At 47.9% G+C, this 46,449-nt stretch carries 46 protein-coding genes and 1 pseudogene; 35 read left to right on the top strand and 12 right to left on the bottom strand.

The annotated features are described in order from the left end of the window. Positions 1-292: 292 nt before the first annotated feature. The 6 genes from ACPV3A_RS28705 to ACPV3A_RS28680 all read left to right on the top strand — a co-directional run bounded on the left by ACPV3A_RS28705 (position 293) and on the right by ACPV3A_RS28680 (position 4,605). Positions 293-886, top strand: a complete 594-nt coding sequence (locus ACPV3A_RS28705; protein WP_426202924.1) for a DJ-1/PfpI family protein — start codon at positions 293-295, stop codon at positions 884-886. A gap of 173 nt (positions 887-1,059) precedes the next feature. Next, on the top strand, positions 1,060-2,043 hold the full coding sequence (locus tag ACPV3A_RS28700) for a phosphotransferase (protein WP_426202922.1): 984 nt from the start codon (positions 1,060-1,062) through the stop codon (positions 2,041-2,043). A 15-nt stretch (positions 2,044-2,058) separates the two neighbouring features. Beyond that, a complete protein-coding gene (locus ACPV3A_RS28695) occupies positions 2,059-2,604 on the top strand; it encodes a GNAT family N-acetyltransferase (protein ID WP_426202920.1) in 546 nt (181 codons plus the stop codon). Between the two features lie 150 nt (positions 2,605-2,754). Next, positions 2,755-3,306 (top strand): sigma-70 family RNA polymerase sigma factor, encoded by a 552-nt coding sequence (locus tag ACPV3A_RS28690; RefSeq protein WP_426202919.1) that lies wholly within the window; start codon positions 2,755-2,757, stop codon positions 3,304-3,306. After that, a complete protein-coding gene (locus ACPV3A_RS28685; RefSeq protein WP_426202916.1) occupies positions 3,303-4,073 on the top strand; it encodes a DUF4367 domain-containing protein in 771 nt (256 codons plus the stop codon). Before ACPV3A_RS28690 ends, ACPV3A_RS28685 begins: the two co-directional genes overlap by 4 nt. Positions 4,074-4,107: 34 nt before the next feature. After that, positions 4,108-4,605, top strand: a complete 498-nt coding sequence (locus ACPV3A_RS28680) for an LPXTG cell wall anchor domain-containing protein (protein ID WP_426202914.1) — start codon at positions 4,108-4,110, stop codon at positions 4,603-4,605. Positions 4,606-4,729: 124 nt separating this feature from the next. Here the strand turns inward: ACPV3A_RS28680 and ACPV3A_RS28675 are convergent, their stop codons facing one another. After that, positions 4,730-5,167 carry an SgcJ/EcaC family oxidoreductase gene (locus ACPV3A_RS28675; RefSeq protein ID WP_426202912.1) on the bottom strand — a complete coding sequence of 146 codons (438 nt, stop codon included), beginning with the start codon at positions 5,165-5,167 and terminating at the stop codon, positions 4,730-4,732. Positions 5,168-5,521: 354 nt separating this feature from the next. Between ACPV3A_RS28675 and ACPV3A_RS28670 the strand changes: the two genes are divergently transcribed. From ACPV3A_RS28670 to ACPV3A_RS28655, 4 genes are all read left to right on the top strand, one after another. Continuing rightward, entirely contained in the window at positions 5,522-6,082 is a 561-nt protein-coding gene (locus ACPV3A_RS28670; protein ID WP_426202909.1) for an RNA polymerase sigma factor, read from the top strand. Continuing rightward, entirely contained in the window at positions 6,043-7,008 is a 966-nt protein-coding gene (locus ACPV3A_RS28665) for a hypothetical protein (protein WP_426202907.1), read from the top strand. The genes ACPV3A_RS28670 and ACPV3A_RS28665 overlap by 40 nt, the downstream gene beginning before the upstream one ends. A gap of 117 nt (positions 7,009-7,125) precedes the next feature. Beyond that, positions 7,126-7,917 (top strand): hypothetical protein, encoded by a 792-nt coding sequence (locus tag ACPV3A_RS28660; RefSeq protein ID WP_426202905.1) that lies wholly within the window; start codon positions 7,126-7,128, stop codon positions 7,915-7,917. Between the two features lie 134 nt (positions 7,918-8,051). Further along, entirely contained in the window at positions 8,052-8,165 is a 114-nt protein-coding gene (locus ACPV3A_RS28655) for a sporulation protein YjcZ (RefSeq protein WP_194542276.1), read from the top strand. Between the two features lie 51 nt (positions 8,166-8,216). Here ACPV3A_RS28655 and ACPV3A_RS28650 read toward each other — a convergent pair whose 3' ends face one another. Together ACPV3A_RS28650 and ACPV3A_RS28645 are read right to left on the bottom strand one after the other, a co-directional pair. Further along, positions 8,217-9,287 carry an anthranilate phosphoribosyltransferase gene (locus ACPV3A_RS28650; protein WP_426202903.1) on the bottom strand — a complete coding sequence of 357 codons (1,071 nt, stop codon included), beginning with the start codon at positions 9,285-9,287 and terminating at the stop codon, positions 8,217-8,219. Further along, positions 9,284-9,907 (bottom strand): ANTAR domain-containing response regulator, encoded by a 624-nt coding sequence (locus ACPV3A_RS28645; RefSeq protein ID WP_426202901.1) that lies wholly within the window; start codon positions 9,905-9,907, stop codon positions 9,284-9,286. The genes ACPV3A_RS28650 and ACPV3A_RS28645 overlap by 4 nt, the downstream gene beginning before the upstream one ends. Before the next feature lie 352 nt (positions 9,908-10,259). Between ACPV3A_RS28645 and nirB the strand changes: the two genes are divergently transcribed. From nirB to ACPV3A_RS28615, 6 genes are all read left to right on the top strand, one after another. Beyond that, positions 10,260-12,692 carry a nitrite reductase large subunit NirB gene (nirB, locus tag ACPV3A_RS28640; RefSeq protein ID WP_426202899.1) on the top strand — a complete coding sequence of 811 codons (2,433 nt, stop codon included), beginning with the start codon at positions 10,260-10,262 and terminating at the stop codon, positions 12,690-12,692. 13 nt (positions 12,693-12,705) lie between these two features. Then, positions 12,706-13,026, top strand: coding sequence for a nitrite reductase small subunit NirD (nirD, locus tag ACPV3A_RS28635; RefSeq protein WP_220685580.1), 321 nt, complete (start codon positions 12,706-12,708; stop codon positions 13,024-13,026). Positions 13,027-13,107: 81 nt separating this feature from the next. Then, complete coding sequence (locus ACPV3A_RS28630; protein ID WP_426202897.1) at positions 13,108-13,983, top strand: formate/nitrite transporter family protein; 876 nt, start codon at positions 13,108-13,110, stop codon at positions 13,981-13,983. Between the two features lie 8 nt (positions 13,984-13,991). Next, entirely contained in the window at positions 13,992-14,747 is a 756-nt protein-coding gene (cobA, locus tag ACPV3A_RS28625) for a uroporphyrinogen-III C-methyltransferase (RefSeq protein WP_233354840.1), read from the top strand. A 108-nt stretch (positions 14,748-14,855) separates the two neighbouring features. Beyond that, a complete protein-coding gene (locus ACPV3A_RS28620) occupies positions 14,856-14,990 on the top strand; it encodes a hypothetical protein (RefSeq protein WP_426202928.1) in 135 nt (44 codons plus the stop codon). A gap of 140 nt (positions 14,991-15,130) precedes the next feature. Beyond that, positions 15,131-16,462 (top strand): MFS transporter, encoded by a 1,332-nt coding sequence (locus ACPV3A_RS28615; protein ID WP_426202895.1) that lies wholly within the window; start codon positions 15,131-15,133, stop codon positions 16,460-16,462. 49 nt (positions 16,463-16,511) lie between these two features. Here ACPV3A_RS28615 and ACPV3A_RS28610 read toward each other — a convergent pair whose 3' ends face one another. The 4 genes from ACPV3A_RS28610 to ACPV3A_RS28595 form a co-directional block, all read right to left on the bottom strand. Beyond that, positions 16,512-17,429 carry an aldo/keto reductase family oxidoreductase gene (locus ACPV3A_RS28610; protein ID WP_339296313.1) on the bottom strand — a complete coding sequence of 306 codons (918 nt, stop codon included), beginning with the start codon at positions 17,427-17,429 and terminating at the stop codon, positions 16,512-16,514. A 315-nt stretch (positions 17,430-17,744) separates the two neighbouring features. Continuing rightward, entirely contained in the window at positions 17,745-19,004 is a 1,260-nt protein-coding gene (locus ACPV3A_RS28605) for a cytochrome P450 (RefSeq protein WP_426202892.1), read from the bottom strand. Between the two features lie 437 nt (positions 19,005-19,441). Then, entirely contained in the window at positions 19,442-20,089 is a 648-nt protein-coding gene (locus tag ACPV3A_RS28600) for a glycosyltransferase (RefSeq protein WP_426202890.1), read from the bottom strand. Then, a complete protein-coding gene (locus tag ACPV3A_RS28595) occupies positions 20,086-20,826 on the bottom strand; it encodes a glycosyltransferase (RefSeq protein WP_194542285.1) in 741 nt (246 codons plus the stop codon). Before ACPV3A_RS28595 ends, ACPV3A_RS28600 begins: the two co-directional genes overlap by 4 nt. A gap of 124 nt (positions 20,827-20,950) precedes the next feature. On the opposite strand from ACPV3A_RS28595, the gene ACPV3A_RS28590 reads away from it, so the two are divergent. The 4 genes from ACPV3A_RS28590 (at position 20,951) to ACPV3A_RS28575 (ending at position 24,682) form a co-directional block, all read left to right on the top strand. Next, positions 20,951-21,283 (top strand): phosphotransferase, encoded by a 333-nt coding sequence (locus tag ACPV3A_RS28590; protein ID WP_339223536.1) that lies wholly within the window; start codon positions 20,951-20,953, stop codon positions 21,281-21,283. Then, positions 21,253-21,603, top strand: coding sequence for a phosphotransferase (locus tag ACPV3A_RS28585; RefSeq protein WP_426202888.1), 351 nt, complete (start codon positions 21,253-21,255; stop codon positions 21,601-21,603). Before ACPV3A_RS28590 ends, ACPV3A_RS28585 begins: the two co-directional genes overlap by 31 nt. 193 nt (positions 21,604-21,796) lie before the next feature. Then, positions 21,797-22,708 carry an NAD(P)/FAD-dependent oxidoreductase gene (locus ACPV3A_RS28580; protein WP_194542287.1) on the top strand — a complete coding sequence of 304 codons (912 nt, stop codon included), beginning with the start codon at positions 21,797-21,799 and terminating at the stop codon, positions 22,706-22,708. Between the two features lie 237 nt (positions 22,709-22,945). After that, positions 22,946-24,682, top strand: a complete 1,737-nt coding sequence (locus ACPV3A_RS28575) for an ABC transporter ATP-binding protein (RefSeq protein ID WP_426202886.1) — start codon at positions 22,946-22,948, stop codon at positions 24,680-24,682. Positions 24,683-24,803: 121 nt separating this feature from the next. On the opposite strand, the gene ACPV3A_RS28570 is transcribed toward ACPV3A_RS28575, so the two are convergent. Both ACPV3A_RS28570 and ACPV3A_RS28565 read right to left on the bottom strand, forming a co-directional pair. Next, positions 24,804-25,634 carry a TerC family protein gene (locus ACPV3A_RS28570; RefSeq protein ID WP_426202926.1) on the bottom strand — a complete coding sequence of 277 codons (831 nt, stop codon included), beginning with the start codon at positions 25,632-25,634 and terminating at the stop codon, positions 24,804-24,806. Between the two features lie 275 nt (positions 25,635-25,909). After that, positions 25,910-26,824: a DMT family transporter gene (locus ACPV3A_RS28565; RefSeq protein WP_426202884.1), complete on the bottom strand. Its 915-nt coding sequence runs from the start codon at positions 26,822-26,824 to the stop codon at positions 25,910-25,912. Between the two features lie 126 nt (positions 26,825-26,950). Between ACPV3A_RS28565 and ACPV3A_RS28560 the strand changes: the two genes are divergently transcribed. The 3 genes from ACPV3A_RS28560 to ACPV3A_RS28550 all read left to right on the top strand — a co-directional run bounded on the left by ACPV3A_RS28560 (position 26,951) and on the right by ACPV3A_RS28550 (position 29,727). After that, entirely contained in the window at positions 26,951-27,820 is an 870-nt protein-coding gene (locus tag ACPV3A_RS28560) for a LysR family transcriptional regulator (protein ID WP_426202881.1), read from the top strand. A 157-nt stretch (positions 27,821-27,977) separates the two neighbouring features. After that, positions 27,978-28,571 carry an RNA polymerase sigma factor gene (locus ACPV3A_RS28555; RefSeq protein WP_426202879.1) on the top strand — a complete coding sequence of 198 codons (594 nt, stop codon included), beginning with the start codon at positions 27,978-27,980 and terminating at the stop codon, positions 28,569-28,571. After that, positions 28,537-29,727 carry a DUF4179 domain-containing protein gene (locus ACPV3A_RS28550; RefSeq protein ID WP_426202877.1) on the top strand — a complete coding sequence of 397 codons (1,191 nt, stop codon included), beginning with the start codon at positions 28,537-28,539 and terminating at the stop codon, positions 29,725-29,727. The genes ACPV3A_RS28555 and ACPV3A_RS28550 overlap by 35 nt, the downstream gene beginning before the upstream one ends. Positions 29,728-29,794: 67 nt before the next feature. Here ACPV3A_RS28550 and ACPV3A_RS28545 read toward each other — a convergent pair whose 3' ends face one another. After that, the gene (locus ACPV3A_RS28545; protein ID WP_426202875.1) at positions 29,795-30,415 is read right to left on the bottom strand and encodes a flavin reductase family protein; all 621 of its coding nucleotides are present in this window, start codon (positions 30,413-30,415) and stop codon (positions 29,795-29,797) included. A 97-nt stretch (positions 30,416-30,512) separates the two neighbouring features. Here ACPV3A_RS28545 and ACPV3A_RS28540 point away from each other — a divergent pair, with 97 nt between their 5' ends. Then, a complete protein-coding gene (locus tag ACPV3A_RS28540) occupies positions 30,513-31,202 on the top strand; it encodes an ArsR/SmtB family transcription factor (RefSeq protein ID WP_426202872.1) in 690 nt (229 codons plus the stop codon). 156 nt (positions 31,203-31,358) lie between these two features. Here ACPV3A_RS28540 and ACPV3A_RS28535 read toward each other — a convergent pair whose 3' ends face one another. After that, positions 31,359-31,898 (bottom strand): NADPH-dependent FMN reductase, encoded by a 540-nt coding sequence (locus ACPV3A_RS28535; RefSeq protein WP_426202870.1) that lies wholly within the window; start codon positions 31,896-31,898, stop codon positions 31,359-31,361. 315 nt (positions 31,899-32,213) lie between these two features. On the opposite strand from ACPV3A_RS28535, the gene ACPV3A_RS28530 reads away from it, so the two are divergent. Together ACPV3A_RS28530 and ACPV3A_RS28525 are read left to right on the top strand one after the other, a co-directional pair. After that, a complete protein-coding gene (locus tag ACPV3A_RS28530) occupies positions 32,214-33,386 on the top strand; it encodes a GNAT family N-acetyltransferase (protein WP_194542295.1) in 1,173 nt (390 codons plus the stop codon). A gap of 17 nt (positions 33,387-33,403) precedes the next feature. Next, positions 33,404-34,183, top strand: coding sequence for a GNAT family N-acetyltransferase (locus ACPV3A_RS28525; protein WP_426202867.1), 780 nt, complete (start codon positions 33,404-33,406; stop codon positions 34,181-34,183). A gap of 67 nt (positions 34,184-34,250) precedes the next feature. Here the strand turns inward: ACPV3A_RS28525 and ACPV3A_RS28520 are convergent, their stop codons facing one another. Beyond that, entirely contained in the window at positions 34,251-34,943 is a 693-nt protein-coding gene (locus tag ACPV3A_RS28520; protein WP_426202864.1) for a DUF421 domain-containing protein, read from the bottom strand. Between the two features lie 261 nt (positions 34,944-35,204). Here ACPV3A_RS28520 and ACPV3A_RS28515 point away from each other — a divergent pair, with 261 nt between their 5' ends. The 9 genes and pseudogenes from ACPV3A_RS28515 to ACPV3A_RS28475 all read left to right on the top strand — a co-directional run. Then, positions 35,205-35,351 (top strand): hypothetical protein, encoded by a 147-nt coding sequence (locus ACPV3A_RS28515; RefSeq protein WP_194542298.1) that lies wholly within the window; start codon positions 35,205-35,207, stop codon positions 35,349-35,351. 451 nt (positions 35,352-35,802) lie between these two features. Beyond that, entirely contained in the window at positions 35,803-37,713 is a 1,911-nt protein-coding gene (gene thrS / locus ACPV3A_RS28510) for a threonine--tRNA ligase (RefSeq protein WP_426202862.1), read from the top strand. Between the two features lie 105 nt (positions 37,714-37,818). Beyond that, positions 37,819-38,328, top strand: coding sequence for a ClbS/DfsB family four-helix bundle protein (locus ACPV3A_RS28505; RefSeq protein ID WP_426202860.1), 510 nt, complete (start codon positions 37,819-37,821; stop codon positions 38,326-38,328). Positions 38,329-38,545: 217 nt separating this feature from the next. Then, entirely contained in the window at positions 38,546-39,667 is a 1,122-nt protein-coding gene (locus ACPV3A_RS28500; RefSeq protein ID WP_426202858.1) for a glycoside hydrolase family 88 protein, read from the top strand. Further along, positions 39,657-41,825, top strand: a complete 2,169-nt coding sequence (locus ACPV3A_RS28495; protein ID WP_426202856.1) for an alginate lyase family protein — start codon at positions 39,657-39,659, stop codon at positions 41,823-41,825. The genes ACPV3A_RS28500 and ACPV3A_RS28495 overlap by 11 nt, the downstream gene beginning before the upstream one ends. A 67-nt stretch (positions 41,826-41,892) precedes the next feature. Next, on the top strand, positions 41,893-43,617 hold the full coding sequence (locus ACPV3A_RS28490; protein ID WP_426202854.1) for a cache domain-containing sensor histidine kinase: 1,725 nt from the start codon (positions 41,893-41,895) through the stop codon (positions 43,615-43,617). Further along, positions 43,614-45,203, top strand: coding sequence for a response regulator transcription factor (locus ACPV3A_RS28485; RefSeq protein WP_426202852.1), 1,590 nt, complete (start codon positions 43,614-43,616; stop codon positions 45,201-45,203). The genes ACPV3A_RS28490 and ACPV3A_RS28485 overlap by 4 nt, the downstream gene beginning before the upstream one ends. A gap of 165 nt (positions 45,204-45,368) precedes the next feature. After that, positions 45,369-46,289, top strand: a complete 921-nt coding sequence (locus ACPV3A_RS28480) for a carbohydrate ABC transporter permease (protein WP_426202850.1) — start codon at positions 45,369-45,371, stop codon at positions 46,287-46,289. 12 nt (positions 46,290-46,301) lie between these two features. Then, positions 46,302-46,449: pseudogene (locus ACPV3A_RS28475) on the top strand (carbohydrate ABC transporter permease); the annotation flags it as partial.

Raw genomic sequence — 46,449 nt, 5'->3', positions numbered from 1 at the left:
AAATGGCGGGGAACTGCAAGTGGTTCAACCTCCGGAGGGGTTCCCGTTACCTGTGATGCCTGAGCTGGCCAACGAGCATGCACCTGGGTTATACGATTTAAATCAGTAATTCATCTGTTTGGATATGTAGGCTATTGAACCAAAAGAGGCAGTCATCGGACTGCTTTTTTTGTTTGTTTTTATTTATTTATCTTTTGAATTTAGAGATAAGTATAGTAAGATAGAACACAATCCGAAAGATCGGGATATCTTTAAGATCATATAGAGTGACAAGGACGGGGGAGGATGGCTTTTGAAAAAAGTGCTTTTGCTGTTGGCGGATGGATTTGAAGCTGTGGAAGCGAGTGTATTTACGGATGTACTGGGGTGGAACAACCTGGAGGGAGACGGGACAACCCAGGTAGTGACCGCGGGACTGTATGACAGATTGAAATGCACGTGGAATTTTACCGTCATTCCCGAGGTCACGTTGGACTCGGTGAAGGTGGAGGATTACGATGCTCTGGCGATTCCTGGCGGGTTCGAGGAAGCGGGCTTTTATAACGATGGATACGACTCCAGGTTCTCCAAGATCATTCGGGAATTTCATGAGCAGGGCAAGTGGATTGCCACAATCTGCGTTGCAGCTCTTACGCTTGGCAAAGCCGGCGTGCTGGAGGGACGAAAAGCCACGACGTATGATCACCCGACCAGCATCCGAAAATCGCAGCTGCGGGAATTCGGTGCCCATGTCGTGGATGAGCAGATCGTTGTGGATGGAAACCTGATCACCTCATGCAACCCGGCAACGGCTTTTGAAGTGGCATTCACTTTACTGGAAAAGCTGACATCCTTGGAAAATACAATGCATGTGAAAGAGCTTATGGGATTTACAAAGAAATCATGATTAGAGACGAAATGGATTTTAAGCAGTAAGCCTGTCGGAAGAAGACAGAGCTTATTGCTTTTTTTTTGTGATGACGACGTACCGCGGTTTATATAAAAAATAATTATAATCATACAGCCTATATGTAAGCGTTGGTTGAGGATGATACCCTTGAGTGCAAGGAGGGATATGATTTGAGTTTATTTCCTGTCACCTACTCGCTTCTATCCAAGCAAGCGGTAGGGTTACATATCCAACATCATTATGAGATCGGTAGCGTTGTGAAAATTCAGTATTTTCTGCGGGGCATGAACGATACGTACGAAGTAGAAACGGATGTTGATAAATATATATTTCGTATCTACAGAGCTGATCGAAGAAGCCGGTCTGATATCGAGTTTGAATTGGAATTGCTGCAGTTTCTCGGTGCGAACGGGATCAACGTGTCAGAGCCGATTCCGGGAAAAGACGGCGTATACCTTAGAGGGTTTAACGTCATGGAGGGAACTCGGTACGGAGTTCTATTTCAATATGCCGAAGGGCACGAAAGGCCGATTCACGCCATTGCGGACAGTTATCGATTCGGCGAATCCATTGGCCATATGCATAAGGCGGCGGATCATTTTGAATGTGTTCATGCAAGGGAACAGCTGAATATGGAGTTTCTTATTGATCGACCTTTATCCATCATCAGACCCTATATGGAGCATCGGTTGATGGATTACAACTACCTAGGTGAATGGGCAGCGGAACTAAAGAAACGAATCTCGGAACTCGAGATTAGAGGTTTAGATTGGGGCGTATGCCACGGAGATCTGCATGGCAACACGAATGCCGCATTTGCGAAGGGTGGAGAGCTGACCCATTACGATTTTGATTTATGCGGTTACGGCTGGAGAGCTTACGATCTTGCCGAGTTCAGACTGGCCAGGGAGATACATAGCGGGCATGACCCGAAGGAAGTGGAAGGATTATGGGACGCCTTTTTGAGAGGATATGGCAGTGTCAGATCCCTCGGCGAAAATGATCTAGCCGCTGTCCCTGTTTTTGTTGCCATTCGGCAGCTTTGGCTCTTTGGATTATGTTTTCAAGATTCGGAGTTTGCAGGCATTGCCGACTATGATGAAGGTTTTATAGATCGCAAAATGCAGTATTTCAAGAGTTTGGGTTATGTCTAGAACGGAGGAGAGCATATGAAAGTTACCGTGGAGTTAACCGATTCTTCCACCAAATTTATCATTAATAATATATATCCGCTGTATTTGCATGATTTATCAGGGATATGGGGATGGAAGCCGAATCGATATGGCGTCTATGAGGAAGATGACACAAAAACCTTGAATGACCAGAATCAAGTTTTTGATATATGGTGGGAGAAGCCAACGATTTTGTATCCTTACCTGATTCGAGTGGATGGCATCCCGGCAGGATTTGCTCTGGTAGCAACCCCGCCATATACATATGGCAGTGAATTTTACATGAATGAGTTTTTTGTTTTGAAGCCCTTTCGAGGCAAACATGTTGCGGAGAATGCTGCATCACAAGTGTTCCGCAAGCATGCCGGCAGCTGGGAAGTCCAGACGAATGCCACCGATAGCAATAAGCGGGCGCAGGCATTCTGGAGGAAGACACTGCAAATCTATGTGCCGCAATCATGCGTAAAAGAATTTGTTGCGACGAGGGACGATAATGAGAAGCTGATCTTTCAGTTTAACTCATCGCTGGCATCATTGAAGTAAAGTTTGAGGGAAAGTCCAACCGGTCGATTACGATCGGTTGTTTTTTTGGTTACCTTGTCAGGCATTCTTCAGCTTTTAAACTTTTATTTTGCCATTGATGTAGCGGAATGGAGAGTTTAGCCGTCTAAAGGGTATGGAGGTGGTCAACAGATGGCAAGGCCGGCCGGCCCTAACGACAAATCAAGATTTCCGTCTGAGCCCTCCCTGGCGCTGGAGCAATTCATGAAGGAGTATGGCACTTCCATACTGCGTACAGCCTACTTCTACCTAGGTGATCGACATTTAGCGGAGGACGTTAGCCAGGAGGTTTTCCTGCGGGCTTTTCGCCATTGGACATCATTCCGGGGGGAGAGCAGTGTGAAGACGTGGCTGACGAAGATTGCAATTAATGCATGCCGGGATAAACTGGGTTTAAAAATGACACAAGAGCAACCGACGGACCCGCTGCTGCTGGAAAGCTCCGTACTCCGCAGTGTGGAGGATGAAGCCATGGAGCGCCTAGATCAAACAACTATTCTTAAATATATTGCCGAACTGCCGGTTCATTATCATGAGGTTATTTACTTGTATTACTATCTTGACCTGGGAACTCGTGAAATCGCGGAAGCTACCGGAGCACCGGAAGGGACCGTTCGCGGAAGGCTTCACCGGGCAAGAGAGCTTCTTGGCGAATACCTGGCAAAGGAGGGACTCGCACAATGACATTCCAGGACGACCAACTTCGGGACCTTATAAAAAACGAAGCGGATGACCTCCTGTTAGGAACCCTTCACTTCGATACGGATATGCAAGAGAAGGTAAAGCAGCTTGCAGAACGAGAACGAAAGCAGCTGGAGAATCAGGAGCGAAGAACGAAAAAAAGACGGTATCCATGGTTCGCCGGAGCAGCAGTCGCTGCTGCGCTCATCGGATTACTCCTCAATTTCGCTGAGCCTAACTTCATTAAATCTCCGGGATCGCCTCCTGTAGGGCAGGAGCCACCTGCGGTCCTAAAAGATCCTGGTCCTGATGCCCCGATCGAGAATCCGCCGGGTATTTCGAATAACGAACTACGAATTCTCGGCAGCTATGATGAGGCAGGGCAAGCCTTTGGTGATAAGCTTCGTATTCCGTCCTATCTTCCGGAGGGCTTCTCCCTTCATCAAATTTCGGTAACAGGTCCGAAAGAAGAGGCAGCTACGGAAGCGGTAATCAGTTACACAGCAGGCGACCGTTCATTCGGTTTGTTTGTAAACAAAGATGACAAAGTGAATATGCCCCAGTATTTCGATGAAAAAGTGGACTTGAACGGTGTCGAAGGCTATTTGATCAGAGGCGAGCCGATTCAAGACAACGGAGGGATGGTTCCTAATGTTCAGCTCCATTGGTACACAGATCATATTCACTTTATGATCTCAGGTCTTGTGAGTCAAGAGGAAGCCCTTCAAATTGCCCGGTCCATGGAACCGGTTATGAATCCAGATCCATAATCGATCATACAGAAAAATCAGGAGGTAATGAGATATGAAAAAGGTAAATATGAAGCATTGGGGCAAGATACTGCTGTTGGGGAGCGCTTTGCTCGTAGTTGGGGCCGGTTCTGCCTTGGCTGCGCCGGATAGCGCGGTATCAACATCCTTGCACTTGGCTTCCGCAGCGGAAGATCGTCTGACTAACAAACAAGCGGAGATTGACGAATATGTTGCCGGTGCAGGTCAAGAAGAGCTTCCTGCACAGGGTTTTACTGTGACTCACACGGGTGTGGTCGGTGATAAGGTTGAGGTTTGCATTACACCATACAATGAACAGCATGCAGAATTCCTTTATGAGAAGTTTGGACGTGATATCGTTCAGGTGGTGGAAGGAGAGCAAGCGATTCTCTATGGAGCGAATGCGGCTGAAGCCGATGTGGTTGCAGCGGAAGAAACGGGTACGAATCCATGGATCTGGGTCGGCGCAGCGGTTGTGATTATTGCGGGTGGACTGCTTATCGCCAGAAAAAAACGATCTCCACGGAGTTAAGAAATTGCACGGTTTAACCGTTCAAAACCGTATGAACCAATAGATGCACTCACTGAACCCAGGTCCCCGATCTTATCATCGGGAACCTGGGTTTTAATATAAGACTCACTCACTCTTATTGTGGTTATCCTTTATGGTGCGACTGGATTAAAGTATTCTGACCCGCAGCAAGGAGCCATGTGTCTTGGTCCTTGACCATCACATAGATTGCCAGGCTTCCTTGTCCGTCTTCGATGAGTTCCCCCTTCGATGTAGCCGGATACTGTCGTATATGCGCGATGGCCACATCCTGGCGTAAGAATACAAGTTTCTCAACGAAATACTTTGCGAATGAATGAAGAAGCGGCCCTTTTAAAACAACTTTATGTGCGTTATTTATTTGCTCCCAGCCTGAGAGCATCTCCCCCATAACATTGACCCAAGTGGAGTCTTGGGTAAAGTGACGGTCCAAGGCATCGGCATCATGTTGATTAAATGCCGATTCCATATCGGCAATCGTTTGTCTAATGAAGCGACCTTCCTGCTCCTCTAATACCTTGTGATTTTCCTGGATGTTGGACATTGCGAATAACCTCCTTTTATTTATACTGCATTATGGGCGGATAGCTCTTCGGCCTTATCCATTGATTTCTGTGATTTCATCTTAGATGATAAGATATATAATTAAAAATATATTTTATGGCAGGAGCATATGCCTTCAGGTATATAAACGAGAAGGGATCATCCAGACATTCGAAGACCTCGTTACTGATACAAGAAAAGATCGACATTACATCAAAACAATTCATACTTGGGGTATGGGTTGTTTTTTTATTTATGTTACAGGTGTCCCTTTTTTGGCAGAAGAGGTGTTATACAAACGTAAATAAGATTTACGCGGAGGTGCGTCTTTGAATTGGATTCGATAGAGGAGTGCGTGAGGCGCGTTAAGGCTGGTGAGGTGGATTGTTTCGAGCCTATCGTCGATACGTACAAAAAACAGATCTACATATATTGCTGCCGGATGCTCGGCTGCAAGCAGGACGCGCAGGATGCCGTCCAGGATATCTTCATCAAAGCGTTCACCAAGCTTCATACCTATGAAGCGAAGGTATCGTTCTCATCATGGTTATACAAGATTGCCTATCATCATTGTCTTAATCTGCTTCGCAAGAGACAAGTTCGCCTGCGAGTGAACCGACTCATCAAACCGGCAGGTTATGCTGATAGTGTGGAACAGACGCTGGAGCGCAGGTGGTTCAGCGAACCGCTGGAATATGCCATGACCAAGCTTTCGGTTGAAGATCGAAATCTGCTCGTGCTGCGGGTGTTCGAAGATAAACCATTCACGGAGATTGCGCAGATTCTGGATAAGAATCTCAGTGCCGTGAAGAAAAAGTATGCTCGGATGAAACAGAAAGTCATCAAGCTGATTCAGGAGAAGGAGGGGACGGAGTTATGCGAGATTCGGGACAGCCGGAGCAAGATCGAATTCTGAGAGGCATGGAATTGCACTCCGTGGAAGAAGAGGTGGACGTGACCCCCGCCATCATGCACAAGGTGCGTCAAATTCACCAAAAGAACCACAGGGGACATTCCGGCAATCGCAAGAAAGCCTTGATTATTGCGATGCTTACTGCGATTTTGATTCTTTCGTCAATTAGCGTTTATGCAAGCCAATACTTAATTCAGATCAAGAACAAGGAAGGCGAAGTTATTCTGTCTACCATAAAGCCATGGAAATACTCCGAGTCGGAATATAACGCCAAACGTATAAAAGAGACGGAAGAAGAGCTGAGCAAGAGGTTAAAGCCGGGAGAACAGGCTGTATATTATATCAAGGACCTGCATATGACACCATTGGTCAAAGAGCAGCCCTTGAATTATTTTTATATGTTGACTAAGCATTCAAATTATCAGGAACTCGCAATAGAAATCGAGGAGAAGGGGGCACCTGTGCTTCAAGAACCTGATTATGTACCAGATGGGTATCAATTTGATTTTGGACAGATTCAAATAAGGAACACGCCCGTATGGAATACACCGGAGTATCAAATTCTTCTGGATGAACTCAAAGCGCAGGCGGAGAAGTCGGATGAAGAACAGGGACTGTTCTATAAAATTGTTCCTTGGTCCGAGATTGCCTCTACAGGAATGGAATATCGTAAAGGCGAATATCGGATCAGGATTGCAGCTTTTGCACGAGAGAAGGGCTCAAAAGCCGGTGTGCCCACAAACCAGGCAGTAAAAATAAAGGTGAAAGGGAAAGAAATGATTTTGTCAGCCATTCCAACAAGCCCCTTGCGCAGCTTGACTTGGTTAAGCGACAGTGAAGAGGTGCTGTATAGAATTACGGATGACCCAAAGGATCCGCTGTCCAAGGATGAGTTTGCGAAGATTGCAGCCGGGCTTGTTTCGGAATAAACGGTTTTCCATTATTTTTTACAAAATGTCCCTTTTGTTGTCGGTAAGGTGTTATATGAGATGTATTTCAACATTATTTTAAAAGGCCTTACCGCCGAAAGGAGCACGAATTTTACCATGATGAATAACAAGATGAAGGTCGCTTTGCTTCTCGCAGCAACAATGATGATCGGTTCCGCGAATGTTTATGCAGCATCAAGCACGAGTACGTCTGTTCCGCAGACGAAGGCAGCTGCTTCTACTGCCAAACCGGAGAAGACATCCGTTTCGTATGATGATCGAATCAAGGAGCTCAGTAACAAACTTAAAGCAGGGCAGATGGTTGCCTATTATGTTGCGGACCAGGAATATAACCGGGTAGATCAAATCTATTTTACATCTAAAGGCTCTGCCTATACTAAATATGCGGACTATGTGGCGAAGGCAAAGGCATTGAACGCTCCAACGCTAACCAAGCCCGCTGACTTGCCGAAGAGTTATTCATTTCAGAACGCGATTTTATTCTTAAAGAGTCCTGAAAGAACGTCTAGCTTGTACGAAGAAATTGAGCAGGAATTAAAAGCGAAGGCAGCAAACGGCGAGAAATTCGTATATTCCGAGATATTGAAATCGAATGAAGCGTCCGCGGCGATTCTGAATTTTGAGAGAGGAAAAGTAAAGCTTCAAGTCGTTGCGAGTTATATTGTTCCAGAACAGCCAATGGGCGGAACGCCTGTGCCACAGAAGAAACCGAACGAGAAGAAGGAAACCATCGTCATTAACGGAGTGGAATGTGTCTACACAGCCGACTCCAAGGGAAGGGATCACTTAGATTGGGTGGATGAAGAGCAGCAGATCCGGTACAGCATTTGGGCGGAAAGCGCCAAATCGGATGTGCTGAACTACGCCAAGAAAATGATTGCGAAATAAGTTATTACCCTTAAGAATCCATATTCATATTGACTCAACGCCAGTCTGTTTTTATTTTATTTCTCTATAGTCTAAGCTCTTTGAAATATCGAGCATAGGATGTTGTGTTCGGAAAAGTAAAGGAGGTTAGAACAATGGGTGAAGTTGGTGGATATGGCGGAGGATATGGTTCCGTTGGAGCAGTACTGGTACTCTTCATTCTCTTGGTCATCATCGTTTCTGCATTCGGATTTGGATTTGGAGTTTAATAGGTATTAAATGAAACCCGCACCGCTTGCCCGGTGCGGGTTTCTTCTGTATTAATGAGAAACCTGTCTGACGTTTGGCGAGGTCCAACCATCATGTGGGACAGGCTCTAAAAGCAAGGACAACCATTTGTCGTATAACTCCCACGGTTTACCCGAATCCAGCAGTGCCTTGCAAGTATAGATCCCTTCCTCGACGGATCTGACCTTATCCGCCAAGTGTAAACGTACAGCTCCATTCAGCAGAACCTGGTACATAAAAGCGATGTCCCCTTTGCCCTGCAGAACCTGTTCTGTAACATCAGCCTGTTCGGCGGGTGTCCAGCTTATGTCCGGAACGGGCGTATCAAGTCCGTACGCTTCCGGATCGACGATATGGAGGCTGGCTTCACCGTTCTCAACCCGGTAAGTTCGGGTGGGCCGGTGAATGAACAGTTCATCGGAGCCTTCACTTCCCTGAATGATGATCGCTTTCCGATAACCGAGTTTTAGGATCAGTCGGCTTAAACGGTCAAAGACCGTGTTATGGTATACGCCGAAAGTTAGGAAAGGGGAATGGGTGTAATCCACAAACTTTTCGGCCGTATTGAGCACGGTCCGCATACCGAGCTCCTCCCGGATCGGGCGAAGATTCTTAAGCGGGGGACACCATTCCTCAGCATGTACATATAATACGCCAAATTGATGGGCTGCGCGGATGCATGATTCTTTTGCCAGTAACGATCCGGATATCCCCTTCGCCGCGAGTATATCCGATAATGTGATCCCCCACTTCGGGGGCAATGATGCCGTTCCATGCAGAGTGACAGGCAGATCAGCAGCAGCCAGCACAAACGCGGTGGCTAACGTAGAGAAAAAAGAGGACTTTCTGCCATCATAAGGTCCTGCACAGTCTACACCCTCATGTACAAACGAACGGTCCGCATATTCACGGCAAACCTGCACAAATGCCTCCAATTCTTCCACGCTTTCCATTTTGATGCGTTCCGCAATGAAAAAGGCTCCGATCTGAGCAGGGGTTGCCTGCAATCCGAGAATCGATTCTGCAGCCTGCAGCGCTTCCTCGTAAGTTAGGTCACGCGCGCCCCGCTTGCCGCGGCCGACTTCTTTTAATAAGTGGATCATGATTTTTTTGCACCTCCTGAACCGGTCTCCTGCAGCAATTGATACAACTTGACGATCGAGGTTGCGACATCCACCATTCTTTTTCTTTCATTCATCGCCTGTTTGCGCAGGACATCGTATGCTTCGGATTCCGAAATATTTTTCATCTTGCATAGAATGCCTTTGGCCATATCAATCCATTTACGCTCTTCAATGCGAGCAAGGAGCTGCGTTCTTTCGTTATGCCACTGCTCTCGTTCGTAAAAATGCTTGGAGCTAAAATGCAGTGTCCAATGCAGCTCATGCTCCTTCATGGCGGGGAATAAAAGTCCATCAATGATAACATCATCCTCACATGCTTCGAGAGATTGCGAAGCGGCATGATCGCTGCACCACCACAGAACCGGAACGCGCTTTTGTTGTTCAAGGGTATTGGACCACGATTTGATTGCGGCAACCGGGAGGTGGAGAACCGTTCCGTCTGCTTCCATGATTCCAGCCAGCGCTTGCTTCTCATTTCGGGCAAGGAGGACCTTGTATCCATAAGAACGAAGGATAAACTCCGGAAGAAGCGCCCTGGCATCTGTGTCACTTCGCTCTGAAGCAGGGACCGGATGGTGGATAACCAGCAATGAACGCATGGATTGACGCTCCTTTCATAAATGATATCCGTCAGATATAAGCTGTCAGCAAAAAAAGATATTATGTTAAATTATATAACATATATCACAGGTGGATGTCGATATTTAATTAATTTTCTTCTTTTCATGTCAAATATGTTGACAGTTGGCACGAGGGTATTGTATATTTCCCTCAAGAACTTTAAATTTCGGATACAACGGTGTATCCCATTAGCGGCAAAGAAGCCTGCTTTCGTTCCTGTAAGAGTGTGCCTACTCTACTGGAGCGAATGCAGGCTATTTTGGTTTCTGTAAGGCTTCTGATGAATCAACAAGTATATTCAAAGGTGTTAGACGGAGGGGAGCGCAAACCATGACAAAAAAGAAGTTAGTAATGATCGGGAATGGTATGGCAGGGGTACGGGCAATCGAGCATTTGATTAAGCTTACGCCTGAGGCTTATGAAATCACGATATTCGGATCTGAGCCGCATCCGAATTACAACCGGATTATGTTGTCTTCCGTTCTTGCAGGCGGAGCCGACATGCAGGAAATTATAATCAACGATTGGGATTGGTACAAAGAGAATAACATCCATCTATATACCGGCCACACCGTAACCCGGATCGATACCAAGAACCGTAAGGTGTTCTCCGATCAAGGAGCTGCGGCCGAGTATGATTCATTGATCATCGCAACCGGTTCGAATCCGTTTATGCTTCCTCTGCCTGGCGCGGACAAGGAGGGAGTTATCGCCTTTCGGGATATTAAGGATTGCGAGATTATGGTGGAGACTTCCAAAAAATATAAGAAAGCCGTGGTCATCGGCGGAGGATTGCTTGGTCTTGAAGCAGCAAGAGGACTGCTCCATCTCGGGATGGATGTTTCGGTGGTTCACCTTAGTCCCTATATCATGGAACGGCAATTAGATGAGACCGCTGCGAAAATGCTGCAGCTGGAATTGGAAGCCCAAGGCATGAAGTTCCTGCTTAGTAAAAATTCAGAGGCCATTGTGGGCCGAAAGCGGGTCAAGGAGCTCCGCTTCACGGATGGGACGCGCGTTGAAACGGATCTGGTTGTCATGGCTGTCGGGATCAAGCCCAACGTCATGCTGGCACAATCCGCGGGAATTGAAGTCAACCGGGGAATTATCGTGAACGACTATATGGAGACGAGCATCCCGGGGATCTACGCGGTCGGTGAATGCGCCGAGCATCGTGGGATTGCGTATGGGCTTGTCGCTCCGCTCTACGAGCAGGGAGCCGTGCTCGCCAAGCATCTGGCAGGTGTGGAGACAAGTGGTTATGGCGGGTCCGTACTATCTACTAAATTGAAGATCTCCGGTGTAGATGTATTCTCGGCAGGTCATTTTGCAGACCCGGAAGGATCCAGGTCGATGCGGTACCAGGACGAAGTTGAAGGTGTATATAAAAAAATTGTCATCCGCGATGACCAGCTCATCGGAGCTGTTATGTTCGGCGATACGGGAGACGGGCCAAAGCTGTTCTCGCTCATGAAAAGCGGCGAATCCATCAAGGGCCGGGAGAAGGAGCTTCTGTTAGGCTTTACGGGTAACGCCGGTGCAGTATCGGCGGAACAGCGGCTGGCTCAGCTAGCGGATGATGAGATCATTTGCGGTTGTAACGGTGTGTCGAAAGAAACGATAAAAGATGCCATTCTCACGAAAAATTGCAACACCGTTGCTTCCGTTAAAGCTTGTACAAAAGCATCGGGATCCTGCGGCGGCTGCAAACCTCTTGTTGAGGGACTGGTTCAGTTATACGCCGGAGATGCAGCAGGGGAACCCGTAAAAGAAGGGATATGCGGGTGTACTTCGCTAGGACGGGATGAAATTATCGCAGAAATTACCCGTCTTGGACTTGGAACCGTCAAAGAAGTGATGAATGTGCTGGGATGGGAGAATCCGGAGGGATGTTCTAAATGCCGGCCATCGTTGAACTACTATCTGGGCATGCTGTTTCCGGAAACCTACGTCGATGAGAAGGAATCACGCTTCACGAACGAGCGTTATCATGCCAACATTCAGAAGGACGGCACGTATTCCGTCGTTCCCAGAATATATGGCGGGGTGACGTCGCCTTCGGAGCTAAAGAAAATCGCGGAGATTGCGGAAAAATTCGATGTGCCGATGGTTAAGATTACTGGCGGACAGCGGATCGACCTGCTTGGCGTCAAGAAGGAGGATCTGCCGAAGATGTGGGAGGAGCTCGATATGCCTTCCGGGTATGCTTACGGTAAAGCGCTCCGTACGGTTAAAACTTGCGTGGGGTCCACGTTTTGCCGATTCGGCACCCAGGATTCCATAGGCATGGGCGTACGCTTGGAGAAAGAGTTTGAGCGGCTGAGCACCCCAGCCAAAGTGAAACTTGCGGTTTCCGGATGTCCTAGAAATTGCGCAGAAGCGACCATCAAGGATTTTGGAGTCGTAGCGATTGATGGTGGATGGGAACTGCACGTCGGCGGCAATGGAGGCGTTCATGTTCGGGCTACGGAGTTATTGTGCATCGTGAAGACGGAAGATGAGGTGCTCGAATGGGCCGGGGCATTTATCCAATACTATCGGGAAAACGCGCAGTGGAATGAGCGTACATCGGTTTGGATCGAGCGAGTAGGCCTGGATCATGTGAAGAAAGCATTAGAGAAGAAAGAGGACCGCGTCGCGCTCTTCTCGAGAATAAAGCTGGCTTTAAGCAAGCAGCAGGATCCATGGAAGGAAATTACGTCGGACAGCGGACTTCGTAAAAACTTCGTGCCTTTGCCTGATGCTGAGCCAGTGACGAAATAGGGGGAATCCAAGGATGACGAAACTTCATGTAGGATATGTAAACGAAATTGATCATAAGGGTTCAAGGACCATTGAGGTCGGCGGAACGGAAATCGCGCTGTTTCGTTTATCGGATGGGGATATTCTGGCTGTGGAGAACAAGTGCCCGCATAAAGGAGGAAAGCTTTCGGAGGGCATGGTGTGCGGGAAGCAGGTGCACTGTCCGCTGCATGATTGGAAGATCGATCTATGCAGCGGGCGGGTTCAAGAGCCGGATACGGGTCATGTTAACACCTACCAGGTTGAAGTTGATCCGGTAAGCGGCGCGATTTACCTGCAGGATCTTACGGCTTGACGCGAACCAGTTACCGAATTGCTGTAATTTCAGAGGCATTTCAATAGGTGAGTGATTGATTCATTAGAGGGGGTGCACGAGATGGATTATGTAAAACCGAATCAGGTAATGGATGACTTGATCGAGGCCGGAGCCGCGAAAGCCCGGCTGAAGACTTCGCAGATGCTCATCCGCGGCATGTTATCGGGCGCCATCCTGGCCTGCGCCACCACGCTAGCTTTTACCGCTTCGGACCAAACGAATATCCCGATGGTAGGCGCGCTCCTGTTTCCGGTTGGCTTTGTGATGATTGTACTGCTAGGCTTAGAGCTGGTAACTGGAAGCTTTGCACTCTTGCCATTAGCCGTCCTGCAAAAGAAGGCTTCAGGTGCCTCTATGCTTGCAAATTACGGATGGGTCATTCTCGGACATGTGATAGGCTGTCTGATTTATGGGGGGCTCTATACACTTACCGCGACCAGGATGGGGACGGATATGAGTCATCCGCTTGTTCAGATGATCATCGACACCAGTGAAACAAAGACACTCGGTTATAAGGCACTGGGCGTGAGCGGCATGCTGCTGGTGATGATCAAGGCGATGCTCTGCAACTGGATGGTGACCCTAGGCGTTGTCATGGCGTTTACGTCAAGTTCAACGATAGGGAAAATCGTTGCGATGTGGCTGCCCATCCTGGTCTTTTTCGGTCAAGGCTTCGAGCATGCCGTGGTAAATATGTTTGTGATACCGGCGGGCATGATGCTCGGGGCGGATGTCAGCTTGGCCGATTGGTGGCTCTGGAACCAAATTCCCGTATTAATAGGTAATTTTATTGGCGGAGCGGTATTTACCGGGGCGATGTTGTACTTATCCCATTTCGGATTCGGAAACCGCAGCGAGGTTAACCCGATTGGGAAGGTCCATCATGGACTCAGAGTTATGGAGGCGACAGCGGTTCCGGTCGATAAAAGACGATGAGGGCGGGCATGGTGTATATTGTTGGCGCAGGTCCGGGAGATCCGGAGCTGATCACGCTGAAAGCCCTTCGGCGTATTCAGGAAGCGGACGTCATTATGTACGATCGACTGGTGAACGATGAGCTGTTGAGTTACGCGAAGAAGGATGCTTTGCTCGTATACTGCGGTAAGGCACCCGGCAGCCATTCCGTTCCGCAGGAGAGGATTAACGAGAACATGATAGACTTTGCCCTTGCAGGTCATGATGTCGTCCGGCTCAAGGGAGGTGATCCGCTGATCTTCGGACGAGGCGGCGAAGAGGCGTGCGAATTGGCTGCACGAGGCATTCCCTTCGAGATCGTGCCCGGCATTACCTCGGCTTTGGGCGCAGCCTCCTCCACTAGGATACCTCTGACCCACCGTGGAGCCAGCACTTCGGTAGCTTTTGTCAGCGGAACGAGCTGCCATGGAAATGAGCGGGGCGTCAGGTGGGACTTGCTGACTCACAGTGTGGATACGCTAGTGGTATACATGGGCGTTAGCAGAATGAACGATATCTGCAAGGAGATGCTCGCTCATGGCAAGCCGTCGTCGACTCCCGTAGCTATCGTTGAACAAGGGACTCGGGCAGAGGAGCGAACCATAACGGGAACGCTCGGAACCATCCACAAGATCGCTCTTCTTATGAACGTGAAGAATCCGGCGCTTCTGATCATTGGCGAAGTTGTGCGAGTGAGGGATCAGCTCCTGAAACTGGCTTCGGAGGCGGAGGAACGAACAGGATAATAGGAACGAAACGCAAATACGCTGACAATAGGAGTGAACCCTTATCCACATGGGGTTCACTTTTTTTGATGTGAAACAGGTTTGCAGCACAGGGAAGGCATACACTATTTGAAAGCGGAAAGTGTTATACGCCGTGGGATTCGAGGGGGAGGCGTTCACGGATACCTCGCATTGGAGGGAACGTTTCTGGGAGGCTGCCTGTTCACGGGGAGACAGACGGGGCGGAGCATTGCGAAGCTCTGATAATACGTTCTTGTTTCGGTTAACGCACGGCAGATTGCACGTTGGTTGGCAGATTCATATGGACAGACAAATGAAATTTTCCTCTTATCGTAGGAAGGTTTATGGTATTCTGTTTGGTAGCACATGAAAGGAGAATGTCCATGTCCCATGATCAGGATATTGCTGAAACCAACACGAAGCGGCAATCCCATATTCAATCTTACATCGATTCGCCCGACTTGCAGAACAAGCTGTATAAGAAGACCCTCATCGTTGTGATCCTCTCGCAAATATTCGGTGGGGCTGGTCTGGCCGCAGGATTGACGGTCGGTGCGCTTCTGGCACAGGATATGCTCAAGACGGACAGCTTTGCAGGAATCCCTGCTGCTCTTATAACGGTCGGTTCTGCACTGGGTGCCTGGTATATTGGACGGCTTACCCAGCGATATGGAAGAGGGCCGGGTTTGGCTGCCGGATTCCTGGCGGGTGGAATTGCCGCGATCGGAGTCATATTGGCTGCCGTTTATGGCAATATTTATCTGTTATTCGCTTCGTTGTTGATATACGGTGCAGGTACCGCAACGAATATGCAGGCTCGTTATGCAGGTACGGATTTGGCTAAACCTTCCCAGCGTGCAGGAGCGGTCAGCATGGCGATGGTTTCCACCACCTTCGGTGCCGTTGCGGGTCCGAATCTGGTGGAGGTTATGGGGAACGTTGCCGAATCCTTCGGGATTCCTGCCTTGGCCGGACCGTTTATTTTGGCGGCCGTGGCTTTTATTCTGGCAGGCCTGATACTGCTATTATTCCTGCGCCCGGATCCTTATGCGATAGCCCAAGCAATTGAGGAAGTTAAAATGAAAATTTCCGGTGATTCTTCTGCCGGCACGGTGAACGGATCACAACGAAACAAACGGGGGATTATGGTTGGAGCCTGCGTGATGATATTGACTCAGGTGATCATGGTCTCAATCATGACCATGACGCCTGTCCATATGAAACATCACGGACATGATCTAGGAGCGGTAGGTTTGGTGATTGGCATTCATATCGGAGCGATGTACCTGCCTTCGTTAATCACAGGTTTTCTTGTGGATAAAATCGGCCGCATCAGCATGTCCATCGCTTCGGGCGTCGTGCTCTTGAGCTCCGGGATTCTAGCTGCTGCGGCTCCCGCCGAATCCATGGCGCTGATCATAACGGCGCTGGCTCTGCTGGGGCTGGGCTGGAACCTTGGATTTATCAGCGGAACGGCGCTCATCATCGATGCAACCCATCCATCCGCCCGCGCCAGAACGCAGGGAACAGTGGATGTCTTGATTGCTTTGGCGGGAGCATCGGGCGGCGCTTTATCCGGTATGGTGGTTGCCAATACCAGTTACGGTACGCTTTCCATTGCTGGAGGTTTACTGTCACTGGTGATGATCCCTGTTTGTCTAAGCGCGGTGAACAAGCGCAAACCATCATCATCTTCAAAAAACGCGGCAATATAATGAAAACAGCCTCCTATCATAGACGATAGGAGGCTGTTTTGAAGTGGCCTTAAGGAAGGATGTTGCCCGCCGCACGGTAAATGGCATACCATTCTTCGCGGGTGAGCGTTACATCGCCGGCTTTAATACAGTCATGCAAGCGACTGATATTCATCGTCCCGATGATCGGCTGCATGTGTGCAGGGTGACGTAGAAGCCATGCAATGGCAATCGTGGTGTTGGTTACGTTGTATTTTTCCGCAATCTCATCGATCTTCTCATTAAGCTCAGGGAACTTGTCGCTTCCAAGGAATACGCCTTCAAAGAACCCGTATTGGAAAGGAGACCAAGGCTGAATCGTAATATCGTGAAGTCGGCAGAAATCGAGTACGCTGCCATCGCGGTTAACCGCGGCGTCATTCTCCATATTGACGTTGATCCCGCTTTGAATCATGGTGGTGTTCGTGATGCTAAGCTGCAGCTGGTTGGCCACGAGCGGCTGCTTCACTGCTTTTTTCAGCAGCTGGATCTGCATCGGATTCTGGTTGGATACGCCGAAATGACGCACTTTACCGGAGCTTTCGAGTTTATCGAATGCCTCAGCCACCTCTTCTGGCTCAACCAGCGCATCCGGACGGTGCAGAAGGAGTACATCGAGATACTCGGTTTTGAGTCTTTTTAGGATACCATCAACGGAATTCAAGATATGCTCTTTGGAAAAATCGAACATGCCCTGACGAATCCCGCATTTGGATTGCAGAATGATCTTCTCGCGGACTTGTGCATTCATATGTATCGCGTCTGCGAAAATTTCCTCGCAAGCTCCGCCGCCGTATATGTCGGCATGGTCGAAGAAGTTAGCGCCTTCTTCCAGTGCGGATAACACGAAACGCTCGGCTTCCGCTTTTTCCAGCGAATTTATACGCATGCAACCCACGGCTACAACAGGTACTTCCAGTGAACTGCTTCCAAGCTTCATCGTTTTCATGATTACGGTCCTCCAGTTCAAAAATAGGTTGATTGTACGACCACCTCGCTGTAGTTGCAGGGGCAGCTGAGAACTTGTAAGCGAAACTACATAGATGCATAGGTCCATGCTGACAGTCTCTAGTTTATTGTGACATGCAGATGGCAAGGTGTACAAGCTTAAATTTGCGAAGAGAGCTTGGGAATCATGGAGCAAGGGAAAAGGTTTGTGAAAATTTGATAAAGGGGATCTATATCATTGCGATATAAAAGCTGCGGCAGCCGGGTCAGGCGTATTGAATCACTTGCCACCTGACTACCGCATAACCTTGCCGTTTTAATGCAGCGGTTTGACTTTCCGAATGACGATACGGCTGTGAGGAAGGGACGGCATATCGTGAAAGCTGAAGCTTACGTCCTGCACAGGCACTTCATAACTCATCTTGTTTGCGAGAAAGTCGAGACTTTCCTTCATGATCTCAAGCGTAATCCACTCCCCGGCACAGCGGTGTCCCGTATGATGGTCTCCGCCTCCTTGAGGGATAAAGCTAAAGGGGCTGCCGTTCCAATCGTCGAAACGATCCGGCTTGAACAGCTCCGGCTGATCCCACAGACCGGGATGATGATTCGTTCCGTATAAATCGAGGATCGTGAGCACGCCTTTGTCAAATGCATATCCGTTCCAGGTGAAATCCTTCCGTGCACGGGCAGGCGCAAAGGGGAAGAAGGGATAGAATCGCCGGACTTCCTGGACAAATTTCTTGAGTTGCTTCTCGTCAGACGCCATCAATTTGTCACGCTCTTCGGGCTGCTGAATGACAGCTAAGGCAGTAAAGCACACGTAAATGGCGACCGCTACGATGGGGCGAAGAATGTTCAGAATCTCTACCGCTGCGGTTTTCTTGTCCAGGAGCTCGCCCCTAAGATCGCGATGCCAGGATATTGTATGCAGGGTGCTGCCCTGTTGCGGGTCTATTGCTCCACTGCGTACCTCAACTACGAGATCCTGTATCCATTTTTCCGCTTTAGCCCGGGCATTTCTTCCTTTCCGGTGCTTGATACCAAAGGCTGCCGTAGCCTCAATCATGTCAGCTAGCCAGCCCGTTTTCTCTTTCACTTCCGCTTCGGGAAGCGGCACAGCCGCCCATTCACAGGCCACTCGGCACAGAATTTCCTGAGCCTCTTTATAGATCTCGACTTTATCCCTGGACTCCCATCGACACACGGCAAGCTCCCAATGTTTATGGGTGATTTCCCTCATGCAGCCAAGAGCTTCTCTGGACATCAAGGACATAAACATCGCTTTGCGATGATGATGCTCTTCGCCATCCAGCGTCTGGACACCGTTCTCACCAAACAGGGTCTTGAGCACGCGTTTCGGGGCTGCACCGCTACGAACAAACTTCTCCTGATCGTAAAATAGTCTGGCCGCTTCTTCTCCGCGCATGCAGATGGCGCGTTCCCCCAATAGACGCGTCTCGAAGAGATCAGATTGAAAGCCGATCGTTCTGTTGGTAATGAACAAATAACCTTCGCGCAGCACATTTAAGCTGTGATCGAGCCCCTCTTCCTTGGGCATCGGTTTGATATTTTCCATAGTGATTGCCTCCTGATTGTTCAAGATTAGAGATGAAAACGTGCTTCCAACACAATACTTCTTAAATACCCGTTCTCATCCGATCTGAACAAATCAAGCTTTTACCGCAATGTCAAAAGACAACACGCCAGAACCTGATCGCCAAACGACCGGATATCCTCCAGATAGTCGTAGCGGGGCGGGTTCGTTAAGGTGCTTGTATTTATTTGGTGACTGCGGATGTTAACCCTTTATTCGGCGTGGCCTGCATGCTTGATTACACCTCGTTTACTGGATATGTATGAATGACTCGAGCTCTCCGTTTCTATGGGAAGGCTCGAGTCACCATTCTTCAGCTTCGGTATATTAAATAGGGATGCTGGGTCTAACCTTTGCTTACGAAATTCTTAGCGTTGTCTACTTTCAGCTTTTTTACATGTTGAGTTAATAGATTCTTGTCACTTACGATCCCAGATGTGATTCTTGGAGTTCCGTCTTCGGTTCGCTATGAAATGGTAGGGACTACCAGAGTATATTTTGAAGTTACGAGTTATACAATCAGCACAAAATTTGACGCACTCGCTCCGATTTTGGTTCGGAAACGATACTTGATCGAATACGTGCCGTTTAACCAAAATGGTCGCCCCTTGAACAAGGGGGGCCCATCGATTGGCCATGTTGGGGTAACGGTACAGAAGATCCTTTTGACCGGCAAGCTGCATGAAGTGAGCCCTTTTTCCTACAATATCAGCACGAGTCTTGATCATGAGATCGACGCTATCCTTCAGATAATCGCGAGCGTAATAATCATCGTCGTCAAATTTGGCAATGATGCTGTGTTTAGCGACCTTTACACCAAAATTGAGGCAGCTGCCGAGCGATAATTCAGCAGGCTTCCTATATATTCTCACGTTACGATATGGCTTGGCTGCCTGTTGAACTTCCGATAGTTTCAGGCTGCCATGATTTAATATGATGATTAACTCTTTGTGCCTGTAATTCTGTCTGGCGTAATTTTCTAGCAGATTGTGCAGGCATTCCGGTCTTTTGGTACAGGTGATGATCGAAACAGCAGGCTGTGAGGGAGATAATGACGTTCTCGTCAAGTTCGATCGCCTCCGGATTTCCTCTGAACGAATGTTTTGTAGTCTTTTACATTCGGAACTTTAGGGTGCTTGTCGGTAAGTTCTTTATCGCTGATCACCCAGGTATGGCTTGATGAATTCTTCCTTCGTACTGCTGCAAAATTATACTTATCACCGGAATAGATCCTGTAGCCCTTACGCTTGCTTCTCATGCAAAAAAGATCGTCTTCACCGATGTTTCGATTCGGAAATCGCACTTGGTTAAGGACGTTCTTTTTAAACATGAGCGTAGCACCCGGCAGTTGGGTTACGGGGCGATTTTCATCGTTAGGAAAACGTAGAATTAGAGTTTTGGAGCCTTTTAAATACATATAATGTGCGAGTTTTCCAATAATATCAGCATTCGATCTTCTTAATGACTTCAGGCAGTCCGACAAGTAATGAGGGGCGTAATAGTCGTCGTCATCGAATTTGGCAATGATGCCGTATCTCGTTTTGCTAACGGCGTAATTTAGACACGCACCTAGAGTGACATGTTCGGGCATGCGATAAATTTGTATGTTTCGATGCTTATTGGCCAGCTGTTGGTAAGGAGAGAGTGCGATTGAACTATCGTTGATAACGATAATAAGCTCTTTTTTTGGGTGAGATTGTCTGGTGAAATTATGGAACAGGTTTTTAATATAATTGGGGCGATTGGTGCAGGTAATAACGGATACGCCTTGTGCTTTAGATGAATGGTTAAAGCTTGCTGCCATTACATCACTCTCCTTATCTATGAAGATAATTCCTATATCACATTAGAATATGTAAACTATAAATAGTGGTAACGGCATTACTGCATGGTCAACTCAAAAAAATTAATAATAGGAGGGCATCGAGATGAAAGAGGGATGGGAACGCACAGTGCCGCCGATGCAACTAGACATCACACAAATTCATGACATGATTACACCCGTATTTCCCCGTGAAAAAGTAGTAGCCGCTGAACGGATCGGTACCGGACTTAGCAATACCAACTACAAAATTCGTCTGGAAGGCAGTGCAGAACCTTACGTGCTGCGTTTGTTCAGGAAAGGCCTGGAGATTGCGGAAAAAGAACTGGCTATCATTCAAAGGGTTCGTCAAACCGGTCCTTCAGTCAAACATACAGTCATTTATTGTCAGAGATTGAAGAGACGCCCGTGCTTGTTCACTCGGACTATAATGGCTTAAATATATTAATGCAGCATGGTCCAGAAGGATGTGCGGTTTCCGCAGTGCTTGATTGGGAGGAGGCTTTTTCATGGAACAGATACGTAGATATAGCCAATATGCTTCGATACGAACCCGACGGATCTGTATTTGAAAAGAACTTCGTTCGAGCATATCGTGAGGAAGGAGCGGTTCTGAATGATCATTGGAGAATCCTATCCAAGCTTGAAGATCTTGTTGCCTTGTGCGATATGTTAACTCATTCCAACTTAGCTACGCCAACTCGAATGCGTGATCTTCAGCGTTTGGTTGCAGAAACCGTTCAGGTTACGAATGGCTGAGCTTTATTTGATTCGTATATCAAAATAACAAATCGAGTTGCAATATGGACTTTGTTTGTCTATAATAGATATCACAAGTCTGTAATAATATTTGTCCGTGGCAATCTTCCTTGAGCATGGTGAATTTTCCAGAGGTCAGGATTTCTTATTTTATTATTATGGACATTAAAGATCCAGAAAGGTGATGGTATAGATGACGGAGCAATTGCATGATGTCCTTATTGTTGGCGGAGGTCCGGCAGGCTTGAATGCTGCGCTGGTATTGGGAAGAGCGAGAAAAGATGTGGTGTTGATTGACGAAGGGAAGCCGCGAAATAAGGTTACCCGTGAGACTCATGGTTTTCTTACCCGAGACGGTGTCAGCCCATCGGAATTTCGCCGCATTGCAAGGGAACAGATTAGCGCGTATCCTTCTGTCCGTTTCGTAGAGGGTACGGCTGCCGCCGTTGCAGGCGTGGACGGTGATTTTCGGATCACAACGGGAGAAGGGACGATCTACCGCAGTAAAAAGCTGCTTTTTGCCGTTGGCAAGAAAGATAGCCCCTTGGATATTAACGGTTTGGCGGACGTATATGGCAAGAGTGCTTTCGTCTGTCCATATTGCGATGGATGGGAACTGCGGGATCAGCCGCTTGTTGTCATTGCCAAGGGGGCGGGGGCCGTGCACTTTGCCAAAGTCATTGCAGGTTGGAGTGATCGTTATACGATTTGTACGAACGGACCGGATGAACTGACGGATGAACAGCGCCAAGAGTTGAAGGAGCATGAAATCCCCGTATTCAGCTCCCCGATTCATCGCATTGAATCGAACGAGGGTATGGTCCGGGAAGTCGTGCTGGAGGATGGAGAGATCATTCCTTGCACGGGCATCTTTTTCGCGCCTAAACTGGTCTCCGGCTCAGTATTGCCGGCCGCCATCGGATGTGATATCAATGAAGCCGGAAGCGTGGTCATTGACGCCTTCGGTAAAACGAGCGTGCCTGGCGTCTACAGTGCCGGTGATGCAGCCACGGAAATGTATCAGGCCATAGCCGCCGCTTCGATGGGAGCCATGTCAGCGGCTGCCATCAATGGTGAGCTGCTTAACGAACGTTGGAATCGGTAAAGCATGAATATGCGAAAAAGCAAGCTTGGTTATGAACCAAGCTTGCTTTTTTATGCCCTTAGGGGATTTTTTGAGTATAAATGATTCTTACACTCCGCGGTCGTGACGTTTTGGGTATGATGGAATCATCAAGTAAAAGGAAGGGTGTTTGGGATGAGAAAAACGATGGACTACACCATGAATCAAGTTTGGAGGGATAAGAACATCTAACCCTCCGACATTATGGAGGAGATTGATTTGAATTCACGAACCAAGAAATTTTTGTCCTATTATAAACCGTATCTGGGATTATTATTTGCAGACTTGGCATGCGCTTTTGTTGTCTCGGTTATTACGCTAATGCTTCCTCTGTGTATACGGTATATCACCATCAACGTGTTGGAAGGGAATTCCCCGAATCCACTGAACCAAATCTATGCGGTTGGTGCAATCATGCTGGCCATGGTCCTCATCCACACCTTCTGCGACATGTTCATCTCCTATAAAGGACATATGATGGGGGCTTATATGGAGAGTGACATGAGACGGGAGCTGTTTGATCATCTTCAGAAGCTGTCGTTTGGTTTCTACGATGAGAACAAAACAGGGCAGCTCATGACACGCACTACCAATGACATTCTGTCGTTAACCGAGTTGTATCACCATGGACCCGAAGATATTGTCATTTCCGTTCTGAAGTTCCTGGGTGCATTCATTATCTTAATGTATATTGACGTGAAGCTGACCCTGATCGTGTTTCTCTTTCTGCCGGTCATGGCCGTGTTTGCTTTTTATTTTAATAAGAAGATGAATGTGGCGCTGCGTGTTAGCAAGGACCGAATCGGGGATATCAACGCGCAGGTGGAGGATTCTCTATCGGGTATCCGCGTGGTGAAGTCGTTTACGAACGAACACGTAGAGAGGAAAAAGTTCGCCTACGCTAACGGGCGATTCGTTGACAGCAGAAGGGAAGGGTATAAGAGTGAAACCTACTTTCACGAAGGGTTGGTTGGGTTTACCCAGCTCATTACCATAACGGTCATTGTGTTTGGCGGAGCCGCCATCGTGGATGCCTCGCTGGAACTGGCGGATTTGCTGACTTTTTTCTTGTGTATTGGCATTCTGATCGAACCGATCCAGAGACTCGTTAATTTCGCCAGACTGTACCAGGAGGGTATCACGGGATTCGACCGGTTCATGGAGATTCTGGAGGTAGAGCCGGATATCGAGGATTCCGTTGATGCTGCGGTGATCACGCAGGTTCAGGGGAATATCACATTTCAGAACGTCAGCTTCAGATATAAAGATAACTACGGATATGTGCTGAAACAGGTATCGCTGGACATCAAGCTTGGCGAGTATGTGGCATTGGTAGGTCCCTCCGGCGTTGGCAAGACGACGTTGTGCTCGTTGATTCCGCGTTTCTATGAAGTAAGTGAAGGAAGCGTCATGCTGGATGGACGCGATATCCGGGATATCACGCAGCACTCGCTAAGAAGGCATATTGGGATTGTTCAGCAGGATGTATATTTGTTTGCGGGAACCGTCTTCGATAACATCCGGTATGGCAAAATGGAGGCCGGCGAGGAAGAAATTATCGAAGCTACGAAAAGAGCGAATGCCCATGATTTCATCATGGCACTGCCGGAAGGTTATGATACGGATATCGGGCAGCGCGGCGTCAAGCTGTCCGGAGGACAGAAGCAGCGGCTCAGCATTGCACGTGTGTTCCTGAAGAATCCGCCGATCCTTATATTTGATGAAGCGACCAGCTCCCTGGATAATGAAAGCGAGAGAGCCGTCCAGGAATCGCTGGAACTGTTGAGCAATAATCGCACAACGCTTGTCATCGCTCATCGCCTGACAACGGTACGGAATGCACAGCGAATCATCGTGTTATCCGAGGACGGAATTGAGGAACAGGGCTCGCATGATGAATTAATCGCACGTCAAGGCTCGTATGCGAATTTATACAATATGCAATTAACCATATAAGCAGGAAGAAAGGCGATTTGCGAACGGTTTATGCACCGTCAGCAAATCGCCTTTTCCTATTGTTGGATCAATCTATTGATTGCGTTTGTTACGTTGACCTGTTTCAATCGAATAACGGATATTAACCTTGAAGCGTTTTTCCAGGCTGCTGGTCTTCGACTTCCTTGATTGCATTGTCCTCGTCTTGTACTTTCTCCTTCGAAGAGCTAAACCATCCGATAACGGCAATCAGCACAAGAACAATATAGAAGGATGCCTTCCAGATCGAGCTCTCAGGGAAGTGATGGTCGATGAGGGCAACATCGGGATGCGCAAGGGTAATGACGGCAAGTTTGACCCCTACCCAACCGACAATGAGGAATGCCGCCACTTCAAGCCCAGGGCGCTGCTGCAGCAGCTTCACGAAGTAGGATGCCGCAAAACGCATGATGATCAGACCAATGAATCCTCCCAGGAAGATGACAATGAATTGACCTCCGTCCAGGCCGCCGATGTTCGCCAGACCGCTTGGAGGCAGTGCCACAGCCAGTGCTACGGCTGCAAGTATCGAGTCTACCGCAAACGCGATGTCTGCCACTTCGACTTTGAAGACGGTCATCCAGAAGCCGGATTGCTTCTTGGGTTTGTCTGGTAGAGGCTTGGCGTCTTCCGTCGGTTTCTTGCCTTTGATCACATGTTTCAATGTATGATTGATCGAAATGTAGAGAAGATAGAGTGCGCCAATGGCTTGCACCTGCCATACGTCAACGAGAAACGAGATTAAGAACAGCGATCCAATGCGGAATACAAACGCTCCGAGCAATCCGTAAAATAAAGCCTTTTTACGCTGCTCCTCAGGTAAATGCTTTACCATAATGGCAAGGACCAGCGCATTATCTGCTGCGAGCAACCCTTCCAGTGCGATGAGCACCAACAGTACCCACCCATACTCCAATAAAAGCTCCATACCCATTCCTCCCAGTTGTTTAATTGAAGGCACAAAACGAAAAGGACCTCCACCGGCAGGTGAAGGCCCCTAATAATCAAAAAGAGACCTTCACCACAGAGTGTGTGGTAAAGGTCTCGCAAACAACGTATCGTTGCCAACAAAGCCGGGGAAATTTCCCGGAATGACGACTTTGTTGTGTCAGCTACTCCCCTTTAATCACGTTCCTGCATAACTGATATCGTTATCAGTTAAGCCGTGATATAAAGATATATATTTTTGGGGGATTAGTCAAGCTTTTTTTACTTGAATTCAGCAGAATACGTCTCCATTGGAACGGGGCTATTCTTGATTGTAGAGCGTCTCCCCACGTTTACATTAACGCTCGATATAACAACGCTAAGAAATACTTGGGCAGCACCCAGATATTGATTGGAATTCAGGACCTCGTGAGCGAACCAGAATCCGACCAGCGCCGCGAATACGGGCTCCAGAGAAAATACAAGTCCCGTCCGGGTAGCCGTCGTATATTTTTGGGCAATTGTCTGAAAAATGAACCCGACCGCGGTGCACACCACGCTAAGAACAAGGACGGCAATCCACGAGTTGGTCGTGCTCGGCCATACTGGAGCTTCAAAGAGCAGAGACGAGATGAACGCGTACAATCCGGTGAATCCAAGCTGCAGGATGCCAAGGCTTAGCGTATCGACCTTCTGCGCGGCAGTGCTTACCATATTTATATGAAGCGCATAACATAATGCGGCTGCGATGCAGAACAGATCACCGATCTTAAATGTAAAAGGAAGCTGGATGGTTAACAGTGCAATGCCCGTTAAGGCCAGCACAATACTGACAACCACTTTGTTCTCTATTTTTTTCTTAAATAGAAACGTATGTAATAAGGGGACAAACACCACCGTTAGACTGACCAGAAATCCGGCATTGGATGTTGTCGTGGTCTTGAGACCGAAGGTAAGCGCGGTGAACATGATAAATAATATAAAGCCTAGGAGCATGGCATATCGAATCGTCTTTACGTTAACCTGGCGCAAGCGGGGGAGAAAAATCACGCCTGCAAGTATAAAGGCCAATCCAAAGCGTAGGGCTATCAAATTAAACTCCCCTAGCGAATCCAGTCCCATTTTCATAAAAAGATAGGACGAGCCCCAACAAATGGTGATGAATAAAATCATAAGATCGGCCTTCAGCGGTTTCAAGTTCTATTTCCTCCTTCAAGTGATTGAACAGAATCAGTATACTCACGTACAATAGACAAGTAAAACGAATGTTTCTAATGATAAACATGAGTAAAATTCATGTATAAATGAGCAGGAGGAATTCCCTTGAGCATAAATAAATTCAAAGTTCTATTGAAGGTCGTCGAGCTCGGAAGTTTGACCCAAGCCGCTGAAGTGATGGGTTTTACGCAGTCCGGTGTCAGCCATATGATCAGCAGCCTGGAAGATGAGTTTGGTTTCTCGTTGCTGATTCGGAACCGTTCAGGAGCGAAGCTGACAACCAATGGCGAAGAGATTCTGAAGACGATACGGGAAATATTGAAATGGAACGAACATTTGGAACAGCAGGTGGCTTCCATTCATGGAATCGAGCTGGGAACCATTCACATCGGTACCTTCACCAGTGTAGGTGTTCACTGGCTGCCGGGCATTATTCAGGACTTTCAGCGGGATTATCCCCATATCGAGATTCGTTTGGTCGAAGGAGATTACCGGGAAATCGAGGATTGGATCGCTGAGGGCAAGATTGATTGCGGGTTCCTGTCACTTCCAACGTCGGATACATTCGATGCGATTCCCCTGCATCAAGACCCGATGCTTGTATTGCTGCCCATGGAACACCCGCTTAGTTCTGAGGACTCTATTACATTGTCCCAGATTGAGAATGAACCCTTTATTATGCCAAGCAAAGGTTCCGATTATGATGTGAACCGGATGCTGGAGAAGGCCCGGATCAAGCCGGATATCAAATATACACTTGGTGATGATTATGCCATTATGGCCATGGTGGAGAAGGGCCTCGGCATCAGCATTCTTCCTGAACTTGTGCTGCGAGGGCAGCGGCGGAATATACGGCTGATCGAATTGAAGGAAAAGAGCTTCAGATCGCTCGGTATTGCCGTAAACTCCATGCGGGAGATATCTCCGGCTACGAAGCGATTCTTGAATTATGTTAAGAGTTATCCCAAGCTGTAGCTGCTATAGCGAAGCTAAATGTGACTCATACCCGGCATCCAGACTCTACACACGGCAGTAGCTTCGTTCATGATCATTCACTACATAAAATAATGGGTGTCACAAAATCGCTTGTTGGGATTGTTATATAGGTAAACAAAGAAGGAGGTGAGCTCGCTTGCAGCCAACCATCCCCGGGGAAGCGGAAGGAAAAAGAGAAGCCATTGAAGCGGTTGTAGAACAAGTCAAATCAGGAAATAAACACGCATACCAAGCGATCATCCTCCAGTTTGAGCGGCAGATGTACACGTACTGCTACTATATTCTGAAGAATCATGCGGAGACCGAAGATGCGGTACAAGAAATTTTTATTCGTGCCTATGAACATCTTCATCAGTACAAGAGACAAGTGTCTTTCTCCGCCTGGTTGTATAAAATGGCCTATCATCATTTGATCAATATCAAAAAGAAGCAGAGCCGTTTTCTTAACCTGATGGAGCATTACAAGGAACAGCAGCCGGTTATGCAAATATCTCAGCACGAGCCGGTTGTGTACGAGCTGTTAACCTACCTGACAGCAGAAGAACGACACATATTGCTGCTGAAGGCGGTTGAACAGTATACCTTTGAGGAAATCAGCGACATTATGGGACTCAAATCGGCAACGATACGAAAGAAGTATGAACGGTTACGACGTAAACTGATGGACCGAATAAGCAAAAAAGGAGAGGTAGCACGTGGGACAATCGCCGAAACAAACGGAATTCGCTGAAATGAATGTACTTGAAGAAATGATATGTGAATCGTCTTTACCGAAGAATAGTATGAGCTATCAAATCATGAACAGGATTGGAGAACGTGAAATGACAAGAGCATCATCCAAACGGAAACCGAGTATTTTAAAAAGAACGATACTCGTTGCATCCGCGGCAGCAGTGTTGGGAGGAACCGTGATCGGGTCAGGATTTGTATCGCCGGTGATGGCGGCAACCCTAAAGCAAATCCCAGGGATCGGCGTGCTATTCAAAGGAACCAGCGAAGAAGCAGTTCATACCGCTATAAAGCAAGGGATTCTATCCGAACCTAACTTGAGCGTGACTCATGATGGCGTGACTTTGAAGATAGCTAACCTTCTATATGATGGAACCCGGCTGTCCTTTTTACTGGAGCGCGAGGGAGTGGATTTGCCGAGTACAGCTTCTCCTTATATAAGCAAAGATGCTGAAATAGTCGGAGGTAGCGACGAGTATGTTAAATCGAGACAAGTAGCTAAAGAAGATCAGGTAAAAGGATATATCGAAATGCCGCGAATTCTGGTAGACGGACAAGAAGTGAAATTTGGCGAAGGTGGGTTCGGAGACTATCCCCAACAAGATAATGCCTATCTCGTTGAGCTTACCAAGGATCTAGAATTGCCTGATCAATTCGAGCTGACCATTCAGGCTAACGTAACTAAAGTGAATGAAACGTTCGAGTTCAAGGTCCCTGTGAATGTCGCTAATAAGTCGGTTGTCGTGAAGCCAAACGATGCTACGAAATCGGATGGACAATTCAGTTATACCGTCAAGCAATTGGATATTTCACCGGTATCGACCCGTCTGGTTCTGGACAGTCAAGGTCTGGTTCCAGCTTCACCAGAGCAATCAGGCGATTACAGCGCGAGCATGGTCTATTATGAGCTTGTGGATGATCAAGGAAATGTGCTGACTCCTCGGAAGTTTGGTTACTTTAACAGCAAGCCCAAGACCGAATATCATATTGATGAATTGTTCAGTCCTGTAAACAGAACTCCGAAATCCATAACGATTAAGCCGTTTACCCTGACCGTAAACAACAAGGATTGGAGCGTTGTCGGTCATGGAAAGAACAGCCACGGGGATAAAACATATCTAACGGATCTGGAAATGATCATTCCGATTAAGCCGTAACAACGAGTGTAAACATAGAAGAGGCCCGCATATGCTGCGGGCCTCTCTCATTCTTCATCATTCACGCTTAAGTTTCGGCTCGGAATGTTTTGCCTAACGGGTTGCCAAGGCTATAATAATGCCGGAAATTATATATGATCGGGCTCCATTTGGCGGGATCAATGTGATGTTCATTCAAGACGATGTCGTGATGGGCATGCACGTGTACAGCCTCTGTTTCTACAATGGCAAACATGGATGAATAGTCAGGAAACCGAATGTGATTGACCTTGGCTTCAATCTGTATCGGACACTCCATGATACGAGTTGGCTTTACCGTGACAGAATCCGCAGGAATTAAACCGCTAATCGCGTATTTATCTTTTTCATATGTAAAACCGTTCGTTGCCTTACCATTAGGAACCGGATATTTTCCTGTATGAGGGGCTAATTGTTCAACATTTTCCCATAAGGAAGGGTCAGGAAGGTTGATGACACATTCCGGATGCCTTTCCAAGTTCTCTATCGCTTTACCCCCGAGTCCGATTCCTAAAATAATGTAATCTCCCAGCGCCCATGAAGAGGATATGGGACTAATATTTACGGTATTATCTTCATTTAGCGTATTGAGTAAAATAACCGGGGTTCCATAGTAAAGTATTTTCGGTTTAATGATGTCCGAGTTGATCATGCCTTTCATTTCCTTCATAAAATGTTCCTCCCATTAACTGTTCTATTCCAAACCATTGTAAAATAGAAAAGGTTCGATGCTCATCGAAATATGGATTACATCAGGAGGGATCGAGATGAATGCGAATTCGAACATAGCACAAGTAGCCTCACTCGTTAGCGATGCTTCTAGAGCGGCTATTTTAACCGTCTTATTGGATGGGCGATATCATCCGGCAAGCGAGCTGGCGTACATGGCAAACATCAAACCGCAAACGGCCAGCTTCCATTTATCGAAAATGGTAGCGGCGAATCTGGTCACTGTCGAACAACAGGGAAGACATCGTTATTACGGGATACAGAATCAGGAGGTTGCCCAGATCATGGAGACACTTCTATCCATAACGCCTCCGGTCGAAATAAGATCATTAAACCAGGCTGCGGAGAATGAAGCCTTACGTCAGGCAAGGACATGCTACGATCATCTTGCGGGGAAATTGGGAATCCAATTGACGAATTCATTGCTCAGCGCCGGGGTCCTATCCGAAGAGGAAGATCAATATACGGTTACAGAAAAAGGAGAGGACTTTTTCAAGGCATTTCAGGTCGATTTGAGTCGTGTTAAACGCAAACGCCGCTCTTTCACACATCGATGCCTGGATTGGAGTGAGAGACGACATCACCTGGCCGGGGCATTGGGACATGCCCTGCTAGAAAGGTTGCTCGAGTTACATTGGATACAACGCGTTCCAAGCACAAGAGCCATAAAAATCACGCCAGAAGGCAAGAAGGGATTGCAGGAAATATTCCATATTGACGTGGAGTAGGAACGGGGCTACGGTATAGGACTAATGGTGAAGGTAGACGCTGCAGATATACTTATGGATGCAGAAATATGAACGCAGTAAAACGGATGCAGAAAAATTAAAAGGACTGCTCTCGCCTCATCGGAAGATGAAGAAAGGCAGTCCTTGAATTAGAGATTAGCGCAGTGTTTTCAAAGCTCCGCTCCATGCAAGCACTTGATCAAGCATGCCATTCAGGTTGACGAGATGCAGATCAGCCGGTTTGAATACAGAGCCATTCTCGAAATCAGTGAATAACGAAAGCGCCGGGTGTACACGAACATCCGCTACGGACAATTCGCCCAGAATTCCACGCAGATGTTCGGCAGCACGAGCGCCGCCAACCGAACCATAACTCACGATGCCTGCAGCTTTGTTGTTCCATGGCTCACGAGCAAAATCGAGTGCATTTTTCAAAGCCCCAGAAATACTGTGGTTGTATTCTTGTACGATGAAGACAAAGCCGTCAAGACTGTTCAGCTTGTTGTTCCAAGCGGTAGCTTGCTTTGTAGCATCAGCTTCGCCCAAAAGCGGCAGCTTGTAATCAGCGATATCAACGATTTCGTAGTTTGCATCTCCGCGTTCATCAGCGATACGTTTAACCCATTCACCTACTTGCGGGCTTAAACGGCCTTGACGTGTGCTGCCTAGAATGATACCGATATTCAATTTGGACATTGTTGTTACCTCCTGATTATTTGAAATTTATTTTTACCGTGATGTATTTGTTATTTTGCATGAGCTAATCATAATCTCAGGGGGTTAACTTTGTCAAGTAGCTTACAAAAAGTTTGTGAAAATTATTCCAACATTTTTTGTCCCATTACGGTCCCAATGCGCCTGGATATGTTCCTGACAACGGACGGTGTTTTGTACCGCATAGACAGCAGTAATGTTATACTGATCATATGTCCTGAAACAATATTTCTGAAGCGGGATAAGCGGTAATTCAGCAACAAAAGTACATATACAGATTGGAGAGGTGAAGCAAGTATGGAACTTAGACAATTAAGATCCGACGAGTTTGAGATCAGCACCAAATTATCCGAATATGCCTTTCAATATACGCTAACACCGGAGCAGCGAGAATCCAATCAAAAACATTTTAAACCTGAACGCTTCTGGGGGATATTTGATGGAGAAGAGCTGCAAGCGAAACTGACCATCATCCCGCTGCAAGTTTATGTGCATGGAAACAAATTCGAAATGGGCGGTATTGCCGGTGTGGCAACATGGCCCGAGAACCGCAGACAGGGACATGTATCCACCTTGCTCAAGCATGCATTGCAAGAGATGAAGAGCAAAGGCCAGACCCTCTCCTTCCTGCATCCGTTTTCGATCCCGTTCTATCGTAAATTTGGCTGGGAACTTTACGCGGAATACAAAAAGTACACCATTCCGGTATCTAAATTCCCGCGTAAGGTGGAAGTGCCTGGCCGCATTGTAAGAGGCGTAACCGATATTCCAACACTGGACGGCATGTATCAAGCCTATGCCAGCCGCTATAACGGGACTCTTGTGCGTGATGAAGCATGGTGGACAAGATCCGTGCTGCAAGGCGACAATCACAGCGTTGTTTATTATTCAGCGGAGGGAAAACCGACGGGCTACGCGTTATATGAACTCAAAGACAAAGATCTTGTGTGCGACGAATTTGTGTACCTGAACGAAGAAGCACGAAGCGCACTCTGGACCTTTTTTGGAAACCATGATTCCAGGATTGAGCAGGTTACAATGACAATGGTACCTGGGGATGATCAGCTGCCATTCATGCTGCCGGATCCACGCGTTACCCAGGAAGTGGTCCCTTACTTCATGGCCCGAATCGTAGATTTGAAATCCTTTGTGGAGCAGTACGCTTTTGAGGCTCATCAGGAAGCCGTAATGACCTTAGAGGTGGAAGATTCCGCTGCGCCTTGGAATGCGGGCAGATGGAGGTTGTCCGTTAATCAAGAGGGGAAAGCGGAGCTGTCGGAGCTTCCGACCGATCAAGGGGAGCAGGCTGATCTGACCACCGATATTCAGACGTTGTCTGCTCTGTTTACGGGATATAAAAGACCACAGGCGCTGCATGCCATTCACCGGCTATCCGGGAATCCAAAGGCTGTAAAACAACTGGAAACGATGATCCCCGCCGGTCAAACCTATCTCATGGATTTCTTTTGAGAAAGGGAGAAGACTAGGTGATTCGCAGACTTTTGCCTGAAGAACTGGGGCGTCTCTTGGAAACGATCAACAGAGAGCAGCATTTCTTATACTATTCCTATCTCACATTTCGGAAGAATCATACCGTTCACTATGGGCAGTTCTCAGAACATGGAGAGCTGCTGGGTGTTGCGGCTTTCCTGAAGGGTCTGCCTTTTTACGCCTTTTCGGTGTATCCCCTTCAAACATCGTTTCGATTTCGGTCCGTGCTGACCCGAATGATTCAAGATCTGGAATTACCGGATGGGGCATTAGGGAGCTTTATCGTGAGTGAGGATGAATGGGAGGTTCTAAATCCTGAGGTTGATGTGACGAAACCTCCCGCAGGCATCCTTCTCATGAAGCATTGGCATCTTGAAGATTTGCCTGTAGGGGATAACGAAGTGTTTCGTTTAGGCCCATCGTACTTTGATATGATCGAGTCAAAAATGGCTGAGTTCCATTCAATGGCTTTTGCAAGGGAAGAGCTTCATCATCCGTTTTATGGGGTTGTTCAGGATCAGGAGCTCATCGCTGTCGGCGGATACCATATTTATAGCGATGATTATGTGGAGCTTGGAAATATCGGCACGGATGCTGCGTGGAGGAGACAGGGGTACGGCAAAAAGGTGTGCGCGGAATTGACCCGTAAGGGGCGTGCAATCACTCCCCATGTGTATCTGAATGTGCTGGAGGATAACCTAAGCGCGGTACGTTTATATCAGTCTCTGGGATATGTTACGGTGTGCAAACAGTACATCGTTGAATTCGGTCTATAGTTAGGAGCAAGGGGAAAGAAGCCTGATTTATCAGGCTTCTTTCGTTTTTTCATCGGAGGGTACAGGTTCAGCCCTGAACCTCACGCTTGGAATAAACATAAAGCTTCCCGTCATCTCCGTATTCCGCGTATGCGATGTCTTCCAGGGAGTCAAAACCTTGTTCCCGAGCTTTCGCTTGGATCTCGCCCTGTTCAATGGGTTTGCCCAGCATCGATTCCTCGAGCAGCTTTCCCTTGTCAATAACCGTTACCGTAAAGGTGTCCGGCTTGGCTGCTAGGCCCATATCCTGAGCCGTGGGCGGCTCGTACTCAGGTTTACGCATGACGGAAAGCGATCCGTCCGTTTCCAGTATGGCGTATTTGACTTCAGTTAACGAGAAAATGCTTTGCCGTCTCAGCATGGATAACAGCTGTTTATATTCCATATCGTATTTGTTCAACAATTTTTGGTTGAGCTTTCCGTTATCGATCAGGAGTACCGCCCGGCCTTCCGTTAAATATCCGAACTTAACAAAGTGGGTGGTTGCCTTCTCGAAGAGGTAAGACATCGTTGTCCAAAGCGCAAGCGCGAATAACAAATGATAAAGGTTTACCTTATCATCATAGAGGCTTGCCCCGACGATTTCACTCAGAATTAAGGAGGACAAGAAGTCAAGCGGTGTAAGCTGGCTGATGGTTTTTCTCCCCGTAACAAATGTGATGATCCATAACCCGAAAAAGCTGACGATTAGTTTAATCCCTAAATCTATAAACATATCCATGGACAACCCTCCTTCAGCGTTCATGTCATATGGTAAGATATTAAACGTTTAGGCTTCAAGGAGAAACAAGGGAGATTTAACCTCCCATTTCGAGGGTTGACGATTACTTGAGAATTTCCAAAAAGCTCTCCTTGATCCCCTAAAACTTTACTCTTTTTAAATCAACCACTTGAAAACGACGCTACGTCATCTTGTAAGATGTATGTTGTGATAGAAAATTACGATCGATGTCATGAATACATACAGAAGGAGATGGTCGGAATGAACAAGGGAGATGTCATTATTTACGCTTGCGTCATCATTGGAGCGGGTATCGGTTTAGCGCTGGACAGCGCGTTCCCAGGAGTTCTGGTCGGTTTAGGCGTTGGATATTTGATAAAAATCTCATGGAACCATGAAGAAAAGTAACCATGATAGAGATATTTACATAGGTTGTATTAGAGGGGAGTGGAAGTAATACAAATTAACATGGAGCTATCATTCGGATTGGGTTTGACAATTAGAAAAAACTGACTTATAGTACTTTACTATCAGCAACGATCAAAGACATGATTCTTGAAACGACCTGCCCAGAGAGGGAAGTGATTGGTGAAAGCTTCCTCCGTGATTGCTTCTTGAATTACCCCTTTGTAGCTGTGTTTTTGAACCCTGATCGCTCGTTCGACTATCGAGATATGGAACTAGAAAACACCGAATCATCCCCGTTACCGGATGTCTGAATGAGGATCCGATGAGCATGCTGCGATTTAGCCGCTGTAAGTCTGGATCAAATTAGGGTGGAACCACGAGCTGAACGCACTCGTCCCTTCGGGATCGAGTGCTTTTTTGCGTTCAATCTAAATTTGATGGAGGGATAACAATGTCAATCGTAGTAACGCTGCCAGACGGAAGTAAAAAGGAGTATCCCGCACAAACGACGATGGATCAAATCGCGGAATCCATCCATTCAGGTCTGAAGAAACAAGCCGTTGCAGCCAAAGTGAATGGGAAACTCGTGGATTTGGATCATAAGCTGTGTGAGGATGCGGAAGTAAGCATCATAACGCTGGATTCAGAGGATGGACTGTATGTGTATCGGCACAGCGCGGCTCATCTGATGGCCCAGGCCGTTAATCGGTTGTATGGCAGCCAGTCCGTCCATTTGGGGGTAGGACCTGTCATTGAGGATGGTTTTTATTATGATATGGATTTGGGGCACTCGATTACGTCTGAAGACTTGATTGCCATTGAGCGGGAAATGCAGAAGATCGTTCAGGAAGACCTGCCGATTATTCGCAAGGAGGTGGGTCGTCAGGAGGCCGAACGTATTTTCCAAGATGACCCGTACAAGATGGAGCTGATCCGCGAATTACCGGCGGACGAGGTCATTTCGGTGTATGAGCAGGGAGAGTTCGTTGATTTGTGCAGGGGGCCGCATCTTCCTTCAACGGGCAGAATCAAGGCATTCAAATTAATGAGTGTGGCGGGCGCTTATTGGCGGGGGAGCTCGGACAATAAAATGCTGCAAAGAATATATGGAACGGCGTTTCCCAAGAAGTCGCAGCTCGAGGAGCATCTGCTGCTGCTTGAAGAGGCCAAGAAACGGGATCATCGGAAGCTGGGTAAAGAGCTCGGGCTCTTTATGTTCTCGGAGGAAGCACCGGGCATGCCTTTCTTTTTGCCGAACGGGATGATCATCCGCAATGAGCTGGAGCAATTCGCAAGAGGACTTCAGTTCCATCGCGATTATGATGAAGTGCACACGCCGCTGATGATGAACAAGCGGCTGTGGGAAATGTCCGGTCACTGGGATCACTACAAAGACAATATGTATTTCACGCAAGTGGACGAGACGGAGTATGCGCTGAAGCCGATGAATTGTCCAGGGCATATGTTAGTCTACAAAAACTCGCTGCATTCCTACCGAGAGCTGCCCATTCGCATTTCCGAATTTGGCCAGGTGCACCGCCATGAATTCTCAGGGGCACTGAACGGTATGATGCGGGTGCGCACGTTTTGTCAGGATGATGCGCATATTTTTGTAAGACCTGATCAGATCCAGGAAGAAATCAAGCAGGTTATCGATTTTATCAGCCAGGTTTATCAAGTGTTTGGCTTTGATTATACAATTGAGTTATCGACAAGACCGGAAGATTCCATGGGCTCTGAGGAATTGTGGGAGCAGGCGGAGTCTTCCCTGAAGCAGGTGCTGGATCAACTGGGGCTGCCGTACCGGATTAATGAAGGGGATGGCGCGTTTTATGGTCCGAAAATCGATTTTCATATCTTGGATTCCTTAAAGCGAAGCTGGCAATGCGGCACCATTCAACTGGATTTCCAATTCCCTGAAAAATTCGATCTTTCGTATATCGGAGAAGATAACCAGAAGCATCGGCCGGTTGTTATTCACCGGGCGGTATTTGGATCCATCGAGCGATTTATCGGGATTCTTACAGAGCATTACGGCGGGGCTTTCCCGATGTGGTTGGCTCCCGTACAGGTTATGATCATACCGGTATCCGACCATTATATCGATTACTCGTTAAAGGTGAAGAAGCGTCTGGAAAATGCCGGCATACGGGTGAACGTCGATGTAAGAAATGAAAAGCTGGGTTATAAAATCCGTGAGGCGGGTCTGCTGAAAACGCCTTACACGCTTGTTCTTGGCGAGAAGGAAATGAACTCCGATCATGTATCCGTCCGTAAACGGGGCGAGGGCGAACTTGGAGAGAGTGCCTTAGATGATGTGATCGCAAGGCTTCGGAATGAGATTGAGTCCAGGGGGATTTGAACATCCCATTGATGATATTCATCACCGTGCTTGATCCTTGGACATGGTATCATTTGGATGTTCGTCTTTAAATGATGAATGTAAATGATGAAGGAGAGTGTACCGTTGCAAACGTACCAGAGCAAGGAAGCTTTCATCGCTGAAATTCAACGAACGTATAGCCTTTTTGACCAAGAATTTGATGAGGTACCAGAGGATGAAAGGAATCTTCGTATTGGCGAAGTCGATAGAACACCCCAAGAGATGATTTCCTATCAGCTGGGATGGCTAACGCTGGTGATGAGCTGGGAGAAGGATGAACTTGCGGGTAAAGAAGTTACGACGCCAACCCCTGACTTAAAATGGAATCAGTTGGGGGCGTTGTATCAGCAATTCTATCATACGTATGATGGATATTCTTTGGAAGAATTACGTTCGTTGTTAAAGCAGAGGACAAATGAATGGTGTGAATGGATCAGCGGCTTACGTGAGGAAGAGTTGTTTCATTCAGGCGTTCGTAAGTGGACGGTAACCGGTGCCAATTGGCCGATGTGGAAATGGCTGCACATCAATTCCGTCGCGCCGTTCAAAAGCTTCAGAACCAAAATCCGAAAGTGGAAAAAGCATGCCGGCTAGCCCATATTACTCGGCAGACAAAACGATTCGAGGTTATCTCGAATCGTTTTTTTCGTTGGAATCGAATGAAAAGGGACAGGTTTGTTCCTTTATCACCACCTTAGGGGCGCAAAAGTCAAAATATTGCACATCAAGGCAAAAATCGGCTCTACAAGAACCGGGTGACTCTCCTTATCATGAATCGTAATCATGATGGATTGGAAGGGAGCACGACGTTATGTGGAGCAGTGCGATTAAAGATGCTGTAGAGAAAATCCGGAAGAACATGGATACCTTCGGGACAAGATTTCCCCACGTCAGCAGGGACGGCGCTTATTTGCTGAATGACAATGACGACTGGACGAACGGTTTCTGGAGCGGACTTCTCTGGCTATGTTATGAATACACGGGCGACGAGGCCTTTCAATTGGGCGCGAAACGAACGGTAGAAGATTTTCGCCGCCGCTTTGCAGAAAAAAAGGTGCTTGATCATCACGATATCGGATTTCTGTATTCCTTGTCCTCCAAAGCGGAGTGGATCGTTGAGAAGAACGAGAGCGCCCGCCAATTGACGCTTGAGGCTGCCGACTTGCTGCTGAAACGCTGGCGTCCAGACGGAGGATATATTCAAGCGTGGGGTCCTGAAGGAGATCAACAGGAGGGCGGTCGCATCATTATCGATTGTTTGATGAATCTGCCGCTGCTGTTCTGGGCGGGACAGCAAACCGGTAAGTCCCAGTATAGAGACATCGCAATCATGCAGGCGGAGAAGACAAGACGTTATCTGGTGCGGGGAGATGACAGTTCATACCACACCTTTTTCTTCGATCCGCTTACAGGGGAGCCGATCGGCGGTGCCACGCATCAGGGCTTTACGAACGGCTCGACCTGGACGCGGGGACAAGCGTGGGGGGTGTACGGCTTCGCACTGGCTTACCAATATACAGGAGATCGTGTATACCTGGAAACCTCCAAACGAATGGCGAAGTATTTCCTGAAGCACTTACCGGAGGATCATGTCGCCTTTTGGGACTTTAACGCCCCCGTAAGCGCTGATACTTACCGCGACAGCTCTGCCTCCGCCATTGTGGCAGCAGGCTTGCTGGAACTGATTGGACATTTGGATGAGGAGGATCCGGAAAGAACCGACTTTGAGCAAAGCCTGGAGTTTTCCATGACCTCGCTGGTACGAAATTACTCTACGATCGGCAAGGAGGCGGAGGGTCTGCTGCAGCATGGCTCTTATCATGTACGCGGCGGATTGTCACCGGATGATTTCATGATCTGGGGGGATTATTTTTACCTGGAAGCTTTGATTCGGATGGAGACCGGGAGCAAGGGGTACTGGTATGAACGCTGATGCCACGGAAGCTTCGGTGAATGCCGTATGGGCTCTTTTGAATCTGGAGGATCCCGTTATGCGTTCGATGCAGGATGCAGATGATCAAGGCCATCGGCGCGATATGCTGTGTAAGCTGCATAAACATTTCTCCTGTCGGAACACACCCGGATGGTGGATGAGCAGTGAGGATCAGCAGAAAATTTCGGATTATGTGAAGCAATTCTGTGCAGATGAACTGGAAACCGTCATGAAGACGGCGGATGAGGTGGTGCAGCAGACGTTCCTGTTCCGCTTTCCATGGGATATGGAACGGAGCGTGATTCCCGTTACATTTGACGGTGATATTGACTGGTGCCATATTCCCGATCAAGACGTGGAGTGGACTTATATGCTGAATCGCCACCGCTATTGGGTGGCGCTGGGACAAGCGTATGTGATGACAGGCGATGAGAAGTATGCAGCGGTGTTTAGCCAGCAGCTTGAAGACTGGATCGATCGGAATCCTGTCCCTAGAGAACCAACGACGGATACGTTGACATGGCGTCCGATCGAGGCGGGTCTGCGCAGCGTGAACTGGATCAAGGCACTTCGATACGTGATCGGTAGCCCTTCCCTGACTCCGTCATTGCTCGGTAAAACGCTGATTTCGCTTCACGAGCACGGGGAGTATTTGGCTGCTTCCTTCACCAGCTGGAAGCATATCAGCAACTGGGGAGTACTGGAAACCTGCGGCTTATACCATATTGCACTGTTCTTCCCCGAGTTCAGCAAGTCAGCACGGTGGCGGGAAATGGGAGAAGAGAGACTGATGGAGACGGCGAGGATTCAGATTATGGCGGATGGCATTCATTGGGAGCAATCGCCTACATACCATCATGAGGTGCTGGTTTGTTATCTTGACTGCATTCACCTCGCCAATCTCAACGGGTTGGAGCTCGACGGTCCATTTCGGCGTACGGTCCGCGAGATGGCCGAAGCCTCTCTATACTGGGCGAAGCCGAATCACAGACAGCCGATGCTGGGAGACAGCGACGATAGCGATATTCGTGGTATTCTGACCTATGCCGCGTGGTTATTTGGGGATTCCGTTCTGAGATATGGCGGCCATGCTCGACCGGATTATGATAATGCCTGGCTGTTCGGCATAGACGGAATCCGGGAGTACAAAGCTATGGTTCCAGCGGAGCCGCCATGTCAGAGCCGGGCTTTAACCCATTCCGGTCATTATACGATGCGAACGGGTTGGGACGAAGATGCATTGTACCTTTATTTTCACTGCGGCCCGCTTGGCGGAGGCCACGGTCACGCCGATATGCTGCACGTGGATCTTCATGCCTACGGCCGTGATCTGCTCACGGATCTTGGAAGGTATAACTATAGCGACCATACACCGCTGAGAAAAGCATTAAAGGAGAGCTCAGCCCATAACACAACGGTTGTCGACGGAATCGGGTTTACCGGAATCAAGGACACCTGGTCTTTCGACCGGATTGCCGCGCCGCTAGGCTGCAAATGGGTCAGCAGGCCGGAGTTTGACTATGTCGAGGGGGCGCATGACGGCTATCTCTATGGGAATGAACCGTTGTATCCGCGGAGAAGGATCATTTTTGTTAAGCCTTATTTTTGGCTGCTGATCGACAGCTTGGTGTGCCTTGAGCAGCATACCTTTACCCAGAATTTTCATTTTCCGCACCCGCCAGGAGAAGTCGGGATCGAAGCGGAGTCATTGATATGCCGTACTAACACCCCCGGGGAGGCGAATCTATCGATTATCCCCGTACGCACAGACGGTCTGCGCGGAGAAGTTGGCGAGGGTGTAATATCCCGCGAGTATAACCTGTTGGAACCGAATGCGAATGTGACTTACTCCCGGACGGGAAAAGGATTGATCAGCATCATGCAAGTGCTGTATCCTCATCGTCCAGGCGAAACGGCTTCTCCGCGAGTCCGTAAGGTCCCGGTATACCGTCATACGGGTGAGCGGGTTCATGACGGGCAAGCGGAGGCATGCGGTGTTCAGCTCCTGGGAATGGAAGAGGAGTTTATACTCGTTGTTAGTCACCGTGCACCGTCCGGCCATTATGATTCTTATGTGGTGGAGGACATGCAGATCTTCGGGGAGATTGTGCTGATGACCCTTCAAGGGGGAAAAAAGCAAGCAACCGTCATCATTTAATGAATGCTTCCAGCACAGAGGACTGATAGAATAAAGAGGACAAGAGCATAAGAGAGGCGCAGAGAAAATGTTCAAATTCACCTACTACAAACGCATCCAGCTGTCGTTTCTTTTGCTGATCTTTATTCCGCTGATAGCGGTTTCTATCATTTCGTTTGTTCTGATTCGGGATACGATGGTAGAGAAGCTGCAGCTCAGCAACGAGAATGTCCTGAACGTCATGACGGATGAGCTGAGCAAGACGATTGACGATGTCACGTTTGCTTCCCATTTTATCGTGAACGATACGAATGTTCGCAATATCCTGAAGTCATTCGCAGACACCAAACGGCTGGCTACTTATCAAGATTATGTACATTTTAGACAAATTCAGGACGTATTTTCCCTGATTAATTCCAAGCCGCTGAATAATAACGTTCGCATGTACTTGGTCAACCGTCAGCATTTTGTCATCTCATCCGGCACGGAGGATTTGACCGCCCTTAACGGAAGCCTCGACAAACTGATGGAGCGCGTCGATCTCAGTAAACCGGAAACCCTGCAATGGCTTGGGATGACCGGCGGCGACTCGTCAGGGAAAGGCAAGAGTTATTATATTGCCAGGGTGATCTATGACAGCCGAGAGAAGAGGCAAGTGTCCGTATTGCTTAGTGCCATTTCCGATTCGTACTTCAACAAGCTGCTGGGTACGATCGACTTCGGCAAGGTGGCGCTCTTTGATGCAAACGGGGAATTCATCGCAGGCAATTCCGGGTTGATCCCGCATCATACGGAGACCAAGGGCAGTGTCCGAACGGACAGAACCATATTGAAATCGAACTGGAAGCTGGGTTACGAGGCCTCGGAGAAAGAGTGGTCGGGGCAAATCTCCCGGACCTTTTATACCGGTCTTGCCGGGGTTCTGCTGCTATTTCTCGTGTTCTCCGGGATGTCCATCCTGATCGCCAAAAGGCTGCACAGTCCGATTCTCAAGCTGCAGCGGGTCGTACGCCAGTTCGGAATGGGAAACCTGGATGTCAGACTGGAGGTCAAGGGCAAGGATGATATCGCCGAATTGGGGCAGACGCTGAATACGATGCTCGATCAATTGCAGCGGCTGATCCATGATATCGAACAGGAGCAGGAGCAGAAGCGAGTGATGGAGCTCGAGGCCTTGTTTATGCAAATCCGCCCTCATTTTTTGATTAACACGCTGAATTCGATCAAATGCAGCCTGATCTTGACGAAGGATACGCTTCACAGTGGAATTATTGATTCCCTGATGAGTTTGCTCCGAGCCTATCTCAAGGTCAATGAGCCGGCCACCTTACGCGAGGAATGCAAGCTGCTGGGCCACTATGTTGACATTATGAAAATCCGCAATGAAATCCCGCTTCATTTACAGGTTGATCTGGATCCGGAAACCGAGGGACTCATCTTGCCGAAACTTATTTTGCAGCCCATCGTTGAGAATGCCATCGTCCACGGGCTTGTTGATCATCAAACTCCATGCATTGAGATCCGTTCCCGTAGCAACCCGGACGGAATCAGAATCGAGATTATCAACAATGGCTTCGGGGCCGATGAAGACATGCTCCAATGTCTAAACCGTAGACTTGGAAAACCAAGCGGCGAGCAGGATGGAGCTTATGAGAGAGTCGGTCTTATGAACGTGATTCAAAGACTCCGATTGACCTTCGGACAGGAAGCGAGTTTGACACTCGCCAACCTTCCGCAGGGTGGAATGTCAGTTTCACTGTACTTGCCCCAAAGTCATCATCATGGTTTTTTACCGGAGGGAGAGGAAGAATGATGTACAGAGTAATGCTCATAGACGATGATGTTCCTATGCTCAAGGTACTGCAACAGATGATTGACTGGGAGGCAAACAATCTGCAGATTGCCGGCAGTACGTATTCCAGCGCGAAAGCGATGCATATGTTTGAGGAAGTCCGGCCGGACATTGTCATTACGGATATCGGACTGCCACAGAAAAACGGCATTGAGCTGGCGGACCATTTTATTCGCATAAAGCCGGAGGTTCGGATTATCTTCCTGACGTGTCATGAGGATTTTCATTATGCCCAGCAGGCCGTAAAACTGCAGGCGGATGACTATTTGATCAAGGATCAGCTTACGGCAGAGCAGCTGGAACAGAGCCTCGGCAAGTCCATGCACTTGTTAAAGACGCGGGCTGGTCTGATTAATCGCGAGGCAGCGAGTTACAATAGTCAGCTCTTTCGGCAGGATTTGCTGCAAAAGGTGATCAATGGCTCTCCCTCCGAGGCCACTTTGGCTTATGCGGCGCAGATCGGCATCTCCTGGACGTATCCGTGGTTTATGCTGGGGCTGGTCAGCATTCAGCTCTCCAGCTTTGACAAGCGTTTCAGACAATCGGAATTTCCGCTGATTTTATACGCTGTCTACAATATCGCGATGGAATTGTCCGAATCGTATGAAGGGATTACGCCGTTCATGGAGCAGGGGAACATTGTGATTCTGCATAACTTTAGGGTGAACCTCGCACAGAATGCCAGCTTGCATCTCCATAATTATTTGCAGCGGCTGCGTTATCAGTGCGTCCATTTTCTCAAAATTCAACCGAACGTAATCGCGGTTACGGACAAAATGGAACTAAGCTCGATTGGCTCCATTTATCAGGAAATTCTTCATGACAAATGCGAGTTTTACGAAAATTCCGACTATACGATATCCGAAGTTTCTCAAATAAGGTCGCGGTGGTTTCAAGCCGCGCCTCAGGGATTTCTAGATAGCTACGTTTCGGAGCTGGAAAGGAAACTCATCAAGCAGGACCTCGACGGTATTCGCACGACCCTGCACAAAATCGCCGGCACCGCGAAAGAGCTGTCAATTGATCCGGCCGACTTTGCCAGGGACCTTTCCACCATGCTGCGAGGTATCGAGCTGATGTTCTCCAGTCTCAAATTCGATGAGGATTTGTTTGCCTATCTTGCTTTAGCTCGCACCTTGGAAGATATGATGGAATTAGTGGAGAGAAAGCTGACCCAGATTATCGGAACCCGGCAAGCGGGAGTGGGAAGCTCCACGAATGAGCCGAAGCTGCAGGTGATCCAGCAATATATCGATCAGCATCTTGACGACAACATTACGTCGATCGACATGGCACGCTATCTGTTTTTGAATCCGAGCTATTTTTCGCGCTATTTCAAACGGATGACGGGGTTGACCTTTACGGATTACGTGCATCAATACAAAATGAAGATGGCTACCAAAATGCTCAGAATGTCCGGACAAAATCTGGAGTCCTTAGCTATGGGATTAGGTTATTCGGATCGGACGTATTTTTCAAAAGTGTTTAAAAAATACGTTGGGACCACACCCAGCGAATATAAAGCGAAGTACACCGCACGAAAATAAGCGGACCGCTACCACTTCATTCTTATAAGCATCGAAGCTTAGGCTCCACTTTGTGGGGCTTCTTTTGGTCAAAATCTTGCACATGGCTGGTCATAATCCCTCCTTCTTGCCGATGGCGGATGTATTACTATAATGACAACTTACAAATTGTTGAGGTGATGCTACATGGAGGCTGTACAACAACCAGTGCCCAAGAGCCGGCGGAAGTTTTGGACTCCCAAGCGGAAAGAGGCTTTGATCGGGTGGCTGTTTCTGGCCCCGGAAATCGTCGGGATGCTGCTATTAAATGTGTTTGCTCTTGGATTTTCTTTGTATTTGAGCTTTTCCGATTGGGATATGCTGTCAGGTGTCCAGGGGATCGAGTTTACCGGATTTGATAACTACATCAAGATGTTCCATGATCCGACCATTATTCAAGCGATAAAAAACAATTTGATCTATATGGTTCTTACAGTGCCGATCCCGATTGCCATCGCTCTGGTGCTTTCGGTTTTGATTCACAACAGCGTGTTCTTCAAGAGTTACTTTAAAGTCGCGTTCTTCATTCCTTATATCTCTTCGATTATCGCAGTTGCTGCGGTGTGGAGCGCATTATTCCACCCATCGCTGGGACCGATCAACCAGTTTCTGATGGATCTCGGGATCAGCAATCCGCCGAAATGGCTGGTCGATCCGAAAACGTCGCTTCTGGCGATTTCGATCATCAGTTCCTGGGCGGGCCTGGGCTACACGATCATTATCTATATGGCCGGGCTTACGAACATTTCGAATGAAATTTATGAAGCGGCGGATATTGACGGTGCCAGTGCAATTAAAAAGTTTTTTGCGATTACGGTTCCGATGCTCCGTCCGACAACCTTCTTCCTGTTAATTACGATGTTGATCGGCTCGTTTAAAGTGTTTGACATCATCGCCTTTTTAACGGAAGGCGGCCCGAACAATTCTTCTACCGTGCTTGTATTCCGCATCTATGAGGAAGGCTTTCAATATTACAATATGGGATACGCTTCGGCCATTTCCTGGTTGCTGTTCGCGATTATCGGTCTGATTACCGCGCTCACCTGGAAAATGAGAAATGAAGAATAAGGAGGGAGAGGAATGTACATGCAGCTTCTTCGAAAAAACCTGTCCAAAGTGGTAGTCACCTTTATCATGGGGGCATTGTCCATTGTGTTTCTCGTACCGCTCATCTGGATGATTTCCGCGGCTTTTAAATATGAGAAGGATGTTATGCGATTCCCGATTC

Origin of the sequence: Paenibacillus sp. Dod16, from assembly GCF_049893405.1 — a bacterium.
In the GTDB taxonomy this organism is placed as follows: Bacteria; Bacillota; Bacilli; order Paenibacillales; family Paenibacillaceae; genus Paenibacillus_AQ.
This window is presented reverse-complemented; position numbering and strand designations above follow the sequence as displayed.

What these genes read in the sequence shown, in the direction of transcription:
- ACPV3A_RS28490 (WP_426202854.1), top strand. Translation starts at nt 41,893, where the DNA reads ATGTTCAAATTCACCTACTACAAACGCATCCAGCTGTCGTTTCTTTTG.
- ACPV3A_RS28500 (WP_426202858.1), top strand. Translation starts at nt 38,546, where the DNA reads ATGTGGAGCAGTGCGATTAAAGATGCTGTAGAGAAAATCCGGAAGAAC.
- ACPV3A_RS28545 (WP_426202875.1), bottom strand. Translation starts at nt 30,415, where the DNA reads ATGAAGGAAATGAAAGGCATGATCAACTCGGACATCATTAAACCGAAA.
- ACPV3A_RS28675 (WP_426202912.1), bottom strand. Translation starts at nt 5,167, where the DNA reads ATGTCCAACATCCAGGAAAATCACAAGGTATTAGAGGAGCAGGAAGGT.
- ACPV3A_RS28595 (WP_194542285.1), bottom strand. Translation starts at nt 20,826, where the DNA reads ATGGCAGCAAGCTTTAACCATTCATCTAAAGCACAAGGCGTATCCGTT.
- ACPV3A_RS28580 (WP_194542287.1), top strand. Translation starts at nt 21,797, where the DNA reads ATGACGGAGCAATTGCATGATGTCCTTATTGTTGGCGGAGGTCCGGCA.
- thrS (WP_426202862.1), top strand. Translation starts at nt 35,803, where the DNA reads ATGTCAATCGTAGTAACGCTGCCAGACGGAAGTAAAAAGGAGTATCCC.
- ACPV3A_RS28480 (WP_426202850.1), top strand. Translation starts at nt 45,369, where the DNA reads ATGGAGGCTGTACAACAACCAGTGCCCAAGAGCCGGCGGAAGTTTTGG.
- ACPV3A_RS28530 (WP_194542295.1), top strand. Translation starts at nt 32,214, where the DNA reads ATGGAACTTAGACAATTAAGATCCGACGAGTTTGAGATCAGCACCAAA.
- cobA (WP_233354840.1), top strand. Translation starts at nt 13,992, where the DNA reads ATGGTGTATATTGTTGGCGCAGGTCCGGGAGATCCGGAGCTGATCACG.
- ACPV3A_RS28615 (WP_426202895.1), top strand. Translation starts at nt 15,131, where the DNA reads ATGTCCCATGATCAGGATATTGCTGAAACCAACACGAAGCGGCAATCC.
- ACPV3A_RS28650 (WP_426202903.1), bottom strand. Translation starts at nt 9,287, where the DNA reads ATGATCCACTTATTAAAAGAAGTCGGCCGCGGCAAGCGGGGCGCGCGT.
- ACPV3A_RS28570 (WP_426202926.1), bottom strand. Translation starts at nt 25,634, where the DNA reads ATGGGTATGGAGCTTTTATTGGAGTATGGGTGGGTACTGTTGGTGCTC.
- ACPV3A_RS28645 (WP_426202901.1), bottom strand. Translation starts at nt 9,907, where the DNA reads ATGCGTTCATTGCTGGTTATCCACCATCCGGTCCCTGCTTCAGAGCGA.
- ACPV3A_RS28655 (WP_194542276.1), top strand. Translation starts at nt 8,052, where the DNA reads ATGGGTGAAGTTGGTGGATATGGCGGAGGATATGGTTCCGTTGGAGCA.
- ACPV3A_RS28495 (WP_426202856.1), top strand. Translation starts at nt 39,657, where the DNA reads ATGAACGCTGATGCCACGGAAGCTTCGGTGAATGCCGTATGGGCTCTT.
- ACPV3A_RS28685 (WP_426202916.1), top strand. Translation starts at nt 3,303, where the DNA reads ATGACATTCCAGGACGACCAACTTCGGGACCTTATAAAAAACGAAGCG.
- ACPV3A_RS28660 (WP_426202905.1), top strand. Translation starts at nt 7,126, where the DNA reads ATGATGAATAACAAGATGAAGGTCGCTTTGCTTCTCGCAGCAACAATG.
- ACPV3A_RS28610 (WP_339296313.1), bottom strand. Translation starts at nt 17,429, where the DNA reads ATGAAAACGATGAAGCTTGGAAGCAGTTCACTGGAAGTACCTGTTGTA.
- nirB (WP_426202899.1), top strand. Translation starts at nt 10,260, where the DNA reads ATGACAAAAAAGAAGTTAGTAATGATCGGGAATGGTATGGCAGGGGTA.
- ACPV3A_RS28605 (WP_426202892.1), bottom strand. Translation starts at nt 19,004, where the DNA reads ATGGAAAATATCAAACCGATGCCCAAGGAAGAGGGGCTCGATCACAGC.
- ACPV3A_RS28540 (WP_426202872.1), top strand. Translation starts at nt 30,513, where the DNA reads ATGAATGCGAATTCGAACATAGCACAAGTAGCCTCACTCGTTAGCGAT.
- ACPV3A_RS28680 (WP_426202914.1), top strand. Translation starts at nt 4,108, where the DNA reads ATGAAAAAGGTAAATATGAAGCATTGGGGCAAGATACTGCTGTTGGGG.
- ACPV3A_RS28520 (WP_426202864.1), bottom strand. Translation starts at nt 34,943, where the DNA reads ATGGATATGTTTATAGATTTAGGGATTAAACTAATCGTCAGCTTTTTC.
- ACPV3A_RS28535 (WP_426202870.1), bottom strand. Translation starts at nt 31,898, where the DNA reads ATGTCCAAATTGAATATCGGTATCATTCTAGGCAGCACACGTCAAGGC.
- ACPV3A_RS28590 (WP_339223536.1), top strand. Translation starts at nt 20,951, where the DNA reads ATGAAAGAGGGATGGGAACGCACAGTGCCGCCGATGCAACTAGACATC.
- ACPV3A_RS28485 (WP_426202852.1), top strand. Translation starts at nt 43,614, where the DNA reads ATGATGTACAGAGTAATGCTCATAGACGATGATGTTCCTATGCTCAAG.
- ACPV3A_RS28665 (WP_426202907.1), top strand. Translation starts at nt 6,043, where the DNA reads ATGCGAGATTCGGGACAGCCGGAGCAAGATCGAATTCTGAGAGGCATG.
- ACPV3A_RS28515 (WP_194542298.1), top strand. Translation starts at nt 35,205, where the DNA reads ATGAACAAGGGAGATGTCATTATTTACGCTTGCGTCATCATTGGAGCG.
- ACPV3A_RS28630 (WP_426202897.1), top strand. Translation starts at nt 13,108, where the DNA reads ATGGATTATGTAAAACCGAATCAGGTAATGGATGACTTGATCGAGGCC.
- ACPV3A_RS28695 (WP_426202920.1), top strand. Translation starts at nt 2,059, where the DNA reads ATGAAAGTTACCGTGGAGTTAACCGATTCTTCCACCAAATTTATCATT.
- nirD (WP_220685580.1), top strand. Translation starts at nt 12,706, where the DNA reads ATGACGAAACTTCATGTAGGATATGTAAACGAAATTGATCATAAGGGT.
- ACPV3A_RS28690 (WP_426202919.1), top strand. Translation starts at nt 2,755, where the DNA reads ATGGCAAGGCCGGCCGGCCCTAACGACAAATCAAGATTTCCGTCTGAG.